The sequence below is a fragment of the Streptosporangium sp. NPDC002607 genome (assembly GCF_053592655.1).
Genome location: NZ_JBSFWD010000017.1, coordinates 61378 through 117769 on the forward strand (window position 1 = coordinate 61378; position 56392 = coordinate 117769).

The 56392-nt window shown below is 69.8% G+C and carries 56 protein-coding genes (1 of these 56 cut by a window edge); 38 read left to right on the forward strand and 18 right to left on the reverse strand.

The features are described 5' to 3' along the window. The 15 genes from ACWD3H_RS20485 to ACWD3H_RS20555 all read left to right on the forward strand — a co-directional run. On the forward strand, positions 1-1104 hold a 1104-nt coding region (locus ACWD3H_RS20485; protein WP_451956093.1), incomplete at its 5' end, for a hypothetical protein. Between the two features lie 42 nt (positions 1105-1146). Then, positions 1147-1527, forward strand: coding sequence for a hypothetical protein (locus ACWD3H_RS20490; protein WP_355549892.1), 381 nt, complete (start codon positions 1147-1149; stop codon positions 1525-1527). A 219-nt stretch (positions 1528-1746) separates the two neighbouring features. Next, the gene (locus ACWD3H_RS20495) at positions 1747-3012 is read left to right on the forward strand and encodes a serine hydroxymethyltransferase (protein WP_451956094.1); all 1266 of its coding nucleotides are present in this window, start codon (positions 1747-1749) and stop codon (positions 3010-3012) included. Positions 3013-3069: 57 nt separating this feature from the next. After that, entirely contained in the window at positions 3070-4452 is a 1383-nt protein-coding gene (locus ACWD3H_RS20500) for an undecaprenyl/decaprenyl-phosphate alpha-N-acetylglucosaminyl 1-phosphate transferase (RefSeq protein WP_451956095.1), read from the forward strand. Positions 4453-4604: 152 nt separating this feature from the next. Then, entirely contained in the window at positions 4605-5030 is a 426-nt protein-coding gene (locus tag ACWD3H_RS20505) for a hypothetical protein (RefSeq protein WP_451956096.1), read from the forward strand. Between the two features lie 71 nt (positions 5031-5101). Continuing rightward, positions 5102-5317, forward strand: coding sequence for an AtpZ/AtpI family protein (locus ACWD3H_RS20510; protein WP_343975662.1), 216 nt, complete (start codon positions 5102-5104; stop codon positions 5315-5317). 67 nt (positions 5318-5384) lie between these two features. Beyond that, positions 5385-6173, forward strand: a complete 789-nt coding sequence (gene atpB, locus ACWD3H_RS20515) for a F0F1 ATP synthase subunit A (RefSeq protein WP_350924687.1) — start codon at positions 5385-5387, stop codon at positions 6171-6173. A gap of 65 nt (positions 6174-6238) precedes the next feature. Further along, a complete protein-coding gene (atpE, locus tag ACWD3H_RS20520) occupies positions 6239-6460 on the forward strand; it encodes an ATP synthase F0 subunit C (RefSeq protein WP_343975656.1) in 222 nt (73 codons plus the stop codon). Positions 6461-6490: 30 nt separating this feature from the next. Then, the gene (locus tag ACWD3H_RS20525) at positions 6491-7039 is read left to right on the forward strand and encodes a F0F1 ATP synthase subunit B (protein ID WP_355549902.1); all 549 of its coding nucleotides are present in this window, start codon (positions 6491-6493) and stop codon (positions 7037-7039) included. After that, on the forward strand, positions 7039-7848 hold the full coding sequence (locus ACWD3H_RS20530; protein ID WP_451956097.1) for a F0F1 ATP synthase subunit delta: 810 nt from the start codon (positions 7039-7041) through the stop codon (positions 7846-7848). Before ACWD3H_RS20525 ends, ACWD3H_RS20530 begins: the two co-directional genes overlap by 1 nt. A 23-nt stretch (positions 7849-7871) precedes the next feature. After that, on the forward strand, positions 7872-9521 hold the full coding sequence (gene atpA / locus ACWD3H_RS20535) for a F0F1 ATP synthase subunit alpha (RefSeq protein ID WP_355616010.1): 1650 nt from the start codon (positions 7872-7874) through the stop codon (positions 9519-9521). A 3-nt stretch (positions 9522-9524) separates the two neighbouring features. Continuing rightward, positions 9525-10427, forward strand: a complete 903-nt coding sequence (locus ACWD3H_RS20540) for a F0F1 ATP synthase subunit gamma (protein WP_350924696.1) — start codon at positions 9525-9527, stop codon at positions 10425-10427. Position 10428: 1 nt separating this feature from the next. Further along, entirely contained in the window at positions 10429-11856 is a 1428-nt protein-coding gene (gene atpD, locus ACWD3H_RS20545; RefSeq protein WP_350924698.1) for a F0F1 ATP synthase subunit beta, read from the forward strand. Between the two features lie 68 nt (positions 11857-11924). Next, the gene (locus tag ACWD3H_RS20550; RefSeq protein ID WP_343975638.1) at positions 11925-12332 is read left to right on the forward strand and encodes a F0F1 ATP synthase subunit epsilon; all 408 of its coding nucleotides are present in this window, start codon (positions 11925-11927) and stop codon (positions 12330-12332) included. A 44-nt stretch (positions 12333-12376) separates the two neighbouring features. Beyond that, entirely contained in the window at positions 12377-12790 is a 414-nt protein-coding gene (locus tag ACWD3H_RS20555) for a DUF2550 domain-containing protein (RefSeq protein WP_350924702.1), read from the forward strand. A 34-nt stretch (positions 12791-12824) separates the two neighbouring features. Here the strand turns inward: ACWD3H_RS20555 and ACWD3H_RS20560 are convergent, their stop codons facing one another. Continuing rightward, entirely contained in the window at positions 12825-13415 is a 591-nt protein-coding gene (locus ACWD3H_RS20560; RefSeq protein WP_451956098.1) for a cob(I)yrinic acid a,c-diamide adenosyltransferase, read from the reverse strand. A gap of 67 nt (positions 13416-13482) precedes the next feature. Between ACWD3H_RS20560 and ACWD3H_RS20565 the strand changes: the two genes are divergently transcribed. The 6 genes from ACWD3H_RS20565 (at position 13483) to ACWD3H_RS20590 (ending at position 20930) form a co-directional block, all read left to right on the forward strand. Continuing rightward, positions 13483-16635: a S41 family peptidase gene (locus ACWD3H_RS20565; RefSeq protein ID WP_451956099.1), complete on the forward strand. Its 3153-nt coding sequence runs from the start codon at positions 13483-13485 to the stop codon at positions 16633-16635. A 94-nt stretch (positions 16636-16729) separates the two neighbouring features. Beyond that, a complete protein-coding gene (locus ACWD3H_RS20570) occupies positions 16730-17788 on the forward strand; it encodes an ABC transporter ATP-binding protein (protein ID WP_451956100.1) in 1059 nt (352 codons plus the stop codon). Between the two features lie 2 nt (positions 17789-17790). Then, positions 17791-18588 (forward strand): ABC transporter permease, encoded by a 798-nt coding sequence (locus ACWD3H_RS20575; protein ID WP_343975623.1) that lies wholly within the window; start codon positions 17791-17793, stop codon positions 18586-18588. Positions 18589-18706: 118 nt separating this feature from the next. Continuing rightward, positions 18707-19828, forward strand: a complete 1122-nt coding sequence (locus ACWD3H_RS20580) for a sensor histidine kinase (RefSeq protein WP_451956101.1) — start codon at positions 18707-18709, stop codon at positions 19826-19828. After that, positions 19825-20418, forward strand: a complete 594-nt coding sequence (locus tag ACWD3H_RS20585) for a response regulator transcription factor (protein ID WP_350924715.1) — start codon at positions 19825-19827, stop codon at positions 20416-20418. The genes ACWD3H_RS20580 and ACWD3H_RS20585 overlap by 4 nt, the downstream gene beginning before the upstream one ends. 194 nt (positions 20419-20612) lie before the next feature. Beyond that, on the forward strand, positions 20613-20930 hold the full coding sequence (locus ACWD3H_RS20590) for an STAS domain-containing protein (RefSeq protein WP_350924717.1): 318 nt from the start codon (positions 20613-20615) through the stop codon (positions 20928-20930). A 114-nt stretch (positions 20931-21044) separates the two neighbouring features. Here ACWD3H_RS20590 and ACWD3H_RS20595 read toward each other — a convergent pair whose 3' ends face one another. The 11 genes from ACWD3H_RS20595 to ACWD3H_RS20645 all read right to left on the reverse strand — a co-directional run bounded on the left by ACWD3H_RS20595 (position 21045) and on the right by ACWD3H_RS20645 (position 31317). After that, complete coding sequence (locus tag ACWD3H_RS20595; protein ID WP_355549918.1) at positions 21045-21626, reverse strand: TetR/AcrR family transcriptional regulator; 582 nt, start codon at positions 21624-21626, stop codon at positions 21045-21047. Positions 21627-21777: 151 nt separating this feature from the next. Continuing rightward, a complete protein-coding gene (locus ACWD3H_RS20600) occupies positions 21778-23259 on the reverse strand; it encodes an aldehyde dehydrogenase family protein (protein ID WP_451956102.1) in 1482 nt (493 codons plus the stop codon). Between the two features lie 545 nt (positions 23260-23804). Then, positions 23805-24428: a response regulator gene (locus ACWD3H_RS20605; RefSeq protein WP_451956103.1), complete on the reverse strand. Its 624-nt coding sequence runs from the start codon at positions 24426-24428 to the stop codon at positions 23805-23807. A gap of 3 nt (positions 24429-24431) precedes the next feature. Beyond that, positions 24432-25664 (reverse strand): sensor histidine kinase, encoded by a 1233-nt coding sequence (locus ACWD3H_RS20610; RefSeq protein ID WP_451956104.1) that lies wholly within the window; start codon positions 25662-25664, stop codon positions 24432-24434. After that, positions 25661-26464 (reverse strand): ABC transporter permease, encoded by an 804-nt coding sequence (locus tag ACWD3H_RS20615; RefSeq protein ID WP_451956105.1) that lies wholly within the window; start codon positions 26462-26464, stop codon positions 25661-25663. The genes ACWD3H_RS20610 and ACWD3H_RS20615 overlap by 4 nt, the downstream gene beginning before the upstream one ends. A gap of 205 nt (positions 26465-26669) precedes the next feature. After that, positions 26670-27512, reverse strand: a complete 843-nt coding sequence (locus ACWD3H_RS20620) for an ABC transporter ATP-binding protein (RefSeq protein WP_451956106.1) — start codon at positions 27510-27512, stop codon at positions 26670-26672. A gap of 221 nt (positions 27513-27733) precedes the next feature. Then, a complete protein-coding gene (nucS, locus tag ACWD3H_RS20625; protein WP_350924727.1) occupies positions 27734-28393 on the reverse strand; it encodes an endonuclease NucS in 660 nt (219 codons plus the stop codon). A 125-nt stretch (positions 28394-28518) separates the two neighbouring features. Continuing rightward, on the reverse strand, positions 28519-29673 hold the full coding sequence (locus ACWD3H_RS20630; protein ID WP_451956107.1) for an ABC transporter permease: 1155 nt from the start codon (positions 29671-29673) through the stop codon (positions 28519-28521). Further along, on the reverse strand, positions 29670-30548 hold the full coding sequence (locus ACWD3H_RS20635; RefSeq protein ID WP_451956108.1) for an ABC transporter ATP-binding protein: 879 nt from the start codon (positions 30546-30548) through the stop codon (positions 29670-29672). Before ACWD3H_RS20635 ends, ACWD3H_RS20630 begins: the two co-directional genes overlap by 4 nt. After that, positions 30545-30880 (reverse strand): winged helix-turn-helix domain-containing protein, encoded by a 336-nt coding sequence (locus tag ACWD3H_RS20640; protein WP_451956109.1) that lies wholly within the window; start codon positions 30878-30880, stop codon positions 30545-30547. The genes ACWD3H_RS20635 and ACWD3H_RS20640 overlap by 4 nt, the downstream gene beginning before the upstream one ends. Continuing rightward, positions 30877-31317: a hypothetical protein gene (locus tag ACWD3H_RS20645; RefSeq protein WP_451956110.1), complete on the reverse strand. Its 441-nt coding sequence runs from the start codon at positions 31315-31317 to the stop codon at positions 30877-30879. Before ACWD3H_RS20645 ends, ACWD3H_RS20640 begins: the two co-directional genes overlap by 4 nt. A 187-nt stretch (positions 31318-31504) precedes the next feature. On the opposite strand from ACWD3H_RS20645, the gene ACWD3H_RS20650 reads away from it, so the two are divergent. The 4 genes from ACWD3H_RS20650 to ACWD3H_RS20665 all read left to right on the forward strand — a co-directional run bounded on the left by ACWD3H_RS20650 (position 31505) and on the right by ACWD3H_RS20665 (position 34974). Continuing rightward, positions 31505-32968, forward strand: a complete 1464-nt coding sequence (locus ACWD3H_RS20650) for a 3-hydroxyacyl-CoA dehydrogenase family protein (RefSeq protein ID WP_451956111.1) — start codon at positions 31505-31507, stop codon at positions 32966-32968. Continuing rightward, positions 32965-33285, forward strand: a complete 321-nt coding sequence (locus ACWD3H_RS20655) for an ATP/GTP-binding protein (RefSeq protein WP_350924741.1) — start codon at positions 32965-32967, stop codon at positions 33283-33285. The genes ACWD3H_RS20650 and ACWD3H_RS20655 overlap by 4 nt, the downstream gene beginning before the upstream one ends. A 34-nt stretch (positions 33286-33319) precedes the next feature. Continuing rightward, a complete protein-coding gene (locus tag ACWD3H_RS20660) occupies positions 33320-34033 on the forward strand; it encodes an alpha/beta hydrolase (RefSeq protein ID WP_451956112.1) in 714 nt (237 codons plus the stop codon). Positions 34034-34182: 149 nt separating this feature from the next. Then, a complete protein-coding gene (locus ACWD3H_RS20665; protein ID WP_355549942.1) occupies positions 34183-34974 on the forward strand; it encodes an alpha/beta fold hydrolase in 792 nt (263 codons plus the stop codon). A 465-nt stretch (positions 34975-35439) separates the two neighbouring features. Here the strand turns inward: ACWD3H_RS20665 and ACWD3H_RS20670 are convergent, their stop codons facing one another. Then, complete coding sequence (locus ACWD3H_RS20670; protein WP_350954739.1) at positions 35440-36720, reverse strand: DivIVA domain-containing protein; 1281 nt, start codon at positions 36718-36720, stop codon at positions 35440-35442. A gap of 157 nt (positions 36721-36877) precedes the next feature. Continuing rightward, on the reverse strand, positions 36878-37339 hold the full coding sequence (gene mce / locus ACWD3H_RS20675) for a methylmalonyl-CoA epimerase (protein ID WP_355625596.1): 462 nt from the start codon (positions 37337-37339) through the stop codon (positions 36878-36880). Between the two features lie 85 nt (positions 37340-37424). Here mce and ACWD3H_RS20680 point away from each other — a divergent pair, with 85 nt between their 5' ends. Both ACWD3H_RS20680 and meaB read left to right on the forward strand, forming a co-directional pair. After that, a complete protein-coding gene (locus ACWD3H_RS20680; protein WP_350924752.1) occupies positions 37425-38612 on the forward strand; it encodes an acetyl-CoA C-acetyltransferase in 1188 nt (395 codons plus the stop codon). A 2-nt stretch (positions 38613-38614) separates the two neighbouring features. Beyond that, a complete protein-coding gene (gene meaB, locus ACWD3H_RS20685; protein WP_451956150.1) occupies positions 38615-39562 on the forward strand; it encodes a methylmalonyl Co-A mutase-associated GTPase MeaB in 948 nt (315 codons plus the stop codon). A gap of 158 nt (positions 39563-39720) precedes the next feature. Here the strand turns inward: meaB and ACWD3H_RS20690 are convergent, their stop codons facing one another. Together ACWD3H_RS20690 and ACWD3H_RS20695 are read right to left on the reverse strand one after the other, a co-directional pair. Further along, a complete protein-coding gene (locus ACWD3H_RS20690; protein WP_355549949.1) occupies positions 39721-40398 on the reverse strand; it encodes a DUF4230 domain-containing protein in 678 nt (225 codons plus the stop codon). Positions 40399-40453: 55 nt separating this feature from the next. After that, on the reverse strand, positions 40454-41878 hold the full coding sequence (locus tag ACWD3H_RS20695; protein ID WP_451956113.1) for a hypothetical protein: 1425 nt from the start codon (positions 41876-41878) through the stop codon (positions 40454-40456). Positions 41879-42169: 291 nt separating this feature from the next. Between ACWD3H_RS20695 and ACWD3H_RS20700 the strand changes: the two genes are divergently transcribed. The 5 genes from ACWD3H_RS20700 (at position 42170) to ACWD3H_RS20720 (ending at position 47921) form a co-directional block, all read left to right on the forward strand. After that, on the forward strand, positions 42170-42724 hold the full coding sequence (locus tag ACWD3H_RS20700) for a MarR family winged helix-turn-helix transcriptional regulator (protein WP_355549953.1): 555 nt from the start codon (positions 42170-42172) through the stop codon (positions 42722-42724). A 177-nt stretch (positions 42725-42901) separates the two neighbouring features. Further along, positions 42902-44569: an acyl-CoA mutase large subunit family protein gene (locus ACWD3H_RS20705; protein ID WP_451956114.1), complete on the forward strand. Its 1668-nt coding sequence runs from the start codon at positions 42902-42904 to the stop codon at positions 44567-44569. Between the two features lie 46 nt (positions 44570-44615). Continuing rightward, positions 44616-45551: a tetratricopeptide repeat protein gene (locus tag ACWD3H_RS20710; protein WP_355549957.1), complete on the forward strand. Its 936-nt coding sequence runs from the start codon at positions 44616-44618 to the stop codon at positions 45549-45551. A gap of 223 nt (positions 45552-45774) precedes the next feature. Beyond that, a complete protein-coding gene (locus ACWD3H_RS20715; protein ID WP_355549959.1) occupies positions 45775-47187 on the forward strand; it encodes an NAD-dependent malic enzyme in 1413 nt (470 codons plus the stop codon). A 155-nt stretch (positions 47188-47342) separates the two neighbouring features. Then, complete coding sequence (locus tag ACWD3H_RS20720; protein ID WP_343975538.1) at positions 47343-47921, forward strand: YqgE/AlgH family protein; 579 nt, start codon at positions 47343-47345, stop codon at positions 47919-47921. Between the two features lie 153 nt (positions 47922-48074). Here ACWD3H_RS20720 and ACWD3H_RS20725 read toward each other — a convergent pair whose 3' ends face one another. Continuing rightward, positions 48075-48710 (reverse strand): TetR family transcriptional regulator, encoded by a 636-nt coding sequence (locus ACWD3H_RS20725; RefSeq protein WP_451956115.1) that lies wholly within the window; start codon positions 48708-48710, stop codon positions 48075-48077. A gap of 152 nt (positions 48711-48862) precedes the next feature. Between ACWD3H_RS20725 and ACWD3H_RS20730 the strand changes: the two genes are divergently transcribed. From ACWD3H_RS20730 to ACWD3H_RS20755, 6 genes are all read left to right on the forward strand, one after another. Continuing rightward, entirely contained in the window at positions 48863-50452 is a 1590-nt protein-coding gene (locus ACWD3H_RS20730) for an MFS transporter (protein ID WP_451956116.1), read from the forward strand. 105 nt (positions 50453-50557) lie between these two features. After that, complete coding sequence (locus ACWD3H_RS20735; RefSeq protein WP_030906465.1) at positions 50558-50809, forward strand: DUF3039 domain-containing protein; 252 nt, start codon at positions 50558-50560, stop codon at positions 50807-50809. A 354-nt stretch (positions 50810-51163) separates the two neighbouring features. Continuing rightward, on the forward strand, positions 51164-51871 hold the full coding sequence (locus ACWD3H_RS20740) for a zinc metalloprotease (RefSeq protein ID WP_451956117.1): 708 nt from the start codon (positions 51164-51166) through the stop codon (positions 51869-51871). Next, positions 51849-53237, forward strand: coding sequence for an MFS transporter (locus ACWD3H_RS20745; RefSeq protein ID WP_451956118.1), 1389 nt, complete (start codon positions 51849-51851; stop codon positions 53235-53237). Before ACWD3H_RS20740 ends, ACWD3H_RS20745 begins: the two co-directional genes overlap by 23 nt. A gap of 98 nt (positions 53238-53335) precedes the next feature. After that, positions 53336-54181: a hypothetical protein gene (locus tag ACWD3H_RS20750; protein ID WP_355567308.1), complete on the forward strand. Its 846-nt coding sequence runs from the start codon at positions 53336-53338 to the stop codon at positions 54179-54181. A 160-nt stretch (positions 54182-54341) separates the two neighbouring features. Continuing rightward, positions 54342-56093 carry a DEAD/DEAH box helicase gene (locus tag ACWD3H_RS20755; RefSeq protein ID WP_350924781.1) on the forward strand — a complete coding sequence of 584 codons (1752 nt, stop codon included), beginning with the start codon at positions 54342-54344 and terminating at the stop codon, positions 56091-56093. A gap of 45 nt (positions 56094-56138) precedes the next feature. Here the strand turns inward: ACWD3H_RS20755 and ACWD3H_RS20760 are convergent, their stop codons facing one another. Continuing rightward, on the reverse strand, positions 56139-56392 hold the 3' portion of the coding sequence (locus ACWD3H_RS20760) for a hypothetical protein (protein WP_451956119.1). It continues 346 nt past the right edge of the window; 254 of the gene's 600 nt are visible here — the last part of the coding sequence; the start codon falls outside the window, past its right edge; its stop codon occupies positions 56139-56141.

Below are 56392 nucleotides of genomic sequence, written 5' to 3' on the forward strand. Positions count from 1 at the left end.
GCCAAGGGTGACTCCGGTTCCAAGGGTGACGAGACGACACCGCGGGGGGACGGCTCCGTGGGTGGCGCGCCGGTCAACGATCCCGACGCCAAGGGTGACTCCGGTTCCAAGGGTGACGAGACGACACCGCGGGGGGACGGCTCCGTGGGTGGCGCGCCGGTCAACGATCCCGACGCCAAGGGCGACTCCGGCTCCAAGGGCGACGAGCGCTCACCCAGGCAGGAGGGCGGCACGTCCGGCAACGACATCCTCGACAGTTACCGGAAGGACCATCCCGACGACATCGACCAGAGCGGCGATCAGCGGGCGAAGGTCGTGGAGGTCGACGGTGTGAAGGTGCTCCAGATCCCGCTCGACTCGCCCACGGCGGCCGAGGTCGACGAGTTGCTGAAGAACATCGAGGACATTCCGCCGCTGGAGATGCCTACGGTCGACAACGTCTCCGCCACGGCGGGGCAGCCGGGCTGGGTCGAGCCGCACGGCCCGCTCGATTCGGCCAGGCCCGACTATCCGCTCCTCGACACCGCGGGCCCCACCACCGACCAGACCGTCCAGCCGCCGGGCACGGGGGGCGACGCCACCCCCGAGCCCGCCGGTACGACCTCCGGTGAGGCGGCTGTTCAGCCGCAGGCCACGACCTCCGCCGTACCCGCCGTCCAGACGGCGGGTACGGCCTCCGGCGAGGCAGCCTCGCAGCCCGCCGTGGTGCCGCGGGGAGACGCCGGCACGCCGTCCATCGGCGACGCGGTCTTCAGCGAGCCGCGAGGGGCGGAGGATGCCGCAGGGGGCCCGGGACAGTCGGCGGGGACGGCTCCCGGGGGGGTGGCCGCCGCACCGGACGGTTCGGTCGCCCGGTGGGCCGGCGACGGCGACGACGTCGTCACCGCGGAGGCGAGCCCTCTCGATCTGGACGCCCTCAGGACGCTCGCCGACAACGCCCGGGAGATCGAGCCGCTGGAGATGCCCGGTGTGCGGGTGCCGGAAGGGGAGACCTGGGGCGAGGGGGCCTGGGCGCCCATGGACATCGGGCCCGACGGACCGGCGGGCGACGTGGAGCCGGGGAATCCGCTGCGGCCGATCCCGCCTCCGGGAGGCGGGCAGTGAGCGGGGGGCAGGGACTGTGTCAGCGAGGGTGAGGAGCCTGTGATGTTCGTGGATCCACCCGCACCGCAGCCGCTGCAGCCGGGGGAGACCCCACCGGCCTCGGGCGGCGGCGGTCTGCCGTCCTCGGACGCCGCCACGGCGTGGGAGTTCAACCCCGAATACCAGCGGCTGGTCATGATGTGGCGGCAGGTGCTTCCCACACTCGACACGCTGACCGCCAGTCTGGACAAGGCCTACCAGCTCGCCAGGAGCAGGGATGTCTGGGACGCCCCGGTCTCCGGCCGCTACGTCGAGGACATGACGGAGTGGCGTACCCGTCTCGGCCTCTACCGGCAGGCGATCCTGACCTCGATCAGCGACCAGGCGGCCGACACGCCGAGATGGGTGCCGGTGGGAGCCGGGGCCCCGCACGCCTTCTCCTGACGTCCTTCCCGGCTCGGAGGCGCCGGCCGGATCCTTCGGCGCGAGGCCCGCGGGCCGGGCGGTTTTCGAAGCCTCCCGGGGGGACGACGCCAGGGCCCTCCCGGGGCGTGCGTTTCCGCACGGAGACACGCCTTCCCGTGGCGACACCTCTCTGACCTGGGATAACCGGGGTAGCCGGGCTTACAGTGGGGGTGAGTTGTCATCTTCGGGATGTGAGCCATGGGCGCAGAGTCGTACTACGGGCCAGATTTCGGCCTACTGCAGCGCGAGGATCCGGAGATCGCCCGTGTGCTCCTCGACGAGCTCGACAGGCTCCGCGGCGGCGTCCAGCTGATCGCGAGTGAGAATTTCGCCTCGCCCGCCGTGCTCGCCGCGCTCGGCTCGACGCTCACCAACAAGTACGCGGAGGGCTACCCCGGCAGGCGCTACTACGCCGGATGCGAGGTCGTCGACCGGGCCGAGCAGCTCGCGATCGACCGGGCCAAGCGGCTGTTCGGCGCCGATCACGTCAACGTGCAGCCCCACTCCGGCGCCTCGGCGAATCTGGCGGCCTACGCGGCACTGCTCCAGCCGGGCGACACGGTGCTGGCGATGGCGCTGTCGCACGGCGGCCACCTCACGCACGGTTCCAAGGTCAACTTCTCCGGCCGCTGGTTCGACGTCGTGGCGTACGGCGTGCGCAGGGACACCGAGCTGATCGACTATGACGAGGTCAGGGACCTGGCGTTGCAGCATCAGCCCAAAATGATCATATGTGGTGCCACCGCCTATTCCCGAAAGATCGACTTCGCGGCCTTCCGGGGGGTCGCCGATGAGGTGGGCGCCTGGCTGCTCGCCGACGTCGCGCACACCATCGGGCTGATGGCCGGGAACGCCCTGCCGTCCGCCGTGCCGTACGCGGACGTGGTGACCTTCACCACGCACAAGGCGCTGCGCGGCCCGAGAGGGGGCGGGATCATGTGCACCCGGGAACTGGCCCGCAGGGTCGACCGTGCGGTCTTCCCCTTCGTGCAGGGCGGCCCGCTCATGCACGCGGTGGCGGCCAAGGCCGTGGCGTTCGGCGAGGCGCTGCGCCCCGAGTTCGCGCGGTATGCGCGGCAGGTGGTGACCAACGCCCGGGTACTGGCCGACGCCCTGGCCGCCGAGGGGATGCGGCCCGTCTCCGGGGGCACCGACAGCCATCTGGCGTTGATCGACCTGCGTGACGTCGGGGTCTCCGGCGCGGTGGCCGAGCAGCGGTGTGGCGCGGCCGGGATCACGCTGAACCGCAACGCGATCCCCTACGACCCGGAGCCGGCCACGGTGACGTCCGGGATCCGGGTGGGCACCCCCTGCGTCACGACCCAGGGAATGGGGGCCGAGGAGATGAAGGCGGTGGCCTCGATGGTGGCACAGGCCATCCGCAACCCCGACGCAGTGGGTGAAATACGGGAGCGCGTCGCGGCGCTGACGAGCCTCCATCAGATATATCCCAGCGAACTATGAGCTGTTCTGTGGCGTTTTCCGGTCACAGGTGGCCGGACTATCCGCGAAACTGGTTCCGTGCGCGAATACCTACTCATGGCGCTCGTCGCGGCCGCGGTGACATACCTGCTGGTCCCACTGGTCCGCGTTTTCGCCGTCCGTATCGGTGCCATGCCCGAGGTCCGCGACCGTGACGTGCACACCACGCCGACGCCCAGACTCGGTGGCCTGGCGATGTACGGCGGTCTCGTCGCCGGTCTGCTGATCGCCGGCGAGCTGCCCTACGCCGGGGGCAAGCTGGCGGCCGAGGGCCAGGGCAAGACGGTGATCGCGCTGATCGCCGCAGGAGGGCTGATCACGCTGACCGGCTTCCTGGACGACTGGCTGGGGATGGACGCCCTCGTCAAGCTCGCCGGGCAGATCGGCGCGGCGGGCGTGCTCGTCGCCTTCGGCGTCAGCCTGCCGTGGCTCCCGCTGCCCACGGCGCTGGGCGGGCAGACCATTCTCGACTCCACGCTGAGCCCGCTGATCACGATCCTGATCGTGGTCGTCATGATCAACGCCGTCAACTTCGTCGACGGGCTCGACGGTCTGGCCGCCGGGATCGTGGGCATCGCCGCGATGGCCACATGGACGTACTCGGTGGCCCTGTCGAAGGACTACGGCAACACCAGCATCAACGTGACGGCGGTCATCGCCTCGGTGCTCATCGGGATCTGCCTGGGCTTCCTGCCGCACAACTTCCACCCGGCGAAGATCTTCATGGGGGACACCGGGGCGATGCTGATCGGCCTGGTCCTCGCCTCCACGATGATCCTGGTGACGCCGCTCGACTCCAGCAGCATCAACCGCTTCCCCGTCATCCTCCCCCTGCTCGTGCCGGTCGCGATCCTGGTGCTTCCGCTGCTCGATCTGATCATGGCGGTGGTCCGGCGCACGTCCAACGGCCTGTCGCCGTTCGCGCCCGACCGAGGGCATCTCCACCACCGCCTGCTGGACATCGGACACTCACACCGCCGCAGCGTCATGATCATGTACGCCTGGACCTTCCTGTTCGCCTTCGCGGTCGTGGCACTGTCCATCGAGGGTGTCCCGCTCATCCTGTTCCCGCTGACCGTGCTGCTCGCCATCGGCGTGCTGGTGATGATGGCGCTGCCCCGCTGGCGGGCCCGCCGCGACGTCGGCGGGTCCGGAGAGCAGGGCCCGACCGGCACCGCCGGGCCCGCCGGGCCCGCGGCTCCCACGGGATTCAGCGGTCCCATCGAGGGGCCGGGGCGGCAGGTGCGACCGGGCGAGCCGCAGGCCCGGGTCCGGCCCCACCCCTACCCCTCGGAGATGCCGGGGCCTCGTCCGGCCGTCAGCGGCGACGACGGCGACGGCACCGCCACGCTCTCGGCGCTGCCCGACCTGTCACTCACCGCTCCCCGGCAAGGTTTCTCAAACCCTGAGACGCGGCGTTGAGCGGTCCATGTCAGCTGCTTGATCGTTCACTTGAAACGGCAGGTAAAGGCGCTCTTCCATGAGCTTGTGATAGCTTTCACTAACGGATCCATGGTTCAGCTGGATCTTCGAGGTAGCAATCGCTCGCTTGATAACAGTCACTGGGAGTGCCGATGCAGGCCAATGACGTGCGCGTCCTCAAAGGGGCCGTGATACCCACCGCCGCCGCGGGTGCGGTCGTCATCCTCACGGCGGCTCTGCTCTCCGGTGCCAAGGGGGCGCTGGGGGCCGCGATCGGCCTCCTGGTGGTGGCGGTCTTCTTTACGGTCAGCCTGGTCGCGGTCTCCTCCGCGAGCCGGGTCTCTCCCGTTGTGATGATGGTCACCGCGATCGCCACCTACGCGGTGAAGGTCCTGATCATCATGGCGCTCCTCAAGATGTTCGAGAGCGCCACGGCGTTCGAGCCGCGTGCCTTCGGCTGGTCGGCGATCATCTGCACCGTCGTCTGGACGGCCGGCGAGATGCGGGGCTTCGTGAAGACGAAGATGCTCTACGTCGACCCGGGCGCCGCTGTCCCCGGACAGGGTGGCCCCCGATGAGGCGTATCATGACCGGGCGGCGGGACCCGATATGACTAGTCATCTCCCCGGCTGCTATTGTCATGCCCGCAATGAGCGAACAAGAACGCAGGCCCGAGAGCGATGGCCGCGACTTCGCCAACGCTGCCTGGTCGGTTCCCAGCTACATTCTCTCCGGGATCATCCTGTACGGCGGCGGCGGTTGGTTGCTGAGCCGTTGGACTGGCGTGGCCGTGTTCACACCGATCGGAGTGATCGTCGGTGTCGTTCTCGCCATCTACCTGGTCTACCGGAAATACGGTCGCTGACCTCGCGCGGCGGTCGCTTCGCTGAGGAAGCAGTCTTGATCCACTACCACGTTGAAGGGAACGCCGCGTGAAGGCGCTGACGGTCCTCGCCGCCGACGAGTTCAAGGCCCCGGGGCTTGAGCTGTTCGATCTCCCCCCGATCATTCCCGGCGTCACCTGGTTCACCAAGCCGGTGCTGCTCGCCCTGCTGAGCTCGCTCGTGGTCATAGCCTTCTGCTGGTCGGCCTTCGCCAACCCGAAGCTGGTGCCCCGGGGCATCCAGAACATCGGTGAGTACGGCTACATGTTCGTCCGTGATCAGGTAGCCCGTCCCTTCCTCGGCAAGGACGCCGACCGCTGGATGGGCCTGCTGCTGAGCCTGTTCTTCCTGGTCTGGATCTGGAACCTGATGGGGGTCGTCCCCTTCCTGCAGTTCCCGATCGCCTCGCACATCGCCTTCCCGATCGTGCTGGCGGTAAGCGTCTACGTGCTGAAGATCTACCTGGGCATGAAGCACCAGGGAGGGCTCGGCTACTTCAAGAACATGATGTTCCCCCCGGGCCTGCCCAAGCCGATCTACGTGCTGCTCGCGCCGATCGAGTTCCTCTCCAACATGATCGTGGCGCCGTTCACCCACGCGGTGCGACTCTTCGCCAACATGTTCGCAGGCCACATCATCCTGGCCTTCTTCAGCGCCGTTGGTTTCTGGTTCCTCTTCGAGCAGCTCACGCCGCTCGGCGCCCCGGTCGGTGTCGTCGCCGTCATCATGACGATCGCGATGACCGCGTTCGAGATGTTCATCCAGTTCCTGCAGGCCTTCCTGTTCGCGCTGCTCGCCGCGATGTACATCGGCGGCTCGCTGCACGCCGAGCACTAAGACCCTTCTCCTCCAGTTCAGACCGGTGAGACCCGTTCACCGGCCATCTTGTAAAGGAAACAGCAATGAGCATCCTCGCTGAGGTCACCGGCAACATCGGCTCCATCGGTTACGGGCTCGCCACGCTTGGCCCCGGCATCGGTGTCGGTCTCATCTTCGGTAACGGTCTGCAGGCCATCGCCCGCCAGCCCGAGACCTACGGTCTGATCCGCCAGAACATGCTGCTGGGCTTCGTGCTCGTCGAGGCGCTGGCCCTGATCGGCCTTGTCGCGCCGTTCATCTACTGATCGAAGACACCCTGACGGAAGGCTGCATCGATGACATCCGCAGCTAAGCTCCTGGCGGCCGAGGGCACCACCAGCCCGATCATGCCGCACCTCTACGAGCTGGTCGTCGGCGGTTTCGCGTTCTTCGTCGTCCTCTTCGTCGTCGGTAAGATCCTCACCCCGCGAATCCAGAAGACCCTGGCCGAGCGGACCGATGCGATCGAAGGCGGCATCAAGCGAGCCGAGGACGCCCAGGCCGAGGCCCAGGCGCTGCTCAAGCAGTACAAGGACCAGCTCGCCGAGGCTCGTCACGAGGCTTCCCGCCTCCGTGAGGAAGCTCGCGAGCAGGGTGCGCAGATCAAGGCCGAGCTCCGCGAGGAGGCGCAGGCCGAGGCCCGCCGTCTCGTCGAGGCCGCGCACCTGCAGATCGAGGCCGACCGTCAGCAGGCGTTCGCCCAGCTCCGCGCGGAGCTCGGTCGTCTGTCGATCGATCTGGCCGGTCGTATCGTCGGCGAATCCCTTGAGGACGAGGCGCGCCAGCGCCGCACCGTGGACCGGTTCCTCGAGGAGCTCGAGTCGAGCAGCGCGGCGGTCCGCTGATGAGAGGTCTGAGCAGGGCTTCGCTGGCCGAGGTCGAAGAGCGCTTCAACGCCGTCGCGGGAAGCGCCGACCTCGGCACGCTGGCCGACGAGCTCTTCTCGGTCGCCGACCTGTTCGACCGTGAGCACGGGCTCCGCCGCAACCTCTCCGACCCCGCCCGGCCCGCGGCCCAGAAGGCGCAGGTGGTACGGGTGCTGCTGGAGGGCAAGGTCAGCGATGCCGCGCTGGAGACGGTCGCCGCGGCCGTGTCCGCGCGGTGGGCCCGCTCCGGCGACCTGGCCGACGCCCTTGAGCGTCTCGGTGTCATCGCGGCCTCCGCGGAGGCCGAGGCACAGGGCAGGCTCGACGATGTCGAGGACGAGCTGTTCAGGTTCGGGCGCATCGTCGCCTCGAACCTGGAACTGCACCGGACCCTGACCTCCACGACGGCACCGGAGCAGGCCAAGCGGGAACTGCTGGGCTCCCTGCTCGCCGGCAAGGTCGCCCCCACCACTCTCCGCCTGGTCACGCAGCTCGTGGTACACCCGCGAGGACGTAGCCTGGACAGTGGCCTTGAGGAGTTCGGAAAGCTGGTCGCCGCCCAGCGGCAGCGCCTCGTCGCGGTGGTGCGGAGCGCCATCGTGCTCTCAGAGGAGCAGAAGCAGCGTCTCGCCACGTGGCTGCGCACCTCGTACGGCCGCGACGTTCATCTGAACGTCGAGGTGGATCCGCGGGTGCTGGGAGGGTTCTCGGTGCACATCGGGGACGATCTCATCGACACCACCATCGCGGGACGAATCGAAGAAGTCCGCCGCCGGTTGGCCGGCTAGGCGAATAGGGAGACTGAAGAGAGATGGCGGAGCTTACGATCCGGCCGGACGAGATCCGGGACGCACTTGAGCGCTTCGTCCAGGCGTACGAGCCGGAAGGCGCAGCGCGTGAGGAGATCGGGACCGTCGTCGACTGCGGCGACGGTATCGCCCATGTCTCCGGCCTTCCCTCGGCGATGGCGAACGAGCTGCTTGAGTTCGAGGACGGCACGCGTGGCCTGGCACTGAACCTGGACGTCCGGGAGATCGGTGTCGTTGTTCTGGGCGACTTCAGCAAGATCGAGGAGGGCCAGTCGGTCCGCCGGACGGGCGAGGTCCTGTCCGTGCCGGTCGGCGACGGCTTCCTCGGCCGAGTGGTCGACCCGCTGGGCATTCCGCTGGACGGCAAGGGTGCCATCGAGTCCGAGGGTGTTCGTCCCCTCGAGGTTCAGGCGCCTTCCGTCGTGCAGCGCCAGCCGGTGAAGGAGCCCCTCGCCACCGGCATCAAGGCGATCGACGCGATGACCGCGATCGGCCGTGGCCAGCGCCAGCTGATCATCGGTGACCGTGGCACCGGCAAGACCGCGATCGCCGTGGACACCATCCTCAACCAGCGGGAGAACTGGCTCTCCGGCGACCCGGACAAGCAGGTCCGCTGCGTCTACGTCGCGGTCGGCCAGAAGGGCTCCACGATCGCCCAGGTCAAGGCTCGCCTTGAGGAGGCGGGCGCGCTGGAGTACACCACCATCGTCGCCTCTCCGGCGTCCGACCCGGCCGGTTACAAGTACCTCGCCCCCTACACCGGTTCGGCCATCGGCCAGCACTGGATGTACCAGGGCAAGCACGTTCTCATCGTTTTCGACGACCTGACCAAGCAGGCCGACGCCTACCGCGCGGTCTCCCTGCTGCTCCGTCGTCCGCCGGGCCGTGAGGCCTACCCCGGTGACGTCTTCTACCTGCACTCCCGCCTCCTGGAGCGTTGCGCGAAGCTGTCGAAGGAGATGGGTTCCGGCTCGATGACCGGTCTGCCGATCATCGAGACGAAGGGCAACGACGTCTCGGCGTTCATCCCGACCAACGTCATCTCCATCACCGACGGCCAGGTCTTCCTGGAGACGGACCTGTTCAACGCCGGTGTCCGTCCCGCCATCAACGTCGGTGTCTCGGTTTCCCGAGTCGGCGGCTCGGCCCAGACCAAGGCGATGAAGTCGGTCGCCGGCACGCTGCGCCTGTCGCTCTCCCAGTACCGTGACCTGGAGGCCTTCGCCTCCTTCGCCTCCGACCTGGACGCGGCGTCCAAGGCTCAGCTGGAGCGCGGTCAGCGCCTGGTCGAGCTGCTCAAGCAGCCGCAGTACAGCCCCTTCCCGGTCGAGCACGAGGTCGTCTCCATCTGGGCCGGCACCACCGGTGAGCTCGACGAGGTCCCGGTCGAGGACATCCGCCGTTTCGAGGCGGAGTTCCTGGACTACATCGGTCGAGAGAAGAAGGGCATCTTCGACAGCATCCGAGAGACCAAGGCCCTGTCCGAGGACACGGTCACCGCTCTCAAGGACGCCGTCACCGCGTTCAAGAAGACCTTCGAGACCGCCGCGGGCGAGCTGCTGGTCAACGAGGAGCCGGTCGAGGCGCTCGGCGCCGAAGAGGTCGGCCAGGAAAAGATCACCAAGCGCGTCCGTACGGCTGAGAAGAAGTAGCCGATGGGTGCCCAGCTAAGACTGCTGCGGCGGCGGATCAAGTCGGTCAAGTCAACGGCGAAGATCACGCGCGCCCAGGAGCTCATCGCTTCATCGCGCATCGTGAAGGCGCAGTTGCGGATGCAGGCGGCGGTGCCGTACGAGCGCGAGATCACTCGCGCCGTGACGGGCGTCGTCAGCAACACCGCCAGCGTCGATCACCCGCTGACCGTGGAGAAGGAGCGGCCGGCCAGGGCCGCCGTGCTCATCGTCACCAGCGACAGCGGCTTCTGCGGCGGCTTCAACGCGAACATCCTGCGTGAGGCCGAGGCCCTCGGCGGTCTGCTGAAGGACAGGGGCATCGAGCCCGTGCCCTTCGTGACCGGCCGCAAGGGTGTCGCCTGGCACAGCTTCCGTGGCCGAGAGATGAGCGGGCAGTGGACGGGGTTCTCCCGTAAGCCCTCCTACTCGGACGCCAAGGAGATCGCCGGCGTGCTGATCGACTCGTTCTCGGCCGAGGACGGGGTGGACGAGATCCACATCGTCTCGACCCAGTTCGTCTCGATGCTGACGCAGGAAGTCGTGATCAAGCGAATCCTGCCGTTGGAGGTCGAGGAGACCGTCGAGCCGGTGGACAGCACGCCGTTGCCGTACTTCGAGTTCGAGCCCAGCGCGGCCGATGTTCTCGACACGCTGCTGCCGCGCTACGTGGAGTCGCGCATCTTCAGCGCGCTGCTCCAGTCGGCGGCCTCGGAAGAGGCGTCGCGTCGCCGGGCGATGAAGTCGGCGACCGACAACGCCAACGAGCTCATCCGAACGTTCACCCAGCAGATGAACCAAGCTCGCCAGGCCGAGATCACCCAGGAAATCAGCGAGATCGTCGGTGGCGCGAGCGCGCTGGCTGACTCCGCAGCGGGGAAAGAGTGAAATGACTGCACAGACTGTTGAGACCGGCGTGGGCCGCGTCGCGCGGGTCACCGGTCCCGTCGTCGACGTGGAGTTCCCCGTCGAGGCGATGCCCGAGATCTACAACGCGCTCACCACCGAGGTCACCCTCGGCGGGGAGACCAGGCTGCTGACCCTGGAGGTCGCCCAGCACCTGGGTGACAACCTGGTACGGGCCATCTCCATGCAGCCCACCGACGGTGTGACCCGTGGCGCGGCGGTGACCGACACCGGCGCGGCCATCTCCGTACCGGTCGGCGACGTCGTCAAGGGCCACGTGTGGAGCACGCTCGGCGAGGCACTGGACGTGCCCACCGCGTCGCTCAAGATCGAGGAGCGCTGGGGCATCCACCGCCCCTCGCCCGCCTTCGACACCCTTGAGTCGCGCACCGAGATGCTGACCACCGGCATCAAGGTCATCGACCTGCTCACCCCGTACGTGCAGGGTGGCAAGATCGGCCTGTTCGGCGGCGCGGGCGTGGGCAAGACCGTTCTGATCCAGGAGATGATCCGCCGGGTCGCCCGCAACTTCGGTGGCACCTCGGTGTTCGCCGGTGTCGGCGAGCGTACCCGTGAGGGCAACGACCTCTGGCTGGAGATGGAGGAGGCGAACGTCCTCAAGGACACCGCGCTCGTCTTCGGCCAGATGGACGAGCCCCCGGGCACCCGTCTGCGCGTCGCGCTCTCCGCGCTGACCATGGCGGAGTACTTCCGTGACGTGCAGAAGCAGGACGTGCTGCTCTTCATCGACAACATCTTCCGGTTCACCCAGGCCGGCTCCGAGGTGTCCACCCTGCTCGGCCGCATGCCGTCCGCGGTGGGTTACCAGCCGACCCTGGCCGACGAGATGGGTGTTCTGCAGGAGCGCATCACCTCGACCCGCGGTCACTCGATCACCTCCATGCAGGCGATCTACGTCCCCGCGGACGACATCACCGACCCGGCCCCGCACAACGCGTTCGCGCACCTCGACGCGCAGACCGTGCTCTCGCGGCCGATCTCGGAGAAGGGCATCTACCCCGCGGTGGACCCGCTCGACTCCACCTCGCGGATTCTCGACCCGCTGATCGTGGGCGAGGAGCACTACCGCGTGGCTCAGGAGACCAAGCGGATCCTGCAGAAGTACAAGGAGCTGCAGGACATCATCGCGATCCTCGGTATCGACGAGCTCTCCGAAGAGGACAAGGTCACCGTCAACCGGGCCCGTCGCATCGAGCGCTTCCTGTCCCACCCGATGTACGCCGCCGAGGCGTTCACCGGTCAGCCCGGAGAGAACGTGCCGCTGGACGAGACCATCGCCTCGTTCAAGGGTCTGTGCGCCGGCGACTACGACCACCTGCCCGAGCAGGCGTTCTTCATGGTCGGTGGCATCGACCAGGCCGTGGCCAAGGCCAAGGAACTCGCCCGCTAGTCGCCTTCGGTGCCGGTACGGTCACGCGGTCGTACCGGCACCTGGTTCGATAGGGAACTGGAGAGAAAGTGGCGAAGCTGCGAGTAGGCGTCGTCTCCCCGGAGCGGGAGATCTGGTCCGGCGAGGCCGACATGGTGATTGCCAAGACCGTCGACGGCGAGATCGGTATCATGCCTAAACACGCACCCGTGCTCGGCGTTCTCGTCGAGGGCGGGCTGCTGAAGATCAAGCGAGGTGACGGCGAGGCCGACCTCGTCGCCGCCGTCCACGGAGGATTCCTCTCGGTGGCCGACGACGAGGTGTCGATCCTGGCCGAGATCGCCGAGCTTGGTTCCGAGATCGACATCGCCCGGGCCAGGAGCGCGCTGGAGCGGGCTCAGGCCTCGGTCGAGTCCGGCCAGGAAGACGCGGACGCCGCCGCCGAGGCCAAGCGTGCCAGGGCCCGGCTGCGCGCGGCCGGAGAAGAAGTCGGATAAATTCGGCTTCTTAGCGGTAAGGGCTTGTTGGGGGGCGGGCAGACATGGTGGTGCTGGACGTACTCATCGTGGTGGGGCTGCTCGTCGCCCTCCTGGCGCTCAGGGTGCTCATTCTGACCCGCTTCCGAGGGTCGGTGCTGTGTTGCCTGCGCCCCATGTCGAGGGAGCGGGGGTGGCGGGTCGGAGTGGCCCGCTATGCCGACGGCCACCTCAACTGGATCCCGCTCATAGGTCTGCTTCCAAGGCCGCGCCACGTCATCGTGAGGCGCGGCCTTGTCGTTTCCGGCCGTCGTAAGGTCGGCTCCGGTGAGTTCTTCGGGTTCATCGAGGGGGTGACGGCGCTTGAGTGCCGCAACGGGCAGAGCGCCTTCGAGCTCGCCATGGGATACCGCGCACTGACCGGTTTCGTGGCCTGGCTGGAGTCCGCCCCGCCCAGCGCCCATCTCGACGTCGCCTGATCCTCCGTGCCCTGTCACCGGGCGGCGGGCCCCCTCAGCGGGTGCCGCCGGGCTTCCAGAGGATCTCGTCGCCGTCTGCGGCCACCCGGCAGAGGATGAACATCAGGTCGCTCAGCCGGTTGAGGTACTTCGCGGTCAGCGGGTTGACGTCGTCGTGGGCCTCCAGCGCCGACCAGACGGTCCGCTCGGCCCGCCGGACCACGGTCCTGGCGACGTGCAGCCAGGACACGGCCGGGGTGCCGCCGGGCAGGATGAAGCTGCGCAGCGGCTTGAGGCGCTCGTTGAACTCGTCACAGCGCGCCTCAAGCCATTCGATGTAGGAGGGCTCGACCCGCAGCGGCGGGAACTCGGGGTTCTCCGTGATCGGGGTGCAGAGGTCGGCCCCGACGTCGAACAGCTCGTTCTGGATCCGGGTGAGAACGGCGGTGACGTCCGCCTCCAGGGAACCCGTGGCCAGTGCCACGCCGATCGCCGCGTTGGCCTCCTCGACGTCCGCGTAGGCGGCCAGGCGCGGGTCGGTCTTGCGGGTACGGCTCATGTCGCCGAGCGCGGTCGTGCCGTCGTCCCCGGTACGGGTGTAGATCTTGGAGAGCACCACCGGGTTGTCTCTGTCAGCTCGCGTCATGCCGTCCAGCTTATCGGGGGCGAAAATTGCCCCCGATTCACCTGATAGTCGACAATATGATTTGTTAATGGTTTCTGGTTTCTACCTGCGATTCCCACACCTCTCCCACGAGACACTGACGTTCGTCGCGGACGACGACGTCTGGGTGGCTCCGGTGGATGGCGGCCGGGCGTGGCGCCTCTCCGCCGACCGGGCTCCCGCGAGCCATCCCCGCCTCTCACCTGACGGTGCCAAGGTCGCCTGGACCAGCGTTCGCGACGGTGCCCCCGAGATCTACCTGGCGGATCTGGACTCCGGATCCGCCGAGCGGCTGACCTACTGGGGGAACGCGCGGACCCGCGCGCGCGGCTGGACACCGGAGGGAGAGGTCCTCGCGATCAGCGCGACCGGCCGGCCGTTCCTCTGGCAGACTTGGGCCTACGCGCTTGGCGACGGAGTCGAGCGGCTGCCGTACGGTCCGGTCAACGACCTCTCGGTCACGGAAGACGCGGTGGCACTTCTCACCGCGGCGCTCGCCCGCGATTCGGCGACCTGGAAACGCTACCGGGGCGGTACGGCGGGCCGGCTGTGGGTGCGGCGGGGAGAGGGGGACTTCACCCGGATCCTGACCGATCTGAACGGCCAGCTGGCCGATCCGATGCTCGTCGGGGGACGACTCGCCTTCCTCTCCGACCACGAGGGCGTCGGCAACCTCTACTCCTGCGAGCTGGACGGCACCGGCCTGCGCCGCCACACCGACCACGAGGCCTTCTACGCCAGGCACGCCACCACCGACGGGAGGCGGATCGTCTACCAGAACGCCGGTGACCTCTACCTCCTGGAGGATCTTGACGCCGAGGCCCGCAAGCTCGACGTCACGCTCGGCTCCCCGCTGCGGGGGCGGCAGCCCTACCAGGTCAACGCGGGCAGGCGGCTGCACGACCTGGCCGTGGACGCCACCGGGCGGGCCAGCGTGGTGGAGGTCCAGGGGACGGTGCACTGGGTGACCCATCGGGACGGCCCGGCACGGCAGCTCAGCACCGGCCTGTCGGCGGGGCGGCCCCGCCTTCTCGGCGACGACCGGGTGGTGTGGGTCTTTGACGACGGCGAGACCCAGGGACTGGAGATCGTCCCCGCAGGGGGCGGAGAGAGCCGCAGGATCGCCGCGGGCAAGCTGGGCGAGGTCGCGGACCTGGCCGTCGCACCCGACGGGAACGTGATCGCGGTGAGCGCCAGGGACGGGCGGCTGCTCCTGGTGGACGTGGCCTCCGGCGAGGTGGTGGAGCTGGCGAGGGCCGCCGGTGAGATCCAGGGCCTCGCCTGGTCGCCCGACTCCGGCTGGCTGGCCTGGTCACACCCGGACAGCGAGCATCTGCGCAGGATCAGGCTGGCCAGGGTGGCCGACCGGGCGGTGACCGATGTCACCGATGGCAGGTTCGCGGACATCTCGCCCGCGTTCGCCGGGGACCACCTGGCGTTCCTGTCGCGGCGTGGCTTCGACCCGATCTATGACGCGCACTCCTTCGACATGTCCTTCCCGCTCGGCTACCGGCCCTATCTGGTGCCGCTGGCCGCCTCCACGCCGTCCCCGTTCGCGCCCAGCTCCGCGGGGCGGCCCGTCGCCGACTCCGGTGACGACGACAAGCGGGACGAGGCCGCGATCACCGTGGACCTGGACGGCATCTCCGCCAGGGTCGTGCGGGTGCCGGTCCCCGAGGGACGGTATTCGAATCTGCGGGCGGTCAAGGGCGGGTTCGTCTGGCTGCGCGAGCCGCTGGCGGGGGAACTCGGCGAGGACCGGGACGAGGTGGGGAGTGAGGCGCCCCGGGCGGCGCTGGACCGTTACGACCTGGACAAGCGCAAGTGGGAGGAGGTGGTCGACAAGCTCGACTGGTACCGGGTGAGCGGTGACGGCACGCAGCTCGTCGTCAGTGACAAGGGCACGCTCACGGTCCGGCCGGCCAGTGGCAAGCCGGGCGCCAAGAACGGCGACGAGACGACCATCGACCTGTCCAGGATCCGGATCACCGGAGATCCTCAGGCCCTGCGCCGGCACGCCTACGCCCAGGCGGGCCGCCGGATGCGCGCCGACTTCTGGGTCGAGGACATGGCCGACGTCGAATGGGAGGCCGTGCTGGAGGAGTACCGGCCGCTGGTGGACCGCGTCGCCACCGCCGACGACTTCGCCGACCTGCTCTGGGAGGTTGTGGGGGAGCTGGGCAGCTCGCACGCCTATGTCGACGGGGCGGCCTGGGGTTACCCGGCCTCGGAGCCGGTCGGCCTGCTCGGTGCCGATCTCTCCAGGGGAGCCGACGGCCGCTGGCAGGTGGACACGGTGTTGCCCGCCGAGTCCTCCGACGTGCACGCCCGCTCACCGCTGGCCGGGCCCGGGGCGGCGGTCCTGGAGGGAGAGACGCTGCTCGCGGTCGACGGCCGCCCGGTGCCACCGGAGGGTCCCGCCCGGCTGCTGGTCGGCGCCGCGGACAAGCCGGTCGAGCTGACCCTGGGCGGTGGCCGGAGGGTGGTCGTCACGCCGCTCGGCGACGACAGGCGCCTGCGTTACCAGCACTGGGTGGCCGGGCGCCGGGCGCGGGTCAGGGAGCTCGGCGGCGGCCGCCTCGGCTACCTGCACATCCCGGACATGGTCGCCGAGGGCTGGGCGCAGTTCCACCGCGACCTGCGCAGGGAGATGACCTTCGAGGGGCTGGTGGTGGACGTACGGAACAATCGAGGTGGCCACACCTCCGAGCTGGTGATCGAGAGGCTGATCCGCCGGGTCATCGGCTGGGACCTGCCCAGGGGCATGACGCCGATCACCTATCCCGAGGACGCGCCGCGCGGCCCGCTGGTCGCGATCACCAACCAGAACGCCGGATCCGACGGCGACATCGTCACCGCGGCCTTCAAGATCTACAAGCTCGGGCCGGTGGTGGGCACCCGCACCTGGGGTGGCGTCATCGGCATCGAGGGCAGCCACCGGCTGGTCGACGGGTCGCACATCACCGTGCCCAGGTACTCCTTCTGGTTCGAGGGGCTCGGCTGGGGTGTGGAGAACTACGGCGTCGATCCGGACGTCGAGATCGACATCAGCCCTGACGACTGGGCGGCGGGCAGGGATCCGCAGATCGAGGAGGCGGTACGGCTCGCGCTGGCCGCGCTGGACGAGCGCCCGGCGACGACCCCGCCCGACGCCTCCACCCGGCCGTCCCGTCGCCGCCCCGCGCTGCCGCCCCGCCCGTAGTTGACATTTGTCATCCAAAAGATCTTAAAGATCATATTTTTCCGGTGATATTGGCGACTACCTGCTCAAACGCGGGAAGACGACGATTGTCGCCATGAGAACACCACAGGTGACGGATCCGCCCGGCGCCGCGACCGCCGGCCTCGACAACGTGATCGAGGTCGGCGGGCTCCGGCAGGCGTACGGCGACTTCGAGGCGGTGCGCGGCGTCTCCTTCAGCGTTCCGAGGGGCGAGCTGTTCGCCCTGCTCGGCACGAACGGCGCGGGCAAGACCACCACCGTGGAGGTCCTGGAGGGGTTCAGAGCCGCGACCGGCGGTACCGTCCGAGTGCTTGGACTCGACCCGGTCGGCCAGCGCCGCCAACTGCGGCCCCGGGTGGGGATCATGCTGCAGGAGGGAGGGTTCATCGGTGACCTCACGGTTGCCGAGACCGTCGGCCTGTGGAAGGGGCTGAGCGAGGACGCGGGCCGGCCGGTCACCCTCTCCGGCACCACAGAGCCGCCGGCGGGCTCCGGCCTGCTGGGGCGCTTTTGGGGCGTGGACCGGCAGACCATGGGCGCGCTGGAGTTGGCCGGGCTGGAGAGGAAGGCCAGGACGAAGGTCCGGCAGCTCTCCGGCGGCCAGCGGCGCAGGCTCGACCTCGCGCTGGCGGTGATCTCCCGGCCGGAGGTGCTCTTCCTGGACGAGCCGACCACCGGGATGGACCCCGAGGCGCGCCGCGCCACCTGGAAGGTGATCGAGGACCTGCGGGTGGGGGGCACCACGGTGCTGCTCACCACCCACTACCTGGAGGAGGCCGAGCGTCTCGCCGACAGGCTGGCCATCATGCACGAGGGCCTGATCCACCTGCACGGCACCGTCGAGGAGGTGGTGGCCGGGGCCGGTGACCGGGTCTCCTTCCGCCTTCCCGGCATCGCCTGGAGCTTCGACGATCTCCCTCGGCTGGACGGCGCGGCCCCCGTGCTCACCTACGGCGGCGCCACGGAGGTCGCCTACACCCTGACCGTCGGGCGGCCAGAGACCCGCGCGCACGAGGCGGTCCGGCACCTTCTGGCCTGGGCCGACGTACGGGGCGAGAGCCTGGAACGGCTGGCCGTACGGCGCGGAAACCTGGAAGACGCCTTCATGCGAGTCGCCGGAGAGGTCAAGTAGTCATGAGGATCGACGTTCTGCACGCGGTACGGCTCGCCAGGCTCGACCTGACCCTGATCGGCAGGAACACCACGGTCCTGTTCAACGTACTGTTGCTGCCGTTCCTGATGGCCTGGGCGTTCACCCAGACCGTCGGTGACGCGGAGATCGACGGTGTGGCCGGAAGGCTGTTCGTGCTGACCGGGGTGCCGGGGTTGATGCTGGCCTTCGCGGTCTTCGTCAACCTGGTGAACTCCTTCACCGCCCGGCGTGAGGAACTGGTGCTCAAAAGGCTGCGCGCCGGCCAGCCGTCCGGTCTGGCGATCCTCGGTGGCAGTGCTCTCGGGGCGCTGGTGCTCTATCTCGGCCAGGTGCTGCTGCTGGCCCTCTGGATCCAGCGGTCCGAGGGCGTCACGGTGGCCAACGTGCCGCTGCTCGTGACCGCCGTGGTCCTGGGGGTCCTGCTGTTCGGCCTGCTGGGCGCCGCCTTCTCGGGGATCACGCCCAACGCCGAGGTCGCCCAGGTCACGGTGCTTCCGGTGCTCCTGATCGTGCTCGTCGGCGCCCCGATCGCCTTTCCCTCCGACGCGCTGCCCGGCACGCTGGGCACCGTCTCCGCCCTGCTCCCGGCGACCCCGGTCGTGGAGATCGTACGCACCGCCTTCCTGGGCGGGGACCACGTCTCCGGCGGTGGGGAGGCGTTGAGCACGGCTGGGCAGTGGGCGGCCGCACTGCCCTCACTGGCGATGCTGCTGGCCTGGATCGCGGTGGCGGGGCTGCTGGCCCGGTGGCTGTTCCGCTGGGAGCCCCGGCGCGGATAGCGTTGATTACGAAATGTCATTCGAAACTAGTTGGAAAGGGATGAGGCGTCTCGGACGCCTCATCCCCTTCGCGCTTCCCCGGGGGAGGAAGCGGTCACACCTCCAGCGGCTCCGCCGGATGACCGTTCTCTCCCTGAGCATGGGTATCGTCATGGCCTGGGCCGGTCCCCTGGGCGCGCTGGCGAAGGTGGACGGGCGGCTCCCGCTCACCCCACTGCTTGTCGGGGTGCCCGGCCTGGTGGTTTTCACAGTCCTCTCCCTGAGGATCCTTCAGGCGGCGGTGGCGGGGAGCACCGCCGGAGGCGCGATCCTCACCTCGGCCATGGTCGCGGTGGTCCTCATGCTGACCCAGGACGGCCATCTCTGGTCCTGGGGGCTGCTCGCCCCGGCATGGGCGTCGGGTGCCGCGCTGCTGCTGAACAGGTCCGCCACGATCGCCGCCTGCGTCGCCGCGGCCGTCGTCGGCCCGCTTCTCACGTCACCGGTCGCCGATCTCGCCAACGTGTTCGCGCCGCCGTACGCGGACGATCCCCGCCCCCTCCTCATCATCTACCTCGTGGTGAGTGTGGTGGCGCCGTGGACGAACCGGTTCCAGCTCTGGTTCTGGCAGGTGGTCAGGGCCGCCGAGGAGGGCAGGGAGGCACAGGCCAGGCTGGCCGTCACCGAGGAGCGGCTCCGTTTCTCCCGCGACCTGCACGACCTGGTCGGGCACAGCCTCACCGCGATCGCGGTCAAGAGCGAGGTGGCCGTCAAGCTGTCGAGGGTGGACATCGGACGTTCCACCGGGGAGATGGAGGAGGTGAGGACCTTGGCGCGGCAGGCGCTCAAGGAGATTCGCACGGCGGTGCGCGGCTACCGGACCGTCGATCTCGCCGCCGAGCTGCGCGGGATGATCGCGGTGCTGGAGGCGGGCGGTGTCCGCTGCACGCTGAAGGAGCCGGGTGATCAGGTGCCTGAGGAGGCGGCCACGCTGCTGGCCTGGGTGGTGCGCGAGGGCACCACCAACGTGCTGCGGCACAGCTTCGCCACCAGGTGCCGGATCGCGATCACGATCCAGGAAGGGAACGCCGTGCTGGAGATGACCAACGACGGGGTGGCCGAGATGGACGGCGTCGGCGGCACCGGTCTCATCGGGCTGTCGGAGCGGGTAACCGCCACCGGCGGATCCGTCACGGGAGGCCCGGGGGGCCCGGGGGAGTTCAGGCTGCGGGCGACGGTTCCGCTGGAGGAAGCACGATGATCCGGGTACTGCTGGCCGATGACGAGCACCTGGTCAGAGGGGCGATCGCCACCCTGCTGGGCCTGGAGCCGGACATCGAGGTGGTGGCCGAGGTGGCCAGGGGGGACCTGGTGGCCGAGGCCGTGAGGGAACACCGGCCCGACGTGATCGTGCTGGACATCGAGATGCCGGGGATGGACGGGCTGAGCGTCGCCGAGACGTTGCCGGGCCACGCGGTGCTGGTGCTGACCAGCTTCGGCAGGCCCGGCTACCTGCGGCGGGCGCTCGCCGCCGGGGTGCGTGGCTTCATCCCCAAGGACACCCCCGCCGATGAGCTGGCGAAGGCGATCCGCAAGGTCTGGTCGGGCGGGCGCTACCTCGACCCGGAGATGGCCGCCTCGGCGATGATGGCCGGTGAGAGTCCTCTCACCGAGCGCGAGCGCGGCTCCCTGGAGCTGGCCGCGCGGGGAGCCTCGGTCGCCGAGATCGCCGCCTCGCTCCACCTCACCCAGGGCACCGTGCGCAACTACCTGTCCAGTGCCATCACCAAGCTGGGGGCGAGCAACCGGATCACCGCCATCCGGGCGGCTCAGCAAAAAGGTTGGCTTTGAACCGCGTTTTATCCGTTGATTCGGGCAAGGGGTTCTCATGCGGGTAAGAAGGGGGAATTCTAACGCGGGGGAGGTTCGCGCCTTCTTACACGCTGTGGCAGCATATGAATGCGGTGCGTGATCGACTGGCTGCGGTGACGCACCGCCGTTGTGCCCGGTCACGTCTCTTTTGTGGCCAGGTGTGAGGAGGAGGCATGCGCGTCCCTGGTAACCCCCAGGCCCAGGTGGTCAGCGTCGGGGCCCGTCTCGACGTGGGAACCGTCACCGGAGTGCGCCCGCGGCTGCACGAGGCGGTCGACTCCGGGCGCGGCGACCTGATCGTAGATCTTTCCGGGCTGGAAATGATCGACGCCACCGGGCTGGGGGTGTTGGTGGGCACGCATCGCCGCGCTGTGGGCGCGGAACGCCGCCTCATTCTCAGGAGGGTGCCGCCGAGGATCATGCGGGTGCTGGCGGTGACCCGGCTCAACCGGGTCCTGACCGTCGAACACCCCATGGCCGCGGTGGCCTGATCCGGTCGCCCGCCGGAGTTCGGGACACCGGCGGCACCGGAACATATCGGAGGACGGGCCGGTTGAGGCCCGTCCTCGTCTCCGCCTCGTCGCGGTCGTACCGAGGTGACCGGGTTACCCGGTGAAAGACCGGTAGAAGATGTGAACGGCAGTGCTGATCATGCTCTCGGTCGAGGGCGGGTCGTCGGCCAGCACCCACTCGATGAGCAGCTCCTGGATCGCTCCGATCATGCCCAGCGCGAGCAGGTGCCGGTTGGCCTTGACCGCCTCCGGCAGATCCGCGACGTTCAGCTCGATCATGTCGGTGAAGGCCGTGACGGCCAGCTGCCGTGAGCTGACGAGGCAGTCACCTGCTCTGCGCACCTCCAGATGCATGATCCTGGCACGACGCCTGTCTTCGGTGACGAAATTGATGTATCCGGAGATTCCCGCCTCGACCCGGGCGGCCAGGGTGTCAGGGGCCTGCTCTATGGACTTCGCCACCGACTGCAGCGTCTCGTGCACGCATCGGTCGTGCACGGCCCGCATCAACTCGTTGCGTCCGGAGAAGCATTCGTAGAAGGCGCGGTTGGAGATGCGTGCCGCGGCGCACAACCTCTCAATCGTGGTTTCGGGGAATCCTGGATCGGAGTAGAGGTTGTACGCCGCGAAGATCAGGCGTTCCCGGCGCTCTGCCAGTCGCTCCTCCGCTGACATTCCCCGATATGACCGTCCGTTCATGTCAAGTACCTGAACGTCGGTATGGGGTTGACAAATAATCGCTTTATCACTTCCACCTCATGGCTCTGGCCCCCAGAATCAACCATTATGGGTGCAAGATCCTTTTTGTGGAAGGGGCATTGTGCTATTACCTACGTCGTCCATGCAAGAAGGTAACAAGCCTGACTAGCCGGTCAAGTTCCTTCTGGCTACGGGTGAACGAGGTGATGTTCATCCCGGGCAGCGCGAAGCGCTGGCGGGAGACGGCCTTGGGGCGGGCGAACTCCCGCAGCCCGTCCGCGCCGTGAATACGGCCGAATCCGGAGTCTCCGACCCCGCCGAACGGCAGCGCGGGGACAGACGCGAAGGAGATGATCGAATTGATGGCGGTCATCCCGCCGCGCATCCGGCGAGCGAGCTCCAGAGCCCGCCGGGTGTTTCCCGAGAAAACGGTCCCGGCCAGGCCGTACGCGGTGGCATTGGTCTTCTCCAGTGCCTCCTCCACATCGGCGACCCGCTTCACCGTCACCGTCGGGCCGAACGTCTCCTCGCGGACCGCGGAGGAGTCCTCGGGCACGTCCTCGACGATCACCGGGTCGACGAAGGGCGCCCGGACCGAGCCGGTCCCGCCCAGCACGGCCCTGCCGCCCGCGACCGCGTCATCGATATGCCGCCGGATGATGTCCAGCTGGGCGGGCATGGTGATCGGGCCGTAGTCGCGCCCGGCCTTCACCTGACCGGCCCGATCGGTGAGTTCCTTCATGAAGGCGTCGTAGACCGCGTCCACCACGTAGATCCGCTCCACCCCGACGCAGGTCTGGCCCGCATTGGACAGCGCGCCCCACAGCGCCGCGTCCGCGGCGGCGGGCAGGTCGGCGTCGGCGTCCACGATCAGCGCGTCCTTGCCGCCGCACTCGGCGACCAGCGGCGTCAGGTTCGTCGCGCACGCGGCCATCACCCGCTTGGCGGTGGCGGTCGAGCCGGTGAAGGCGATCTTCGCCACCCCGGGGTCCCCCGCCAGGGCCGCGCCAGTCTCGCCCAGCCCGGTGACGGTCTGGAAGACCTGGTGCTCCGGCACCGCCTCGGTGAAAAGCGCGGCCAGTAGCACGCCCACGCCCGGGGTCAGCTCGCTGGGCTTGAACACCACGGCGTTCCCCGCGGCCAGCGCGTAGGCGATCGATCCCATCGGGGTGAACACCGGGTAGTTCCACGGCCCGATCACCCCGACCACCCCCAGCGGCAGGTACTCCAGGGTGGCCGCGATGTTGGCGCCGACCAGTCCGGGGGAGACCCGTCGCATCCCGAGCACCTTGTGCGCGTTCCTGGCGGCCCAGTCGAGGTGGGTGATGGCCAGGACGACCTCCAGGGTGGCGTCGGCCTCCGGCTTGCCCGTCTCCTCATGGACGAGGCGGGCGATCCTGGTCAGATCACGCGCGAGGATCGCCTTGTAGTCGAGCAGCCGGCGCCTGCGCTCGGCCCGGTCCAGCCCGGCCCACCACGCGGCGGCGATCCCGGCCTCCGCCACGGCGGCGCGCACCGCCGCGGCGTCCTGGATCGGGTGGGTGCCGACGACGGCACCGGTGGCTGGGTCGAGGGAGTCGAAGGTGCGCTGTCCGGTCGCCGTGGTCAAGGTCGTCTCCTCTGTGCCGTGACGGATGCCCTGGAAGGCGAAACGCCGCTCGGGGAAGGTCGGCGCCCGCCGCCCCGGCTGCGGGCAGCGGGCGGTACGGACACGTTCCGCTCACGATAGACCGGGAGTCGTTGCGCAGTAAACCATTACTTACAGGCTGGGCCGTCCACCTGCCGGGGCGGCGTCCGCCGCGCGGTGCCGCGGGTCATCGACACTCTTCCGCGGCGTTCTCCTGGGCGGCCGACGCGACCGTCGGGATGAAAATGAGGCCGGTCGGCGTGACCATGGCCACGAGTGCGGTGGCGGCTTTTCCAGTTGTTTATGCGCTTCTCTTCTGCTGGTGCGGAACGGAGGGCCGGACTGCCCGTTCTTGGTGCCAGAAATCGCGCCTCTGGATAAGGTCTGGGCCCAATATCATTTGAGGGCAGGCTGAAATGAGGCCGACGGTGGGATTTCCGGTGGCGGGCCGGGTATCGCCGATAGTTGGTGTCCTGAGCTCTGCCTGGCCGATCCGCACTGACAACCGCTGAGAATCGGCGGATGGCTTAACGGGTGAGCAGACCTCGGTCCAGGGCGGTGGTCACGGCGGCGGTGCGGCCGGAGACGCCGAGCTTGCCGAAGACACGGAGTAGGTGGGTCTTGACGGTGGCCTCGCTGACGAACAGGGCCCGGCCGATCTCCGCGTTGGTCAGCCCTCCGGCCACCAGGGAGAGCACCTCCGTCTCGCGCGGTGACAGCGGCTCGGCCACCGGTGCCCGCATCCGGGTGACCAGCCTGGTCGCCACCGACGGGGACAGCACCGTCTCCCCCCGCGCCGCAGAGCGGATCGCGGCGAGCAGGTCCGCCCTTGAGGTGTCCTTCAGCAGGTATCCCGCCGCGCCCGCCTCGACCGCCCGTACGATATCCGCGTCGGTCTCGTAGGTGGTCAGCACGATCACCCGGCTCTGGGGCCGCTCGGTGAGGATGCGCGAGGTGGCGCTCACCCCGTCCCCGCCCGGCATGCGCAGATCCATCAGGATCACGTCGGGTCGTAGCTCACCGGCCCGCACGACCGCCTCGTCCCCCGAGGCCGCCTCACCCGCCACCGAGATCCCGGGGTCGGCCTCCAGCATGCCCCGAAGGCCCTCCCTGACCACCGGGTGGTCATCGACGATCATTACACGGAGCATGTGTCACGCTTTCTGGTCGAGTTGGTCGGTGGGGGCGTCTGTGCGGATGCCGGGCCGGTCGGTGGGGATGAGCACCTCAAGAGAGGCTCCCTCACCCTGGAGACCCGTCACCGCGAGGGCCCCGCCGACCTGCTCCACGCGGGCGCGCATGCCCCGCAGACCGTATCCCTGGGCGCCGGACGGGTCGAAGCCGCACCCGTCGTCGCGCACCTTCAGCAGCACCGATCCGTCCTGATAGGCGATCGAGACGGCCGCGGATCTCGCGTCCGCGTGCCTGCGCACGTTGGCCAGGCCCTCCTGGACGGCGCGGACGAGCACCACCTCGACCGGCGCGCTCAGCGGCCGGGACTTCCCGTGCACCTCGAACCCCGCTGACATTCCCGTCTCCTCGCCGAGCCGGTTCGTCAACCGCCGCAGTGCCTCATCCAGGGTCGAGCCGTCCAGTGGTGCCGGGTTCAGCGTGGTGACCAGCATGCGTGCCTCCGCGAGGTTCTCCCGCGCGGTCCGCACGGCCAGCGCCAGGTGGCGGGACGGGTCCGGCTGCGCCTCGGCGGCCTGGAGCAACATGATGATGCTGGTGAAGCCCTGCGCCAGGGTGTCGTGGATCTCCCCGGCGAGCCGCTCGCGCTCGGCCTGCGCTCCGCGCTCGGCCGAGAGCCTGGCCACCTCGGCCCGGCTGCTCTCCAGTTCCTCGATGAGCATGGCCCGCTCCTCGCTCTGCCTGGTGATCCGCTCGATCCAGACGCCGAAAATGGAGGAGAAGAAGATGACGATGGTGATGACCATCAGGAAGTTGAACGGCTCCGGTGCCCCGACCAGGAAGATGTAACGGATCGCCGGAGAGAGGTTGAGCGCGGTGACCGCGATCATCGCCCGTCTGGCGGGAAAGACGATGAAACACTGCGGGCAGAGTCCGAACAGGGCGAACGTCGCGTACGACGCGGTGAGCCCGGCCGGGGTGAACAGCACGACCAGCAGGGCGATGTAGACCGCCCCCCTCCGCCGGTCGTTGGTGACGATCGCCGGGCGGCCCAGCAGGAGATAGAGCGGCAGGACCGAGAGCAGGCAGCCCGCCACGATCACCTTCTCCTGCCAGGGCACGTCGACGGTCAGCGCGGCCCAGGTGGGCAGGAGCGTTCCGACGACCAGGAGCACCTCCCAGCCGCGCAGCGACTGCCATGCGTGGACCCCGGCTCCACCGGTCGGGAGGCCGGGACGTTGGATACGCCCTGTCATCCATCGCGGCGGCTTTTCCAGCGGAACGCCATCAGGCACAGCACCAGTCCTCCGATGACCCAGGCTCCCAGGATCAGGGCGACCCGGTCCAGTTCGTACGATTTCGCGAGCTCCAGTGTGGCGCCGGCGTCGCCCAGGAAGACCGAGCGGAAACCCTGGCACATCCACTTGAGCGGAAAGACCGAGGAGATGTTCACCAGCCAGGAGGGCAGCATGGCGATGGGGATGAACACCCCGGAGATGAACTGCAGCACCACGAACGGCATCGCGATCACCGCCGCCGCGCTCTTGGCCGACCGGGGCAGGCTGCTGATCGCGACGCCGAGCAGTGACGAGCTGAGCACGCCCAGCACGAACACCCAGGCGAAGGTCGCCCACCTGGACGACTCCGACGGCAGTTCCAGGCCGAACAGCGCGGTCCCGACGGCCAGCAGGAGGACGACCTGGCAGAAGGAGACGAACAGGGTGTTGAACGCCTTGCCCACGAAGTAGGCGGTGCGGGGCAGCGGTGTGCCGGCCAGTCGCTTGAGCGCGCCGTCGTCGCGCTCCACCGCGATGCTGATCCCGAGGTTCTGGAATCCAGTCATCGCGGCGACGCCGATCAGCCCGGCCACGTAGACCTGGGAGACGTTGAGCCCGGTTCCCTCCAGATCATCCCCGAAGATCGAACCGAAGAGCACCAGCATGATGATCGGGAAGGCGAAGGTGAAGATGACCGCGTCCCTCTCGCGGAAGAACATCCTGGTCTCGATAACCGCCCGCGACAGTCCCAGCCGTACCGCGGAGGGGGGCTGTGCCATGACGGGCTGAGAGGCGGGTCGGGTAAGGGGCTGGCTCATCTCGGTGGTCACCTCGGGGGATCGGTCGATGCTCGCTGGGGTGGCGGCGGGGTCAGGCTTTTCGCCTGCCGGTCAATGGGCCGGCCGGGGCCGTGGCCGTGGGCCGGGATGGTCGGCAGGGCGGCCGGCCCGAGCCCGGCGGACGGTCGCTCGGACGGGCGGTCGCTCAGACGGGCGGCTCGATGAGGCGGAGGTAGACGTCCTCCAGGCTGGGGCGGGTCACGGCCAGTTCGGGGACCTCGCCGCCGAAACGGTGGGTCAGCTCCATGACGGTCCTGGTCGGGGTGTCCGTCTCCAGGAAGCGGTGCTCGCCCCCGTCGGACCAGCTCACCCTGGCCTTGGCGGTGGCCCTGCCGCCCAGGGTCTTGGGCTCGCCCTCGGCCACGATCCGCCCGCCGGCGACCACGGCCACCCGCCCGGCCAGTGCCTCGGCCTCGTCCAGGTAGTGGGTGGTCAGCACGATCGTGGTGCCGTCGCGGGCCAGGCCCTCGATCAGTTCCCAGAACTGCCTGCGTGCCTCCGGGTCGAACCCGGTGGTCGGCTCGTCCAGGAAGAGCAGTTCAGGGTTGCCGATCACGCCCAGCGCGACGTCCACCCGCCGCCGCTGGCCGCCGGAGAGCCGCCGGATGCGCGTGTCCGCCTTGTCGGTCAGCCCGACCTGCTCGATCACCTCGTCCGGATCCTTGGCGCCCGGGTAGTAGCCCGCGAAGTGCCGCACGGTCTCCCGCACCGTCGTCTCGGCCACGTCGTTGGCCGTCTGCAGCACGATGCCGATCCGCGAGCGCCACGCCCGGCTTGGCCTGCCGGGGTCGACGCCCAGGACGCTGACCTCCCCGGCGTCCCTGGTGCGGTGCCCCTCCAGGATCTCCACGGTGGTGGACTTTCCCGCCCCGTTGGGGCCGAGGATCGCGAACACCTCACCCGCGTGGATGTCCAGGTCGATGCCCCCGACGGCCCGCACGTCGCCGTAGCGCTTGGTCAGGCCCCTCACTCTCACCGCTGTGCTCATGCCTCAAGCCTCGCGTTCACCGGGCTTTCGCGGCACCAACGTTCGATGGAACCCCGTGTCCACCGTTCGGTGGACACGGCTCGGTTCGAGGGGCAAGGCGACGGCGGATTCCCGCCGTCGCCGCGGCCTTGAGGCCGGATGGACCGATACCTGCGAGCGGACCCGGGGCCGCTCCGCCCGCCGTCACGTGCGGTGCGGGCATGCTCGTCCCGTAAGCCCTGCTAGAACAGCGTGTCGTTGCGCTCGATGCCGCGCAGTTCGTCGTAGTCGAGGGTGACGCAGCGGATTCCGCGATCCTCGGCCAGCGTCTTGGCCTGCGGGGCGATGCTCTGGGCGGCCAGGATGCCGGTCACGGGGGCGAGCAGGGGGTCGCGGTTCATCAACTCCAGGTAGCGGGTGAGCTGCTCCACGGCGTCGATGCCGGCGCGGCGCTTGAGCTCCACGGCCACGGAGGCGCCCGTGTGGTCGCGGCAGAGGATGTCCACCGGGCCGATGGCCGTCATGTACTCGCGGCGGACGAGCGTCCAGCCCGCGCCCAGGGTGGTGATGTGCTCGGCGAGCAACTCCTGCAGGTGGGCCTCGACCCCGTCCTTGATGAGCCCCGGGTCCACGCCCAGCTCATGGCTGGTGTCGTGGATGATCTCCTCCATGGTGAGGACGAGCTTCTCGCCGGTCTTGCCGTGGGTCACCGTCCAGGTGCCCTCCTCCTCGCGGAGCTTGCACGGCGGGTTCATCCAGTTCAGCGGCTTGAAAGCCCGGTCGTCGGCATGGATGGAGACGCTGCTGTCGGCCTTGATGAGGATGAGCCGAGGCGCCATCGGAAGATGGGCGGTGAGCTTCCCGACGTAATCCACGCTGCACCGCGCGATGACCAGACGCATTACCGAAGCCTATCGGCCCGGCGGCGCCCCGATCCCCGAGATCCGGCCACGGCGGCGGCTCCACCGCACCGCCCGCGTCCGTACGCGTGAGCCGCCGGCTCACGCGTACGGCTTGGCGAGCACGGTCAGCGGACCGCCTCGGAGAGTTTGACGCGGGCGCCCGTGCGCAGCACCGCGCGCTGGTAGATGCGCGCGCCGAGCAGGAGCGTGCCCACCGTGGCCAGGAGCATCAGGGCCGAGCCCGTCGCGATCTCCCAGGCGAGCACCTCGCCCCCGGCCATCCGGACCGGCATGACCATCGAGGAGAACGGCGGCACCATCGACAGGATCCTGGCCACCGCGCTGCTGGGCTGGATCGCCGCGAAGTAGGCCACCAGGTAGGTGATCGTCATGAGCATCGTCATCGGCGTCAGCACACTGTTCGCGTCCTCCTGCCTGGACACCAGCGACCCGAGCGCCGCCGCCAGCGCGGCGAAGAACGCGTAACCGAGGATGAACCAGAACAGGGTGCTGATCACGATGCCCGTCATGCCCGGGGGCAGCTCGGCCACGAAGCCGGTCGCCATCGCCGCGCCGAGACCGGCCACGATGATCACGACGAGATTGGCCAGCGCGAGGGTGCCCAGCCCCAGGATCTTGCCGCCGAGCAGCTGCCATGGGCGGATCGAGGTCAGCAGGATCTCCACGATCCGGCTGCCCTTCTCCTCGATCACTCCCATGGCGACGTACATGGAGGAGTAGATGAGCAGGAAGAACAGGACCATGACCAGCAGGGACGCGATGCCCACCCGCACGCTCGCGTAGCGGGCGTCGGCGCCGACCGAGACCTGCTCCAGGGGGGCGACCTGCATCGCCTGGGCGACCTTGGCCGCGTCCAGGCCCGCGTCGGCCAGCTGACTCTGGGTCTGGACGGTCTGGTGCGCGTTCTCCAGCAGCAGGCCCAGCTCGCGGTCGACCTCGCCGTCGGCGAGCACCCTGCGGCCGTCCACCACCGCGGCGTCCACGTCGCCGGCGTTGACCGCGCCGCTCGCGGCGGCCTCGTCGGGGAACTCCCTGACGGCGATCGTCACGTCCTTGGCCGTGCCGGTCAGGACCGGCTGCAGCGCCTGCGACTGCGGTCCGACGAGGCCCACGGTGTAGGAGTCGGGCCCCGAGAAGAGCTTGGGCAGGAACGCGAGCGCGCTGACCAGCACGGCGCTCACCACCAGCCCGATGACGAACGCCTTCGTACGGCCGCGCGTGATGATCTCCCGCCGCGCGACCAGCAGCAGCCCGCTCACGCGACCGCCTCCCTGAAGATCTCGGTGAGTGTGGGCCGCTGCCAGCCGAAGTGCTCGACCTTTCCGGCCTTGACCGCGAGGCGCAGGATGTCCTGGCCGTCGCCGTCCACGTCCGCGACGAGGACCTCGTCGCCCTTCTCGACGACCTCTCCCGGCAGGGACGCGGCCCAGCCGGGGGAGGCGTCCCTGACGACCACCCTGAGCCGGCCGCGTCCCTCCCGGTCGCGCAGGTCGTCGACGGTGCCGCTGGCCACCATGCGGCCGGCGGAGATGATGCCGACCGAGTGGCAGAGCCGCTCGACGAGGTCCAGCTGGTGGCTGGAGAAGAGCACGGGCACGCCCGCCTCGCACCGTGCGGCGAGCACCCCGGCCAGCGCGTCGACGGCGAGCGGGTCGAGCCCGGAGAAGGGCTCGTCCAGCACGAGCACCTCGGGGGTGTGCACCAGCGCCACCGCGAGCTGCACGCGCTGCTGGTTGCCCAGGGAGAGCGCGTCCACCGTGTCGGCCGCGCGTTCGGTGAGCGAGAGCTGTTCGAGCAGGTCGCCGGTGGCCTTTTTCGCCCCGCTCGCGGTCAGGCCGCTGAGCCTGCCGAAGTACTCGACCTGCTCGGCGACCCGCATCTTCTGGTAGAGGCCACGCTCTTCGGGCATGTAACCGAACCGGCGCCGGTCTTCGAACGTCAGGGGCCGGCCGTCGCGGAGCACCGAGCCCGAGTCGGCGGTCAGCACGCCCATCAGGATGCGCATCGTGGTGGTCTTGCCCGCGCCGTTGGCTCCGACGAAGCCGAACATCTCGCCTGGTTTCACGGAGAACGTCACCCCGCCCAGAGCGGTCTTGTCGCCGTATCGTTTGTGTAGATCGTTTATCTCGATCATGGGGGAGGTCCCTCGGTAAGGCGTCTCAGCACGGAGACGTAGTCATGGAACGCCCGGCGGCCCTCGTCGGTGAGGGCCAGCCAGGTGCGTGGGCGTTTACCCACGAAGGCCTTCTCCACGCGCACGTAGCCGGCCTCTTCCAGGGTGATGACATGCTTGGAGAGCAGGGAGTCGCTGACCTCGATGGTGTCGCGGAGGAAGCGGAACTCGGCCCTGTCGGTGGCCGCCAGAGCGGCCATGATCGACAGCCGGACGGGCGCGTGGATGACGTCGTCAAGGTCGTGCCGGGGGTGCGAGCCCGTACCACCTCCGGCTCCGTCCAGGCCGCTCACCGCTCCGCCCGTAGCACGCGCCACGCCGCGTAGAAGGGCGGGACGCTCGCGCAGACCGTCAGTGTGACCAGCGTCGCGATCCAGCCGGGACCCGGGTCGTCGGGGCGGAAGAACGTCCCGAACACGAACACGGCCAGGAAGGCGACGAGGTAGGTGACCGTCACCGGCCCGGTGGACTTGTTGGCCCAGGTGACCTCGCGGTCCTGGATTCCCATCCGGCCGAGGTACCAGGCGAACACGACGGTCAGCGCCACCCATGCCACTCCGACCACGGCCCGGGACCAGCCGGGGCCGAGATACATGATCGGCCAGTACGCGATCGTGGCCAGGCCGAGGATCGCGTAGAGCAGGCCGACGACGCGTGCCGGTCGCCGGGTGCGCCGGTCGACCTCGCCGATCTGCCGCAGCGCCTCCTCCGGTGTCAGGTCGTCTCCCATGCCCCCTCCAGTCTTCATGTACTCAAATACTAATTACTACTCAACTCCCATTCAAGTACTTTCTTTCAGCTCCTGGGATGTCCGACCGGCTTTTGGGTAGCCGATCCCTCTCTGGGAGACTGTTGCGGTTCAAGGAACGGGCGGTTTGTCGCGCGGCGCGGGATCCGCGGACAGGGTGGGGAGAACGATGGCGGGCAGTTTCGAGACGGTCGGCGTGGTCGGCCTCGGCACGATGGGCGCAGGGATCGCCGAGTGCTTCGCCCGTGCCGGCATCGCCGTGATCGGCGTGGAGGCCGGCCCTGAGGCGTTGACGCGAGGCCGGGGCCATCTGGAGGACTCCACGGGCCGCGCGGTCGTCAAGGGCAGGCTGAGCGAGGCCGAGAGGTCGGAGATCCTCGGCCGGGTGACCCTCACCACCTCGCTGGAGGATCTCGCGGACGCCGACCTGGTGATCGAGGCCGTTCCGGAGGTCATGGATTTCAAGCGGGCGCTCTTCACCGACCTGGATCGGATCTGCAAGCCGTCCGCGGTGCTCGCCACCAACACCTCCTCGCTCTCGGTCACCGAGATCGCGGCCACCACCGGCCGCCCCGGCCGGGTGATCGGCATGCACTTCTTCAACCCGGCCCCGGTCATGAGACTGGTCGAGGTGATCCACACGCTGATCACCGACGACGGCCTGGCCGGCGAGGTCGCCGACCTCGCGCGCCGGCTCGGCAAGACCCCGGTGACCGTCGGCGACCGCGCCGGGTTCGTGGTCAACCGGCTGCTACTGCCCTACCTCAACCACGCCGCGGTCCTGCTGGAGAACGGCGTGGCCACCCGCGACGGCATCGACACCGCGATGAGGCTCGGTGCCGGGCTGCCGATGGGCCCCTTCGCCCTGCTCGACCTGATCGGCCTGGACACCTCGTACGAGGTGCTGAGCGTGCTCTTCAGGGAGAGCCACGACCGCCGTCACGCCGCCGCGCCGATCCTGCGCGAGCGGGTCGCGGCCGGACTGCTCGGCCGCAAGTCGGGTGGCGGCTTCCACCGGGCCGCCGAACCGGAACCGACGGCGGACGAGCCCTCGACCGGCCTGGTCACGGTGCTGGGCGAGGGAGGTGACGCCTTCGCCGCCAGGCTCGCCGCCGCGGGCTTCAAGACCGTGCCCGTGCAGGACGCGGAGATGGTCGTCGCGCTGTCCAGCGTTCCCGTCGTCGAGCTGGCCCCCGGGCTCCCGCACCCCGAGCGCCTGGTCGGTCTGCACCTGGTGGGCGACCAGGTCGCCGAGGTCGCCTCCACCGCGCTCACCGGGCCCGAGGTCGCGCGGGCCGTGGAGGGGCTGGTCCGGCTCATCGGCCTGGTCCCGGTGCCGTGCCGGGACAGGGCCGAGTTCGTGGTCGACGCGCTCCTGTACCCGTACCTCAACGACGCCGTCCGGATGTACGACTCCGGCTATGCGACCCGCGACGACATCGACAACGCGATGCGGCTCGGCTGCGGTTACCAGGCGGGACCGTTCGAGACGCTCGACGAGTTGGGCCTGGAGACCGTCCGCGACGGCCTGCGCGCCCTGTACGCGGAGTACCGCGAACCGTTCCTCGCGCCCGCGCCGCTGCTGGAGCAGCTCGTCGCGGCGGGGGTCCGGAGCTTCCGAGACCTGCCGTGAGCCCCCGCAGGGCCCGTCGGGCCGACCCGTTCGACCGCGGTGGCAACCGGGGTGCGGCCCGCCCGCTCGGCGGCTCAGTGCCCGGTGTCGACCAGACGGAGGAGTGGCCCGACGGAGACTGGCAGGTGCGCCGGGTCACCGGCGGCGCGGCGGACAAGGTCTACCGCTGCCCCGGCTGCGACCAGGAGATCAGGCCGGGCCTGCCGCACCTGGTCAGCTGGCCCGCCTGGCAGGGCGGCGAGGAGGAGCGCAGGCACTGGCACACCGCGTGCTGGCGCAACCGGGTCAGGCGCGGTCCTGGCAGAAGCAGATACTGACCGGCGTGGATCGCCGGTCGTGGTGAGGAGAGACATGGAGATCCGGGCCTCTACGGTGCTGCCCGCGCGCAGGGAGCCGATCGAGCTGCACACCGGTGACGGGCTGACACTCGTCGGTGAGCTGGCCCTTCCCGCGGAACGGCCTCCGGTGGCCACGCTGGTCTGCCTGCACCCGCTGCCCACCCACGGCGGCATGATGGACAGCCACGTCTACAAGAAGGCGGCGAACCGGCTGCCCGCCCTCGCCGACCTGGCGGTGCTGCGGTTCAACACGCGCGGCACCACCTCCGAGCGGGGAACGTCCCAGGGGGCCTTCGGTAAGGGTGAGGACGAGCGCCTGGACGTCGCCGCGGCCCTGGAGTACGCCGACTTCCACGACCTGCCCCGGGTCTGGCTGCTCGGCTGGTCCTTCGGCACCGAACTGGCGCTCAAGTGGGGCCGCGACCCGCTGGTGGAGGGGGCGATCCTCCTCTCCCCGCCGCTGCACAGGGCTACCGACGCCGACCTCGACGGGTGGGCGGAGTTCGGGCGGCCGCTGACCGCGCTGGTTCCGGAGTTCGACGACTACCTCCGTCCCGAGCAGGCCCGCGAGCGCTTCGCCAGGGTGCCCCAGGCCGAGGTCGTCGGGGTGGACGACGCCAAGCACCTGTGGGTCGGCGAGCCGTACGTGCAAATCGTCCTCAACGAGATCGTCCTGCGGGTCAATCCGGCCGCCCACCCCCTCCCCACCGAGGTCGCCGACTCGTAGGTACCCTGTCCGGTTCGGGCCCGTCCCGGAATCCTCGTCGCCGTATCGCCTGCCGGGTCCCATTCGTTGACCGCGGAGTTACCACAACGTCATAAACGGTTGTGGAACCGGGGGTGCCAGACGGGGGCTCCGGGAATACGGTGGACGGCGTGCGGCTGTACACGCGATCGGCTGGAGAGGGGCTTCCGGTCGTCCTCCTTCACGCGTTCCCCCTGTCATCGGCCATGTGGCTGGCCCAGCGTGAGGGCCTGGCCGAGGTCTGCAAGGTCATCACCCCCGATCTGCGCGGTTTCGGCGGCTCGGTGCTGGGCGGGGACGTTCCCTCCCTCGACGTGATGGCCGACGATGTCGTGCGCCTGCTGGACAGCGAGGGCGTCGACCGCGCGGTCGTCGGCGGCCTGTCCATGGGCGGCTACGTGACGATGGCCCTGTGCCGCCGCCACCCCGACCGGCTGCTGGGGGTGATCCTCGCCGGCACGAAGGCGGGTGCCGACCCGGAGGCCGCGAGATCCAACCGCGAGCGGATCGCCGCCGCGGTGCTCCAGGAGGGCACCTCCGTCCTGCTGAAGGAGTTGCTGCCGGGGCTGGTCGGGCAGACCACGGTGCGGAGCAGGGCGATGGTGTTCGGCCGGGTGCGCGGGCTGGTCCAGTCGGCTCCGCCGACGGCCGCGGCCTGGGCGCAACGGGCCATGGCCGGCCGTCCCGACTCCTTTGACACGCTGCGGGCGATCAAGACGCCGGTCCTGGTGATCGTGGGCGAGGAGGACGAGATCACCCCGCCCGCGGAAGCGGGCGCGATGGTCGAGGCGGTGCCCGACGGGCGGCTGGCCGTCATCGAGAAGGCCGGCCATCTCAGCGCGATCGAGCAGCCCGAGGCGTTCAACCGGGCGGTGTCGGACTTCATCGCCGAGCTTGCCGGGGGATCACCACCTCGCGGATGAGCAGGGCGATCGCCGCGGCCAATCGAGATCGACCGGCGCCGTTGCAGCGCCTCGACGGCCGGGTTGAGTCCCACGGCGAGGACGATCACGTTTGGCGAGGTGACCACCGCCTGGGCGCTCGCCCATGCGGTCAGGCCGACGATGAACGGGCTCTCGGCCAGGGGTTTTCCCGGCTGCCCGTAGGGCGCCCGGCCCTGGCGAGCCTCTCCGGGGGAACCGGTCGAGACCTGGTACGGGACATTCTCGTACGGGCCCCTGGCGGGCACCTCGAAGGGCGGGACCGGCTCCCGGCCCGGGGCGGGGCCCCGGAATCGTCGGACACCGGTGACGCTTCGGGCACTGCCGATCCTGACGGTGGGTAAGAGGGGCAGGTAAGTGGGGCCGGTAGCCGAGAGAGCCTGGTGACCGTGAAGGTCACCAGGCTCTCTCGTCAGCCGTCGTCAACGCCCCGGAGTCAGCGGCCGCCTATTCCTGCCACCACTCCGCGTCGTCGTCCTTCTCCGCCCTGGCGGGAGTCGGAACCGGCTTCTCGGCACCGTTGGTGGCGGCGGGGATGGCCGGCTTCGGCGGGGCCGCGGTGATCGCGGGCTCCGGGTCGGCGGCCGGGAGCGGCGCGCCACCGAGCAGCTGGCGCAGCTGCGCGAGGTGGCTGGTGATGCTGTCGCGCTGGCGGGTCAGCTCGTCGACCTGGCGCTGGGCGACAGAGCGGCTCCGCTCGGATTCCGCCTTGGCCTCGGAGACGATGGACTCGGCGCTCGACTTGGCCTCGGACACGACCTGGTCGGCGTTCTTGCGCGCGTTGGCCAGCAGCTGCTTGGCGTGCGTGTCGGCCTCGCGGCGGGTCTGCTCGGCCTGCTGGGTGGCCTTGGTGGCGCGCTGCTCGGCGGTGGCCGCACGCTGCTCGGCCTCGGCGACCAGCTTCTGGGTGGCGGCCTGCGCGGTGGCGTGGCGCTCGGCCTCCTGGCGCTCGGCCTCCTCGCGCCGGGCGGCGAGCTGGATCTCGAACTCCGCCTCGTCCTGGGCCCGCTTGGCCTCGGACTCCTCAAGCACCCGCTGGGCCTGGGCGCGCATCTCGTCGGCCTGGCGCTTGGCGGTGGTGAGGACCTCGTCACGCTCGCGCTTGGTCGAGGCGCGCAGCTGGGCCACCTCGCGCTCGGTGGTGGTGCGCAGCTTGGCGATCTCGCGCTCGGCGTCGGCGCGCTTCTCGGCCACCTCGTGGTCGGCGGTGGCCCGCAGCTTGGAGACCTCGCGCTCGGTGGTGGCGGTCAGCTCGTCGGCCTCGCGGCGGGCGGTCGAGCGGATCTCCTCGGCCTCGCGCTCCGCGGTGGTGCGCATCTCGTCGACCTCGCGGGTGGCGAGGGCGCGCTTCTCCGCGGCCTCGTTCTCCGCGGCGGCACGCAGGTCGGCGGCCTCGACCTTGGAGGCCGCCTTGATCTCGTTCGCCTCGGACCTGGCTGCCTGGACCAGCTCGGTCGCCTGTTCCTCAGCCAGGCGGAGCAGTTGCTCGATCCGGGCGCCGAGGCCGGAGTAGGTCGGGCGCTCCTGCTCCTGAAGTTGGCGCTGGGAGTCGGACAGATCCCGCTGCAGGTTCTGGACCTGCTCCCGGGACTGCCGAAGCTCACCGTCGATTTGCTTTAGATGGTCGTGGACCTGGTGCCGGTCATAGCCCCGGAGCACCACGTCGAATTCCCGAGCGGGGGCGTCTTCAAAGAAGTTGTTGAGCTGGGCGTCGATGTCGGACTGCATGGAGGCTCGATCCTGGGTTGTCGAGACGGCTACACGGGCCGGACGGGGGTTTCAGGCATCCGAAGCGGGAGCCGGGGCGGGATCCACGTCCGGTGGTACGCCAGCGTACTCCGCCGTTGCCGAGTTGGCGGTCTCGTCCGACTTTATGCGCGACTTGTTACGTATCGGCGTTTCTTGCATTCGACGTGGTCTCAGCTTGCCTTTCCGGAGCCTGTACGAGTTCGGTAAGCATTCCCCCCACGTCTTTGGGGTGAAGAAAGGCGATGGACGAACCCATGGAGCCGTGGCGCGGCCGTTCGTCGAGCAGTCGGACGCCCCTGCCGCCGATCGTGTCCAGAGCACGCACGACGTCCGGAACACCGAAGGCGACATGATGAACGCCTTCCCCGCGCTTCGCGAGAAATTTACCGACCGGCGTGTCGGAACCGAGCGGTTCGAGGAGCTGGATATACGATCCACCGCCCTCCCCGTCGGCGATGTGCAGCATCGCCTCCTTCACCCCCTGCTCGGCGTTCACCTCGCGGGCCACCACCGTGAGCTCGAAGGTCTGCTCGAAAAAAGCGATCTTCTCCTCAAGATCGTGGCAGGCGATTCCCACGTGGTCGATGCGCATGAACATAGAGCCATCCTCCTTCAAGGTCACCGATGTGCCCATGGGTATGGTGGCAAAGTCGCTCCAAGCCCTGTCAGGGAGGCCCCCTGTTATGTCCGTTTCCGTCATCGTCTCCGGGGCTCGAACCCCCATCGGCCGACTGCTCGGCTCGCTGTCCGGCCTGTCGGCCGTCGAACTCGGCGGCATCGCGATCAAAGCCGCGCTGGAGCGTTCCGGCGTCGCTCCAGAGGCGGTACAGTACGTGATCATGGGGCAGGTGCTCCAGGCGGGTGTGGGTCAGATGCCCTCCCGCCAGGCCGCCGTCAAGGCGGGCATCCCGATGTCCGTGCCGTCCCTGACGATCAACAAGGTCTGCCTTTCCGGCCTGGACTCCATCGCCCTGGCCGACCAGCTCATCCGGGCCGGTGAGTTCGACATCGTGGTCGCGGGCGGCATGGAGTCCATGTCGAACGCCCCGCACCTGCTGCCCGGCCTGCGCAAGGGCGTGAAGTACGGTGCCGCCGGCATCATCGACTCGATGGCCTTCGACGGCCTCACCGACGTCTACGACCAGGTGGCCATGGGCGAGTCCACCGAGCGGCACAACGCGCGCTTCGGGCTGACCCGCGAGGAGCAGGACGAGTTCTCCGCCCGCTCCCACACGCTCGCCGCCGCCGCGATCAAGAACGGGACCTTCGACGACGAGATCGTGCCGGTGGCGATCCCGCAGCGCAAGGGCGAGCCGACGGTCTTCTCCGCCGACGAGGGCGTGCGCGGGGACACCACGGTCGAGGTCCTGTCGCGACTGCGACCGGCGTTCACCAAGGACGGCACGATCACCGCCGGGTCCGCCTCGCAGATCTCCGACGGCGCCTGCGCCGTCGTCGTGATGTCCAAGGCCAAGGCCGAGGAACTCGGTCTTGAGTGGCTGGCCGAGATCGGCGCCCACGGCAACGTCGCCGGGCCCGACAACTCGCTCCAGTCCCAGCCGGCCAACGCGATCAAGCACGCCCTCGGCAAGCAGGGACTCGTCGCCGGTGACCTCGACCTGGTGGAGATCAACGAGGCCTTCGCCCAGGTGGTCCTGCAGTCGGTCAAGGAGCTCGACGTCCCCCTCGACAAGGTCAACGTCAACGGCGGCGGCATCGCGGTCGGCCACCCGATCGGCGCCTCCGGCGCCCGCATCGTCCTCGCCCTCGCCTACGAGCTCAAGCGCAGGGGCGGCGGCCTCGGCGCGGCCGGCCTCTGCGGCGGCGGCGGGCAGGGTGACGCTCTGATCATCCGCGTTCCCTCGGCATGACCTTGGAGGTCTCCGACCTGGTCGCGCTGGCCAGGGAGGGCCGACCCCGGGCCGTGGCCCGGTTGATCTCCATGGTCGAGAACGGTTCCCCCGGACTCAGGGAGATCGCCGCGCTGCTCTGCGCCGACCGGCCACACCAGGCCCGGATCATCGGCCTGACCGGCCCGCCCGGCGTCGGCAAGTCGACCTCCACGGGGATGTTGGTCCACGCGTTCCGCAGGCGTGGCGTGAGGGTCGGCGTGCTCGCCGTCGACCCTTCCTCGCCGTTCACCGGCGGGGCGCTGCTGGGCGACCGGGTTCGGATGCAGGACCACGCCACCGATCCGGACGTGTTCATCAGGTCGATGGCGAGCAGGGGCCACCTGGGCGGGCTGTCGTGGGCCACGCCCCAGGCGCTGCGCGTCCTGGAGGCGGCCGGCTGCGAGGTCATCCTCGTCGAGACCGTCGGTGTCGGCCAGGCGGAGGTCGACATCGCCTCGCTGGCCGACACCACGGTCGTGCTGCTCGCCCCGGGGATGGGCGACGGCGTCCAGGTGGCCAAGGCGGGCATCCTGGAGATCGCCGACGTGTTCGTGGTGAACAAGGCCGACCGAGAGGGCACCCAGGCCGCGATCCGCGAGCTCCGCAACATGATCGCCCTGGTCGACCGGCCCTGGAGACCGCCGATCGTGCCGACCGTGGCACTGCGGGGGGAGGGCGCCGAGGAGGTGGTCGCGGCCCTCGACGGCCACCTGGCCTATCTGGAGGGGGCGGGCGAGCTCGTCCGCCGCCGCCAGGCCAGGGCCCGGGACGAGATCGAGGCGATCGCCCTCACCACCCTGCGCTCCCGCTTCGCCGACCTGCACGGAGACCGGCGCCTCGACGCCCTCGCCACCCGCGTTCTGGACGCGGAACTCGACCCCTACACCGCGGCTGACGAGCTTCTGACGGCGGTGGGGCGGCCGGGTTGATCCCCCGGCACTGAGCGGCGCCCGCGAACCCTCACCGCGCTTCCAAGGTGTCCCAAGGGGCGGGCGAGGTCGTCTCCGCGGCGGCGCGCCGCCGAACCCGGTGAGCGTGGGCGGGGCCCCGCACCGGCCGGAGCGCCGAGGGCCGGGACGCGGGGGCGTCAGGTCTCGTCGGCGAACTTGACGATGACCTTCTCGAAGCCGAGACCCTTCAGCATGCCCTCAAGCATGATCTTGGTGTTCTGGTCGGCGCGGTTGCGCAGATCGCTGGCCAGAGCGGCTTCGGCGATCTTCTTCTCGGCCAGCACGTAGAGCTCCTGCTGGTCTGAGGGGGAGGAGGACAGGAAGTCCTCGACCCGGTCCAGCAGACCGCGCTGCTGGGCGTAGACATAGGAGCGCTTGTTGTCGAGATTCGGCTTCTCCAGCTGGGCGCGGGGCAGCCTGACCGTGACCTCGGTGCGGTCGGGGGAGACCGTCAGCCCGCCGTTGCCGATGCCGCCGAAGTCGACGTAGGCGTCGACGCCACCGGCACCGACGAAGAGCGTCCGGCTGCCCTTGACCGCGTCGGGCAGGAAGGCGGCGTCCTTCTCCAGGTCGACCACGACCTGGAAGTTGCCGGTGGCGGCCTCGAAACGGCTGAGGTTGTGAATGGACTCCAGCAGCACGGGCTGGCTGCGGTCGATCGTGGCCTCGCCGAACGGGTTCAGCCACGACCAGGTCAGGCGAGCACCCACGACGAGAAGAACCATGACGACGAGCAGCCCGGCGAGGAAACGCCAGCGGCGCCTGCGAGGCGCCGCCTGGGGGGTCTCGGGCGGAGCTTCTTGGGAGGCTTTCACGAAGCTCTCCTTCCCCGGGGGGCGACCTTCTCACGCCGAGCCTATGCCGATCTTGTCAGCCCCGTGGCGACGGCGGCGTGCCGCCTTCGGCGAAGGGGGCACGCCACGGGGCGGGCGGGACGCCGGTCCCGGGCGGCGGCGGCCCGCCGGGTGCCTGGTGGACGGGGCCTGACCTGGGCTCGGGCCCGGTCGAGGTGCCTCCCGCCCCCTGCCCCGGCTGGCCGTACTGTCCTGTCTGGGCGGTCTGCCCGGACTGGCCGCCAAAGTGAGTGCTTTGTAACCGGCAGCCGGTGAAGTCCGCGTAGTAGAGCCGGAGCCAGTCGCGCCGCTGGACGTCCGTGAGCCCCGAGAACCACGCCGCCGCGTACCGGTGCTCCGCGAGCGGCCCGCCGGGAAGCGGCTCACCCCGCAGCCACGCGGCCACGATGTCGCGGTAGCCCGCCGCGGAAGTGGCGTCACACCGCGCGGCCAGGCCGTCGACGAACTCGTCGGCCGCCTTCTCGGCGAACCCCGTGGCCAGATCGTCCACGTGGATCGCGATCACGCCCGCGGAGAGGGCGGAACCGTCACGCCTGGGGTGCTGCTCCACCCGGGAGAACTCCCCGGGTGTCCCGGCCAGCCGGGAGGCGATCTTGATGAACTCCGAGCCCAGTTCGGGTAGTCCGGCGCGCATCCCCGGGTGCACGCAGACCATGATCGGCCACTCCTGGCAGCTGTAGACGATCTGCTGGGCCGAGACCGGCTGCTCCTCGGTGAACAGGCGGGCCATGCCGGTCCCCGCCGCCAGCACCGCGATCAGCGCGGCGGCCAGCACCAGGGCCTGGCGCGTCACGACCGCGGCCCAGCCGAGCAGGAGCGCCGCGCTGATCCCCACCAGCCAGAGCGTCTGGTCGGTGAACGCCGCCGAGTTCAGCCCCTGGAACGGGTCGTACGGCTCCCGCGTGGCGGGGGCGAGCCGGTCGGCCCAGGTCGGCCCGTGACACAGCCAGGTGAACAGGCTGTAGCAACCGAGTCCGGCCAGGACCGGCGTGATCGTCCACGGCATCAGCCAGCCGGTGACCCAGCCGATGACGACGTACAGCGCCAGCCCGGCCACGCCCATCACCAGGCCGCTGGGCAGCAGTCGCCCGGCCTGCTCGGTGATCATGGTCCTGACCGCCAGGACCATGACGGTGGCGGTGAACGCGCCACCCGTCACCACCAGGATCGCCAGCGGCGCCCGCACCGCCTGCCACGGGGTCATCGATCGGCCCCCCGTCCCGCGCCGCCTGCGCACCGCCACCCACGCGGCGAACGCGGCCGCCACCGGGCCGGTCAACCGGAGCGAGCCGATCACCGCGACGATGATGTTCTCCCACGCGCTGACACCGGGAACCAGGACGCTCCACGCCGCGACCACCCCGAGCACGAGCAGGATGGCGACCGCCATCAACCCGCTCTGCTGGAGTTCCTCGCGTGAAACGCCCCTGTGCTCACGCACCGGTGGGCGTGGTGAGAACCCACGCCGAGCCGGTGTAGCCGAAGTGCGTCCGGCGTTCGAACGCCGTCAAGTTGTCGTTCATCAAGCACCCCCCGTGCCGTGAATGTGCGGATGCCGGTCCCCTCGGCACCGGTCCGGCTCGCTTCCCCCGCAGGCCGGACTGAGTCAGCGTGGCCACTTGGCCACGGCCTCACCATTCGATGTGGGAACCATAACGGAGCGTGACGTTTGGCGTCCGGGTTCTTGGTGAAGCCATCAGGATGGTGACTCTACGTATATGGGCGAATCGGGATGAGGCCGCGCTACCGTAGCCCTGTGGTTACCGGTCAGCTGAATCTCCCGTTTGACCCCATCGAGCGTGCCGCGAAGACGTGGCGCGTTCACTTCGGGCCCTCCTCGGCCATGGCCGCCGTCACATCGATCATGAGAGCGCAGCAGATCCTGCTGTCGCAACTGGACACGCTGCTCAAACCGCATGACTTGACCTTCGCCAGATACGAGGCCCTGGTGCTGCTGACCTTCAGCAGGACCGGAGCGCTGCCGCTCTCCAGGATCGGTGAGCGTCTGATGGTCCATCCCACGAGCGTGACCAACACCGTGAGCCGCCTGGAAAGTGCCGGTCTGGTACGTCGCATGCCCAATCCCCGCGACGGCCGGGGGGTGCTCGCCGAGATCACCGACCGGGGGCGGGAGGTCGTCCGCGGGGCGACCGCCGACCTGATGGAGGCCGACTTCGCCATGCCCATGTACGGCGAGGATGAGCTGGAGCAGATGTTCGACCTCCTCAGAACCCTCCGCGTCGCCGCCGGCGACTTTTTTGCTGGCGACGCTAACGCGTCGCGGTGAGGCCGCGTGCCCACGGCGACGCTGGCGCGGCCTCACGGGAGTCCCTTGGTCCACGAACACAGGCACGTCCCCGTGGAAGTTCTTGGGTTGGTCGCCGGTGAGGGCTCGCTCTCGCCAAGGATTAGTAGGACGTCCTAGTATTTTGGGAGAGGCCACAGGCCGTACAGGGGGTTGGCCATGGACGCTGAGCAGGTCGAGGCGGGGCGTGCGCGCTGGCAGGCGCGGTTCGACGGGGCTCGCAGGCGTGAGGCCGAGTTCCGCACCCTGTCCGGGCTCGACGTCGAGCCGGTCTACGGTCCGGACGGCGGTGACCCGCGGATGGAGCGCATCGGCTGGCCGGGGGAGTTCCCCTTCACCCGCGGTCTGCATTCCACCGGCTACCGGGGCAAGGCATGGACCATCCGGCAGTTCGCCGGGTTCGGCAACGCGCGGCAGACCAACGAGCGCTACAAGATGATCCTCGCCGCGGGCGGTGACGGGTTGAGCGTGGCCTTCGACATGCCCACGCTGATGGGCCGCGACTCCGACGACCCGCGATCGCTCGGCGAGGTGGGCCACTGCGGCGTGGCGATCGACTCCGTGCTGGACATGGACCTGCTCTTCGAGGGCATCCCGCTCGGCGACATCACCACCTCGATGACGATCAGCGGTCCGGCCGTCCCGATCTTCTGCATGTACGTCGTCGCCGCCGAGCGGCAGGGGGTGCCGGTCACCAGGCTCAACGGCACCCTGCAGACCGACATCTTCAAGGAGTACATAGCGCAGAAGGAGTGGCTGTTCGCCCCCGAGCCGCATCTGCGGCTGATCGGCGACCTGATGGAGTTCTGCGCGGCGGAGGTGCCCGCGTACAAGCCGCTCAGCGTCTCCGGCTACCACATCCGCGAGGCCGGGGCCACGGCCGCCCAGGAGCTGGCCTTCACCCTGGCCGACGGGTTCGGCTACGTGGAGCTCGGCCTGTCGCGCGGCCTGGACATCGACGTCTTCGCCCCCGGCCTGTCCTTCTTCTTCGACGCGCACATCGACTTCTTCGAGGAGATCGCCAAGTTCAGGGCCGCCCGGCGGATCTGGGCGCGGTGGCTGCGCGACGTCTACGGGGCCGGCACGGAGAAGGCCCAGTGGCTGCGCTTCCACACCCAGACGGCGGGCGTGTCACTGACCGCGCAGCAGCCGTACAACAACGTGGTGCGTACCGCGGTCGAGGCGCTCGCGGCGGTGCTCGGCGGCACCAACTCGCTGCACACCAACGCGCTGGACGAGGTCCTCGCGCTGCCCTCCACGAGGGCGGCGGAGATCGCGCTCCGCACCCAGCAGGTGCTCATGGAGGAGACCGAGGTCGTCAACGTCGCCGACCCGCTCGGCGGATCCTGGTACGTGGAGGCGCTGACCGACCGGCTGGAGGCCGAGGCCGAGGCGACCTTCACGAGGATCCGGGAGATGGGCGCCGACGGCACGATGACCTCGGGCATCCTGCGCGGCATCGAGGACGGCTGGTTCATGTCCGAGATCGCCGAGGCGGCCTTCGACTACCAGCGCAAGCTGGAGAAGGGCGAGAAGAGGATCGTCGGGGTGAACTGCCACACGGCGTCCGTCGACGAGCCGCTGGAGATCCTCCGGGTGGGTCACGAGGTCGAGCGCGAGCAGCGCCGCGTCCTCGCCGAGCGCCGCGCCGCCCGTGACCAGGCGGCCGTGGACGCCGCCCTGGCCGCGATGAGGCGGGCGGCCAGGGCGGCGGGCAACATGATCCCCGCCATGCTCGACGCGGCCAGGGCCGAGGCCACGCTGGGTGAGATCTGCGACGTGTTGCGCGGTGAGTGGGGCGTCTACACCGAACCGGCGCGTTTCTAGTGAGGGCGCGTCGGGGCACCGGCCGGGATACGGCAGGATTGGAACCATGAGCCCAGCGGACTTCACTCGACCCGGATCGCTCTACGGCGCCGTCGATCTCGGCGCTCGCAAGCAGGCACTGGAGGCACAGGCGCGGCGGGAGAGCGCCGCGCAGGAAACCGGCGGTGTTCCGGCGCCGGTCATCGATGTCGACGACGCCAACTTCGCGACCGAGGTCGTAGAACGCTCCATGAACAGCCTCGTGCTGCTGGAGCTCACCGTCACCCGCGCCGAGCAGGCCAAACAGTACAGCCTGCTGCTGGAGAAACTGGCCGCCGAGAACGCCGGCCGGTGGACCCTGGCCAGGGTCGACGTTGAGATCAACCAGCAGATCGCGCAGGCGCTACGGGTGCAGAACGTGCCCGCCCTGTACGCCATCTTCCAGGGACAGCCGGTGGCCGTGGTTCCGGGCATCGCCACCGAGCCACAGCTCCGTGACTGGCTGTCGCAGCTCATGGAGGCGCTGGCGCAGTATCTCCCGCCCCCCACCGAGGAGGGCGAGGAAAAGCAGGAGCAGCCGCAGGAGCCCCCGGTCGACCCGGACGTGCTCGCCGCCGAGCAGGCCGTCGACGCCGGTGACCTCGACGGCGCGGTGGCCGCGTACGAGCGGCTGCTGGCTCGCTCGCCGAACAACCAGGACGCGAAGCTGGGCCTGGCCGGGCTCGGCCTGATCCGCAGGACGCAGGACGTCGACCCGGCTGACCTGCAGAGCAGGCTGGCCGACCCCGCGGACATCGAGGCCCAGCTCCTGGCCGCCGACTTCGAGATGCTCTCCGGCGAGGTGGACAGGGCCTTCGACCGGCTCGTCGACGTGGTGCGCCGCACCTCGGGGGCCGAGCGGGACAGGGCCAGGGTGCACCTGCTCGGCCTGTTCGACACGCTCCCCGGAGACGACCCGTCCATCGCCAGGGCCCGCAGGAACCTGGCCAGCGCCCTGTTCTGAGCACCCCGCCTCCGAGTGCCCGGCCCGGCGGCCCGCCCGCCGCGGGGCGGGCGCCGCCCCGCGGAGCCGTCTTCGGTGACGAGCGTCACGATGGGCCGGGACGAGGTGTTTCGTGACCGCATCTACATGTGCGGGGATCGCCGCCCCCGGTGCGCACACTCCCCTGGTGATGGCACGATGGAGGCATCCCAACTTAAGTTAGTCGCAAAGGAGCGGATCGGCTGTGGCCACCGTGCCGAGTGTGTCGTACTCCATCACCGTGCGCCTGGAGGTGCCCGCCGGCGGCAAGGCCGTCAGCCAGCTCACCCACGCGGTAGAGTCCGCCGGGGGTGTGGTCACCGCGCTCGACGTGACCACGGCCGGGCATGAGACGCTGCGCATCGACGTCACCTGCGCCGCGCGTGACACCGATCACGCGCAGGCGATCGTCGACAAGCTGGAGGGCGTCGAGGGCGTCGTCATCCACAAGGTCTCCGACCGGACCTTCCTCATGCACCTCGGTGGAAAGATCGAGATGCGGTCGAAGGTGCCGCTGCGCAACCGGGACGAGCTCTCCATGGCGTACACGCCCGGCGTCGCCCGGGTCTCGATGGCCATCGCCCGCAACCCCGAGGACGCTCGCCGCCTGACCATCAAGCGCAACACCGTCGCCGTCGTCACCGACGGCTCGGCGGTGCTCGGCCTGGGCAACATCGGCCCGGCCGCCGGACTCCCCGTCATGGAGGGCAAGGCCGCGCTGTTCAAGCGGTTCGCCGACATCGACGCCTGGCCGATCTGCCTGGACACCCAGGACGTCGACGAGATCGTGCGGACCGTGCAGATCATCGCTCCCGGTTTCGGCGGCATCAACCTGGAGGACATCTCGGCGCCGCGCTGCTTCGAGGTGGAGCGGCGGCTGCGCGAGCTGCTGGACATCCCGGTCTTCCACGACGACCAGCACGGCACCGCGATCTGCGTGCTGGCCGCGCTCACCAACGCGCTGCGCGTGGTCGGCAAGGACCTGGGTGAGGTCCGCATCGCCCTCGCGGGCGCGGGCGCGGCGGGTACGGCGGTGCTGCGACTGCTGCTCGCGGCGGGCGCCCGCAACGTGGTCGTCTGCGACTACCTGGGCGCGGTGCACCGCGGGCGCCAGGACCTGGACGACTCGCTCCAGTGGATCGCCGACCACACCAACGCCGATGGCTACGCGGGCGACCTGCGCGGCGCGGTCAAGGGCGCCGACGTGTTCATCGGCGTGTCCGCGCCCGGCATCCTCAACGGCGACGACATCGCCACGATGGCCAAGGACGCCGTGGTCTTCGCGCTCGCCAACCCCGAGCCCGAGGTCTCGCCCGACATCGCTCGTGAGCACGCAGCGGTGGTCGCCACCGGTCGCTCCGACTATCCGAACCAGATCAACAACGTGCTGGCCTTCCCCGGCGTCTTCCGCGGCCTGCTCGACGCGCAGGCCACCGTGGTCAGCCAGGAGATGCTGCTGGCCGCGGCCAAGGCGCTGGCCGACGTGGTGACCACCGAGGAGCTCGGCCCCAACTACATCGTCCCCAGCGTGTTCCACCCGGACGTGTCGGGCGCCGTCGCGGCGGCCGTGCGCGAGTCGGCCGGCGGCCGTGCGCGTACGGGTATGACGGAGGCCTGAGGCCCGTCGTCAGGCCGTCGTCACCGTCCCGTTCCGCGATCTTCGCTCCATGGAGTTCCGTCCTGTGCGCGTCGCGTGACGAGCGCATGAGGTCCGGGTCATCAGAAGGGCGGGGGGAGCAGCGCGAAGGGGTGTTCACCCCTCATGATGGAGGTATGGCGGAGGCGATCTACGTCGGTGGGCTTCTGGTGGCCACCCCGCAGCTGGAGGATCCCAACTTCCGGCGCAGCGTGGTCCTGGTGCTGGAGCACGACCTCGATGGCGGCACCCTGGGCGTGGTGCTCAACAGACCGAGTGACATCTCGGTGACCCAGGTGCTGCCGACCTGGGACACCATGGTCACCGGCCCGTCCGTGCTGTTCCAGGGAGGCCCCGTGCAGACCGACAGCGCCTTGGCGCTGGCCGCGGTGCCGAGCGGGCAGGAGCCGCTCGGCTGGCGGCGGCTGCACGCGGGCACCGCGGCGGTCTCCAGGCTCGGCACCGTCGACCTCGACGCGCCGCCGGAGATCCTCGCCGGGGAGATCGCCCAGATGCGCATCTTCGCGGGGTACGCCGGATGGTCGGCCGGGCAGCTGGAGAGCGAGATCGGCGAGGGCGCCTGGTACGTCGTGGACTCGGAGCCCGGCGACACCTTCCACCACGATCCCGAGTCGCTCTGGCGGGCCGTGCTCCGCCGCCAGCGGGGCGAGCTGGCCTACGTGGCCACCTGCCCCGACGACCCGTCGATGAACTAGGTCCTGTCCTGCGGATCTTGCCGTAGCGAGGATCGGTCAGGCGGTGTCTCGCAAGGCGGAGGAGGGAGCCGCAGCGTGCTGCGGTGACCGACGACAACGCGGCGAGGCGCCGCCTGGGCGACCGCAGTAGGCAAAAGATCCGCAGGACAGGACCTAGACCAGGTGCCCGGGGCGGTCCCAGCCGGGGCGCAGGGAGCGTTCGGCCAGGGCGAGGGTCGACTCCAGGCGGGCGGCGAGGGCCTTGACGTCGTTGATGTCGGCGGGCTCGCAGAGCTCGAAGCCGACCCGGGCGACGGCGGTGAAGAGCGCCACCACGAAGTGGGGCAGGAGGTCGTCGGGGCCGGTGCCCTGGCGCCTGCTGATCTCGGCGATCAGCCGCCGCTCGTTCTCCACCAGCCGGCGCACGCTTCCCGCGAAGAGGGCAGGGGTGCTGTCGATCACTTCGCGGGCCCTGAGGAACCTGGCGGTGTCGTCGAGATCCCCCTCCTGGAGCATGGTGACCATCGCGCGCGCGGCGTGTGAGAGCGCGGTGAACGGCGCCTCGTCAGCCGGGCGGGTGGCCAGCTCGGCGAGCATGGCCTCCTGCCCGTCGGCGGCCAGGGACAGGGCGACGTCCTCCTTGGTGGCGAAGTAGCGGAAGAACGTGCGCGGAGAGACGTCCACGGCCGCGGCGATCTGGTCGACGGTCGTCGCCTCGTACCCCTGCTCAAGGAAGAGGGAGAGGGCGGCGTCGATCAGTGCCAGCCGGGTCTTCTGCTTCTTGCGCTCGCGAAGGCCTGGCCGACGCATGCTCGTCACCACCTCGAAACGTATAGTTCACAGTCTGCCATAAGTCATGTGCTGCCTCATAATAGAATTTGTCACTTGTCAGGGACTGCCATAAATTACCTCGGGTTGACGTCCCACGCGGGGGCGGACGAAAGATCAGGGGGGACCCTTCCATGGCGCAGGCCAAGACGGTGGCCACGACACCACCACCACCGGATCCGGGCAGATCATCCAGACAGGGGCACCCGTGGCTGACGCTGCTGGCGGTCTCCCTCGGCGTGATGATGGTGATGCTCGACGGCACCGTCGTCGCCATCGCCAACCCGGTGATCGGCAAGGAGCTCAACGCCTCCCTCGCCGACCTGCAGTGGGTGACCAGCGGTTACCTGCTCGCGCTCGCCGTGTTCCTGATCACCGCCGGCAAGCTCGGTGACCTGTTCGGGCACAAGCGGATCTTCGTGATCGGCATCGCGGGCTTCGCGCTCACCTCCCTGGCCATCGGCCTGTCCGACTCCATCACCTGGCTGATCGCCTTCCGCGTCCTGCAGGGGCTCTTCGGCGCCCTGCTGCAGCCCGCGGCCCTGGCCCTGCTCCGCGCGGCCTTCCCCGCGGAGAAGCTGAACATGGCGATCGGCGTCTGGGGCGCGGTGATCGGCCTGTCCAGCGCCGCCGGTCCCATCGTCGGCGGCCTGCTGGTGGAGCACGTCAACTGGCAGTCGGTCTTCTTCATCAACGTCCCGGTCGGCATCGTCGCCCTGGCCGTCGGGTTTCTGGTGATCAAGGAGAGCAGGGCGGCCTCGCTGTCCAGGATCGACTGGCTCGGCGTGGTCCTGCTCTCCGGCGCCATGTTCTGCATGGTCTGGGCGATCATCAAGGCCCCCGAGTACGGCTGGGGCGACACCAGGACGCTCGGCTTCCTGGCCGGTGCCGTGGTGCTCGGCGCCGCGTTCGTCTACTGGCAGACCAAGGCCACCGAGCCGCTCATCCCGCTCAGCCTGTTCGGCAACGCCTCGGTCGCGATCGGCACCGTGCTGATGGTGCTGGTGGCGTTCTCGATGTTCGGCGCGATGTTCTTCCTCACCTTCTACTTCCAGGGCGTGCACGGCCTGTCACCGCTCGACTCGGGTATGCGGATGCTCCCGATGAGCGCGGGCATGATCGTCGCCTCACCGCTGGCGGGCCTGGCGATCGGCAGACTCGGCCCGAAGATCACGATCTCGGCGGGCATGCTGATCACGGCCGTGGCCATGTTCCTCCTCTCCCGCCTGGGCATGGACGCGGGTTACGTCGACAGCGCGATCCCGTTCGTGCTGCTCGCCTTCGGCCTCTCCCCGGTGATGGTCGGCGCCACCGAGATCATCGTGGGCAACGCCCCAGAGGAGCTCAGCGGCGTGGCGGGCGGCGTGCAGCAGTCGGCGATGCAGGTCGGAGGCTCGATGGGCACCGCGGTGCTCGGCGCGATCGTCGCGGCCAAGGTGGCCGACGTGCTTCCCGGCTACTGGACGGCCGCCAAGCTCCCGGAACTCCCCGCCGAGCAGATGGAACTGGTCAAGCAGGGTGCCTCCTACGCCCAGGCCGGTGCGGCCCCCGGCACGCCCGAGCCGATCATGCAGGCCATCACCGGCGTCGTGCACTCGTCCTTCCTGGACGGCATGCACCTCGGTTTCACGGTCAGCACCGGGGTGGCCGTCCTCGCGGCGCTGCTCGCGCTCTTCGTCAGGGCGGGCCGCAAGAGCGAGGGCGCCGCGATCCACATGGGCTGAAAGCCCTCGAACACGGCTCCCACCCCAGGCCCGGCGCTCGATCGCCGGACCTGGGGCGTCGCGCCGGTGACCGGGGCGCGGCGGTGCGGGCATAAAATCACCAGGGTGAGTACGAAGATTCTCCCTGAGAGCGACGTCCGGCCGGACCTGTCGCACGGCGACGGCGACCACGAGCGCTTCGCCCACTACGTCGAGAAGAACAAGATCATGGAGAGCGCGCTGAGCGGGACACCGGTCCGCGCGCTCTGCGGGAAGGTCTGGGTGCCCAACCGCGACCCCCAGAAGTTCCCGGTCTGCCCGGAGTGCAAGGAGATCTACTCGGGTCTGCCGAAGGGTGAAGACGGCAACAAGGAGTGAGTGTTGCTCGTGGGTGATCGCCACCGATGAGGCTACGGTCGGGATGTCGCCGGGGGGCGGCGAGCGACCAGTGGCTGGGATCTGTCGGGGGAGTCCATGTTTCGGCGTGCGATCGCCGTTCTTTCCGCATGCCTGTTGACGGTGCCCGTTCCCGGCCGAGAATCCACCGCGCCCGGATGCGCCCTCGCCTCCGGAGCGGCTCATGTCATGGTGCGGGGGGCGGTCCGCCCCGTGCCGCCGGGGCGTGGGCCCGAGCCGCCCATGCCATCCCCGGTGTCATCCCCCGCGCCGTTCGTCGCGCCGTCCGCCCGCCTGCCCGTCGACGGACGCTCCCGGTCGAGATCGCTTCCGCTCGTGCTTCCGGTCACCGTGCCCACCTGGGTGCACGTCATCACCGACGGTCGCCTCGGCGCCCCCGACTTCGCCGTACGCGACCAGCTCGCCACGCTCAACGCCGCCTACTCCGGGCAGTTCGGCGGGGCGGACACCGGGATCCGGTTCAGGCTGGAGGGCATCACCCGCACCGTCAACCCGGCCTGGTTCCGCGCCCCCGTCACCCACGAGCGGGCGATCAAGCGGATGCGCAGGGGCGGCCCCGAGACGCTCAACCTCTACCTCGCCCAGCTCAGCGAGCTGGTGCTCGGCTACTCCACCTACCCCTACGGATACTGGAAGGAGCCGGCTCTCGACGGCGTGGTCGTCGACTGGCGCAGCCTGCCCGGCGGGGCGATGCGCAGCTTCGACCGGGGGTTCACCGGGGTCCACGAGATCGGTCACTGGCTCGGGCTGCTGCACACCTTCGAGAAGGGCTGCGAGGCCGCGGGCGACGGCGTTGCCGACACCGCGCCCGAGGGGAAGCCCACCGAGGGCTGCCCGCTGGTCAAGGACACCTGCGAGGGGGACGGGCCCGACCCGATCCACAACTTCATGGACTACTCCGACGACCGCTGCATGTCCGGGTTCACCTCCGGCCAGGCTCTCAGGATGCAGGAGATGTGGGTCGCATACCGAGAGCCGGGGCGGACACTACCCTTGACAGGTGACAGTACCGAAGGCACTTGACGCTCCGTACGAATCTCCCCGGCTCTTCGGCCCCCAGTACCGCACCGCCTCCCTCGGCATCCTGCTCGTCGTCACGCTGATCGGTTTCGAGGGCATGTCCGTGGGCACGGTCATGCCCGCCGTCTCGGCGGATCTCGACGCCCTGGACCTGTACGGGATGAGCTTCTCGGCCTTCCTCATCTCCGGCCTGCTCGCCAACGTCGTCGCCGGCCTCTGGTCCGACCGGCGGGGACACGCCTGGCCGTTCCTGCTCGGCGTGGGACTGTTCACCGCCGGTATGGCCCTGGCCGGGGCCGCCGGGACCAAGGAACTGTTCATCGTGGCGCGGGCGGTGCAGGGCCTCGGCGGCGGCGCCGTCATCGTGGCGATCTACGTGATGATCGCGCGGGTCTACGTCCCCGAGACCAGGCCCCGGGTGTTCGCCGCGCTGTCGGCCGCCTGGGTGCTCCCCGCCCTGCTCGGGCCGGCCCTCAGCGGGATCATCGCCGAGACGGCCGGCTGGCGGTGGGTCTTCTACGGCATCGTGCCGCTCGTCGTCCCCGCCCTCGTGATGCTCCTGCCCGCGCTGCGGGCCCGGCAGGACCAGGCACCCGAGCCCTCCACCGGGCCCCGGTCCAGGCCGCTGGCGATGACCCTGGCCGCCGTCGCCACGGCGGGCGGTGGCGGGGCGCTGCTGTACGGCGTGGACCGCCTGCAGAGCACCCCGGTGCCCGGCGGGGTCGCCGTCGTGGCCGGGCTGGTGTTCCTCGCCGTGGGGCTGCCCAGGCTGCTGCCACCCGGGGCGCTCAGGTTCGGCCGCGGCCTGCCCACCACGATCATGATGCGTGGGGTGCTCGCCTCGGCCTTCTTCGCGGTCAACTCCTTCATCCCGCTGCTTCTGACCGAGGTGCGAGGCTTCTCCGTCGCCGAGGCGGGGGTCGCGCTCACCACCGGAGCCCTGGGCTGGACCACCGGCTCCTACCTGCAGAGCCGCCGCTCATACGATCGGCCCCTGCTGGTCGGGATCGGCTCCGCGGCGATCACCGCAGGCATCCTGCTGACCCTGCTCGCGCTCGTACCCGGTATCACCGGCTGGGTCACCGTGCCCGCCTGGGTCGTCGCCGGGTTCGGCATGGGCATCGGCACCACCAGTATCAACATCACCGCGATGCGCCAGTCACCCGACGCGGAGCAGGGCGCCAACTCCGCCGCGCTCCAGGTCGTCGACACCCTGGGCGGTGCTCTCACCATCGGTTTCGCCGGCGTCCTGATCAACCTGATCGGCCACGACGACATCGCCACCGGCTACACCATGATCGTCGTCCTGATGGCCTCCCTGGGGCTCTTCGGGGTGATCGTGGCCCGGCGTATGCGGGACATCTCATGACTCATTGGTCACTCCTGTAACAGCGATCACCCATAGCCGGACCACACCGTGGGATGCATGGTAGGACGGTAGGACCGTGACCGCCGGGAGGAGGCCCCGTGCACGAACGACCTCGCCGGTCGGACCCGTTGGACGAGCCCGGTCGTGACGGGGGGCGCCGGTCCCGGCGGGCCAGAAAGGCCGCCCAGAAGGCTGTACGGAAGGCGGAAGACCAGGGGTGGCCGCCCGGCGACCCGGACCTCGACGACGAGCGCCGTCCCTGGCCGCCGCCGGAGTCCGAGCCGTCCGACAGCCGCTCCCACCTCACCTGGCCTCCCCGGATACCCGAGCCCGGCGACGACCTCCCGCCCTCGGCCCGCTGGTACGGCACGCCCATCGCCCCGCCCCAGCCCCGCCCCGGGCGCCTGCGCGGCCTGCTGCTCGTACTGCTCACCCTGGTCGTCGGCGGCGGCGTCATCGCCGGCGCGGTCGTGCTGGTGCTGCGGTCGGTGCCGGACCCGCCGCCGGGGCGGGTGACCGATCCGGTCGCGGGGGTCGGCTACCGGCTGCCGGAGGGCTGGCTCGCGGGCACGGTGCCGCCCGTCACGGGGTTCACCTCGGTCGCGGGCGACGGGGTCAACACGACGGTGATGGTCAGGCCGGCGGAGCCCGCGGCCGACGTGCGCGCCGCCGCGGCCGAGCTCAGCGACCTGTACGGGCGGCTCCTGCTCCACGGCGACAAGGTGAAGGTCGTGGACGACACGGAGATCGCCGTGGGTGCGCGCACCGGGCACGCCCGTTCGCTGCGCGCCGAGTACCTGGACATCGTGAACCGGCCGGCCTACCTTCGCGTGGTCTTCCTCACAGGTGGCGGCGGGCGCCCGGTGGTCGTGGTCGGGATGGCCCAGCCGGACGATCCCGTGTCGCGGGCCGAGATCGATACGGTGATCGCGGGCCTGGGCTGACGCCCGGCCTCCGTGAGCCGCGGCGTGCCCCGTCGATCGGTGGCGACGCGGCGGGCGAAGGATCCGGGGGACGGAACACCTAGCACGTGGAGGCGACCTTGGCGAGGATCTCGGCCGATCGGCACGTCTTGTCGGCGACGCAGATTACTCTGGTGACACTGTGAGCACTTTCGCCGCATCCCACCTCTCGCCTTCATATCCGGACCGTGCCGCCTGGGGCACCGCGCCGAAGCTTCGCGCGTGGCAGCAGGAGGCCTTTGACCTGTACTCCAGCCGTGAGCCGCGCGACTTCCTCGCGGTCGCCACGCCGGGTGCGGGCAAGACGACCTTCGCGCTCCGCATCGCCAGCGACCTGCTGTCCAGAGGGATGATCCGGGCTGTGACCATCGTCACACCGACGGAGCATCTCAAGCAGCAGTGGGCGGACGCCGCGGGCAGGGTCGGCATCGCGATCGACCCCGAGTTCAAGAACAGCCAGGGCGCGACCTCCCGCGACTACGTCGGGGTGGCCATCACCTACGCCCAGGTGTCGATGCATCCGGCACTGCACCGCGCACGCACCGAGGCGCGCAAGACGCTCGTGATCTTCGACGAGATCCACCACGCGGGCGACGCGAAGTCCTGGGGCGACGGCGTACGGGAGGCGTTCGAGCCCGCCGCCCGGCGCCTCGCCCTGACCGGCACCCCCTTCAGGTCCGACATCAACCCGATCCCCTTCGTCACCTACGCCGAAGACGGCGACGGGGTCAGGCGCAGTGTCTCCGACTACTCCTACGGTTACGGTCCCGCGCTCGCCGACGGTGTCGTCCGCCCGGTCATCTTCCTCGCCTACGCCGGTGAGATGCGCTGGCGGACCCGTGCCGGCGACGAGATCGCCGCGACCCTCGGCACCCCGCTCACCAAGGACCAGCTCGGCCAGGCGTGGCGGGCCGCGCTCGACCCGAAGGGCGAGTGGATCCGCCAGGTCCTCCGGGCGGCCGACCGGCGGCTGACCGAGGTACGCAGGGGCGTGCCCGACGCCGGTGCCCTGGTCATCGCCACCGACCACGAGACCGCCCGCGCCTACGCCCGCCACATCAGGACCATCACCGGCGAGGGCGCCACGGTCGTGCTCTCCGACGACCCGGCGGCCTCCAAGAAGATCAAGGAGTTCTCCGCCTCCGAGCAGCGCTGGCTGGTCGCGGTCCGGATGGTCTCCGAGGGCGTCGACATCCCGCGCCTGGCCGTCGGCGTCTACGCCACGAGCATCTCGACCCCGCTCTTCTTCGCGCAGGCGGTCGGCCGCTTCGTCCGCGCCCGCAAGAGAGGCGAGACCGCGTCCGTCTTCGTGCCCTCGGTGCCGACCCTGATGGGGCTGGCGGCGGAGCTGGAGGCCGAGCGCGACCACGTGCTCGACCGCAAGCCCCCGGAGGAGGGGCTGGACGACTTCCTGTTGGAGGACGCTCAGCGCAAAAAGGACAATCCCGACGTCCTGGGTGACGAGCTGCCGTTCGAGACCCTGGAGGCGGTCGCCACCTTCGACCGGGTGCTCTTCGACGGCGGCGAGTTCGGTAGCGCCGCGGAGACCGGTTCCCCCGAGGAGGAGGACTTCCTCGGCCTGCCGGGTCTGCTGGAGCCCGACCAGGTCCGCACCCTGCTGAGCAAGCGCCAGTCCGATCAGCTGAAGGCCAGGCGGAACAGGCCCGAGCCCAAGGAGCCGCAGCTCGCCCCGCACGAGCTGATCGCCAACCTCCGCAAGGAGCTCAACGGCCTCGTCGGCGCCTGGAACCATCGCACCGGCCAGCCGCACGGCGTCATCCACGCCGAGCTCCGCAGGTCCTGTGGCGGCCCCGCCATCGCGCAGGCCTCCGCGGAACAGATCCAGGAGCGGATCGACAAGATCCGCCACTGGGCCACCCAGCGCTCCCACTGACCCGGCCACCGGGTCGCACCGGCGTTCGCGCCGGGCGCGGCCCGGTCAGCCGAGGGCGATCGGCCTGCCGGTCCGGCCGTCGATCGCCCGGAACCCGCCCTCGCCGCGCACCGGTTGCGCGAGTGGCACCTGCAGGGAGGCCACGCCGCCGGTGACGCTCACCGGCCGCGTCGTGGCGCCCGAGGTGCGACTCTCCGCCTCGCCGTCGCGCATCCAGACCCTGATCGTGCGGTTCCGGTGGCGCAGGACCACGGTCGCGGTGTCGCACTCGTCGGCCCTGGCCGTCCAGAAGAGCGTCA

Excerpts from the sequence above, each read along its gene's own strand:
- ACWD3H_RS20605 (WP_451956103.1), bottom strand. The coding sequence starts at position 24,428 with ATGCTCCGTGTAATGATCGTCGATGACCACCCGGTGGTCAGGGAGGGC.
- ACWD3H_RS20705 (WP_451956114.1), top strand. The coding sequence starts at position 42,902 with ATGGACGCTGAGCAGGTCGAGGCGGGGCGTGCGCGCTGGCAGGCGCGG.
- ACWD3H_RS20490 (WP_355549892.1), top strand. The coding sequence starts at position 1,147 with ATGTTCGTGGATCCACCCGCACCGCAGCCGCTGCAGCCGGGGGAGACC.
- ACWD3H_RS20725 (WP_451956115.1), bottom strand. The coding sequence starts at position 48,710 with ATGCGTCGGCCAGGCCTTCGCGAGCGCAAGAAGCAGAAGACCCGGCTG.
- ACWD3H_RS20540 (WP_350924696.1), top strand. The coding sequence starts at position 9,525 with ATGGGTGCCCAGCTAAGACTGCTGCGGCGGCGGATCAAGTCGGTCAAG.
- ACWD3H_RS20730 (WP_451956116.1), top strand. The coding sequence starts at position 48,863 with ATGGCGCAGGCCAAGACGGTGGCCACGACACCACCACCACCGGATCCG.
- ACWD3H_RS20670 (WP_350954739.1), bottom strand. The coding sequence starts at position 36,720 with ATGCAGTCCGACATCGACGCCCAGCTCAACAACTTCTTTGAAGACGCC.
- atpD (WP_350924698.1), top strand. The coding sequence starts at position 10,429 with ATGACTGCACAGACTGTTGAGACCGGCGTGGGCCGCGTCGCGCGGGTC.
- ACWD3H_RS20615 (WP_451956105.1), bottom strand. The coding sequence starts at position 26,464 with ATGGCACAGCCCCCCTCCGCGGTACGGCTGGGACTGTCGCGGGCGGTT.
- ACWD3H_RS20620 (WP_451956106.1), bottom strand. The coding sequence starts at position 27,512 with ATGAGCACAGCGGTGAGAGTGAGGGGCCTGACCAAGCGCTACGGCGAC.
- ACWD3H_RS20700 (WP_355549953.1), top strand. The coding sequence starts at position 42,170 with ATGAGGCCGCGCTACCGTAGCCCTGTGGTTACCGGTCAGCTGAATCTC.
- ACWD3H_RS20585 (WP_350924715.1), top strand. The coding sequence starts at position 19,825 with ATGATCCGGGTACTGCTGGCCGATGACGAGCACCTGGTCAGAGGGGCG.
- nucS (WP_350924727.1), bottom strand. The coding sequence starts at position 28,393 with ATGCGTCTGGTCATCGCGCGGTGCAGCGTGGATTACGTCGGGAAGCTC.
- ACWD3H_RS20525 (WP_355549902.1), top strand. The coding sequence starts at position 6,491 with ATGACATCCGCAGCTAAGCTCCTGGCGGCCGAGGGCACCACCAGCCCG.
- ACWD3H_RS20505 (WP_451956096.1), top strand. The coding sequence starts at position 4,605 with ATGCAGGCCAATGACGTGCGCGTCCTCAAAGGGGCCGTGATACCCACC.
- ACWD3H_RS20565 (WP_451956099.1), top strand. The coding sequence starts at position 13,483 with ATGGTTTCTGGTTTCTACCTGCGATTCCCACACCTCTCCCACGAGACA.
- ACWD3H_RS20595 (WP_355549918.1), bottom strand. The coding sequence starts at position 21,626 with ATGTCAGCGGAGGAGCGACTGGCAGAGCGCCGGGAACGCCTGATCTTC.
- ACWD3H_RS20530 (WP_451956097.1), top strand. The coding sequence starts at position 7,039 with ATGAGAGGTCTGAGCAGGGCTTCGCTGGCCGAGGTCGAAGAGCGCTTC.
- ACWD3H_RS20650 (WP_451956111.1), top strand. The coding sequence starts at position 31,505 with ATGGCGGGCAGTTTCGAGACGGTCGGCGTGGTCGGCCTCGGCACGATG.
- ACWD3H_RS20645 (WP_451956110.1), bottom strand. The coding sequence starts at position 31,317 with ATGGGAGACGACCTGACACCGGAGGAGGCGCTGCGGCAGATCGGCGAG.
- ACWD3H_RS20555 (WP_350924702.1), top strand. The coding sequence starts at position 12,377 with ATGGTGGTGCTGGACGTACTCATCGTGGTGGGGCTGCTCGTCGCCCTC.
- ACWD3H_RS20660 (WP_451956112.1), top strand. The coding sequence starts at position 33,320 with ATGGAGATCCGGGCCTCTACGGTGCTGCCCGCGCGCAGGGAGCCGATC.
- ACWD3H_RS20580 (WP_451956101.1), top strand. The coding sequence starts at position 18,707 with ATGACCGTTCTCTCCCTGAGCATGGGTATCGTCATGGCCTGGGCCGGT.
- atpA (WP_355616010.1), top strand. The coding sequence starts at position 7,872 with ATGGCGGAGCTTACGATCCGGCCGGACGAGATCCGGGACGCACTTGAG.
- ACWD3H_RS20575 (WP_343975623.1), top strand. The coding sequence starts at position 17,791 with ATGAGGATCGACGTTCTGCACGCGGTACGGCTCGCCAGGCTCGACCTG.
- ACWD3H_RS20720 (WP_343975538.1), top strand. The coding sequence starts at position 47,343 with ATGGCGGAGGCGATCTACGTCGGTGGGCTTCTGGTGGCCACCCCGCAG.
- ACWD3H_RS20495 (WP_451956094.1), top strand. The coding sequence starts at position 1,747 with ATGGGCGCAGAGTCGTACTACGGGCCAGATTTCGGCCTACTGCAGCGC.
- ACWD3H_RS20635 (WP_451956108.1), bottom strand. The coding sequence starts at position 30,548 with ATGATCGAGATAAACGATCTACACAAACGATACGGCGACAAGACCGCT.
- atpE (WP_343975656.1), top strand. The coding sequence starts at position 6,239 with ATGAGCATCCTCGCTGAGGTCACCGGCAACATCGGCTCCATCGGTTAC.
- ACWD3H_RS20560 (WP_451956098.1), bottom strand. The coding sequence starts at position 13,415 with ATGACGCGAGCTGACAGAGACAACCCGGTGGTGCTCTCCAAGATCTAC.
- ACWD3H_RS20710 (WP_355549957.1), top strand. The coding sequence starts at position 44,616 with ATGAGCCCAGCGGACTTCACTCGACCCGGATCGCTCTACGGCGCCGTC.
- ACWD3H_RS20570 (WP_451956100.1), top strand. The coding sequence starts at position 16,730 with ATGAGAACACCACAGGTGACGGATCCGCCCGGCGCCGCGACCGCCGGC.
- ACWD3H_RS20590 (WP_350924717.1), top strand. The coding sequence starts at position 20,613 with ATGCGCGTCCCTGGTAACCCCCAGGCCCAGGTGGTCAGCGTCGGGGCC.
- ACWD3H_RS20510 (WP_343975662.1), top strand. The coding sequence starts at position 5,102 with ATGAGCGAACAAGAACGCAGGCCCGAGAGCGATGGCCGCGACTTCGCC.
- ACWD3H_RS20680 (WP_350924752.1), top strand. The coding sequence starts at position 37,425 with ATGTCCGTTTCCGTCATCGTCTCCGGGGCTCGAACCCCCATCGGCCGA.
- ACWD3H_RS20610 (WP_451956104.1), bottom strand. The coding sequence starts at position 25,664 with ATGACAGGGCGTATCCAACGTCCCGGCCTCCCGACCGGTGGAGCCGGG.
- mce (WP_355625596.1), bottom strand. The coding sequence starts at position 37,339 with ATGTTCATGCGCATCGACCACGTGGGAATCGCCTGCCACGATCTTGAG.